This is a genomic window from Piscirickettsia litoralis (assembly GCF_001720395.1).
GTDB classification, from domain to species: Bacteria; Pseudomonadota; Gammaproteobacteria; order Piscirickettsiales; family Piscirickettsiaceae; genus Piscirickettsia; species Piscirickettsia litoralis.
The window spans coordinates 112,253-158,636 of the sequence record NZ_MDTU01000002.1 but is presented as its reverse complement, the minus strand read 5'-3'; the positions used below and the strand labels follow the sequence as shown (position 1 = coordinate 158,636).

Annotated in this window: 70 protein-coding genes and 1 pseudogene; 64 read left to right on the top strand and 7 right to left on the bottom strand. The window is 40.7% G+C overall.

The window, feature by feature from the left end; all coding sequences use genetic code 11:
• Window positions 1-129: 129 nt before the first annotated feature.
• The 42 genes from BGC07_RS15820 to BGC07_RS15625 all read left to right on the top strand — a co-directional run bounded on the left by BGC07_RS15820 (window position 130) and on the right by BGC07_RS15625 (window position 26,835).
• Window positions 130-606 (top strand): single-stranded DNA-binding protein, encoded by a 477-nt coding sequence (locus BGC07_RS15820; RefSeq protein ID WP_069314039.1) that lies wholly within the window; start codon window positions 130-132, stop codon window positions 604-606.
• A gap of 111 nt (window positions 607-717) precedes the next feature.
• Window positions 718-915 (top strand): hypothetical protein, encoded by a 198-nt coding sequence (locus BGC07_RS15815; protein WP_069313966.1) that lies wholly within the window; start codon window positions 718-720, stop codon window positions 913-915.
• Window positions 916-937: 22 nt separating this feature from the next.
• Entirely contained in the window at window positions 938-1,354 is a 417-nt protein-coding gene (locus tag BGC07_RS15810) for a hypothetical protein (RefSeq protein ID WP_077216994.1), read from the top strand.
• A 318-nt stretch (window positions 1,355-1,672) separates the two neighbouring features.
• Complete coding sequence (locus tag BGC07_RS15805) at window positions 1,673-2,002, top strand: type II toxin-antitoxin system MqsR family toxin (RefSeq protein WP_077216993.1); 330 nt, start codon at window positions 1,673-1,675, stop codon at window positions 2,000-2,002.
• 1 nt (window position 2,003) lies between these two features.
• Window positions 2,004-2,489 carry a type II toxin-antitoxin system MqsA family antitoxin gene (locus tag BGC07_RS15800; protein WP_069314038.1) on the top strand — a complete coding sequence of 162 codons (486 nt, stop codon included), beginning with the start codon at window positions 2,004-2,006 and terminating at the stop codon, window positions 2,487-2,489.
• Window positions 2,490-2,591: 102 nt separating this feature from the next.
• The gene (locus BGC07_RS15795) at window positions 2,592-2,969 is read left to right on the top strand and encodes a helix-turn-helix domain-containing protein (RefSeq protein WP_077216992.1); all 378 of its coding nucleotides are present in this window, start codon (window positions 2,592-2,594) and stop codon (window positions 2,967-2,969) included.
• 134 nt (window positions 2,970-3,103) lie between these two features.
• Window positions 3,104-3,391 carry a hypothetical protein gene (locus BGC07_RS15790; RefSeq protein ID WP_139121786.1) on the top strand — a complete coding sequence of 96 codons (288 nt, stop codon included), beginning with the start codon at window positions 3,104-3,106 and terminating at the stop codon, window positions 3,389-3,391.
• 23 nt (window positions 3,392-3,414) lie between these two features.
• Entirely contained in the window at window positions 3,415-3,858 is a 444-nt protein-coding gene (locus tag BGC07_RS15785) for a DUF29 domain-containing protein (RefSeq protein WP_069314036.1), read from the top strand.
• Window positions 3,859-3,867: 9 nt separating this feature from the next.
• Complete coding sequence (locus BGC07_RS15780) at window positions 3,868-4,500, top strand: hypothetical protein (RefSeq protein WP_069314035.1); 633 nt, start codon at window positions 3,868-3,870, stop codon at window positions 4,498-4,500.
• A 197-nt stretch (window positions 4,501-4,697) separates the two neighbouring features.
• Entirely contained in the window at window positions 4,698-4,967 is a 270-nt protein-coding gene (locus tag BGC07_RS15775) for a hypothetical protein (protein ID WP_139121785.1), read from the top strand.
• Between the two features lie 203 nt (window positions 4,968-5,170).
• The gene (locus tag BGC07_RS15770; RefSeq protein ID WP_069314033.1) at window positions 5,171-5,713 is read left to right on the top strand and encodes a hypothetical protein; all 543 of its coding nucleotides are present in this window, start codon (window positions 5,171-5,173) and stop codon (window positions 5,711-5,713) included.
• The gene (locus BGC07_RS15765) at window positions 5,670-7,478 is read left to right on the top strand and encodes a phage terminase large subunit family protein (protein WP_158006985.1); all 1,809 of its coding nucleotides are present in this window, start codon (window positions 5,670-5,672) and stop codon (window positions 7,476-7,478) included. Before BGC07_RS15770 ends, BGC07_RS15765 begins: the two co-directional genes overlap by 44 nt.
• Complete coding sequence (gpW, locus tag BGC07_RS15760; RefSeq protein WP_069314031.1) at window positions 7,479-7,700, top strand: gpW family head-tail joining protein; 222 nt, start codon at window positions 7,479-7,481, stop codon at window positions 7,698-7,700.
• Complete coding sequence (locus tag BGC07_RS15755; RefSeq protein WP_077216990.1) at window positions 7,697-9,202, top strand: phage portal protein; 1,506 nt, start codon at window positions 7,697-7,699, stop codon at window positions 9,200-9,202. Before gpW ends, BGC07_RS15755 begins: the two co-directional genes overlap by 4 nt.
• 3 nt (window positions 9,203-9,205) lie before the next feature.
• Window positions 9,206-9,622 carry a DUF4402 domain-containing protein gene (locus tag BGC07_RS15750; protein ID WP_069314030.1) on the top strand — a complete coding sequence of 139 codons (417 nt, stop codon included), beginning with the start codon at window positions 9,206-9,208 and terminating at the stop codon, window positions 9,620-9,622.
• A gap of 5 nt (window positions 9,623-9,627) precedes the next feature.
• Entirely contained in the window at window positions 9,628-10,779 is a 1,152-nt protein-coding gene (locus tag BGC07_RS15745; protein ID WP_139121784.1) for a S49 family peptidase, read from the top strand.
• On the top strand, window positions 10,779-11,135 hold the full coding sequence (locus BGC07_RS15740) for a hypothetical protein (RefSeq protein WP_069314028.1): 357 nt from the start codon (window positions 10,779-10,781) through the stop codon (window positions 11,133-11,135). Before BGC07_RS15745 ends, BGC07_RS15740 begins: the two co-directional genes overlap by 1 nt.
• Before the next feature lie 62 nt (window positions 11,136-11,197).
• The gene (locus tag BGC07_RS15735) at window positions 11,198-12,223 is read left to right on the top strand and encodes a major capsid protein (protein WP_069314027.1); all 1,026 of its coding nucleotides are present in this window, start codon (window positions 11,198-11,200) and stop codon (window positions 12,221-12,223) included.
• A 44-nt stretch (window positions 12,224-12,267) separates the two neighbouring features.
• Complete coding sequence (locus BGC07_RS15730; RefSeq protein WP_069314026.1) at window positions 12,268-12,516, top strand: hypothetical protein; 249 nt, start codon at window positions 12,268-12,270, stop codon at window positions 12,514-12,516.
• Window positions 12,513-12,830: a hypothetical protein gene (locus BGC07_RS15725; protein WP_069314025.1), complete on the top strand. Its 318-nt coding sequence runs from the start codon at window positions 12,513-12,515 to the stop codon at window positions 12,828-12,830. The genes BGC07_RS15730 and BGC07_RS15725 overlap by 4 nt, the downstream gene beginning before the upstream one ends.
• On the top strand, window positions 12,820-13,314 hold the full coding sequence (locus BGC07_RS15720) for a hypothetical protein (RefSeq protein WP_069314024.1): 495 nt from the start codon (window positions 12,820-12,822) through the stop codon (window positions 13,312-13,314). Before BGC07_RS15725 ends, BGC07_RS15720 begins: the two co-directional genes overlap by 11 nt.
• Window positions 13,311-13,847 (top strand): hypothetical protein, encoded by a 537-nt coding sequence (locus BGC07_RS15715; protein ID WP_069314023.1) that lies wholly within the window; start codon window positions 13,311-13,313, stop codon window positions 13,845-13,847. The genes BGC07_RS15720 and BGC07_RS15715 overlap by 4 nt, the downstream gene beginning before the upstream one ends.
• A complete protein-coding gene (locus BGC07_RS15710) occupies window positions 13,844-14,392 on the top strand; it encodes a phage baseplate assembly protein V (protein ID WP_069314022.1) in 549 nt (182 codons plus the stop codon). Before BGC07_RS15715 ends, BGC07_RS15710 begins: the two co-directional genes overlap by 4 nt.
• Window positions 14,392-14,589: a hypothetical protein gene (locus BGC07_RS15705; RefSeq protein WP_069314021.1), complete on the top strand. Its 198-nt coding sequence runs from the start codon at window positions 14,392-14,394 to the stop codon at window positions 14,587-14,589. Before BGC07_RS15710 ends, BGC07_RS15705 begins: the two co-directional genes overlap by 1 nt.
• Before the next feature lie 3 nt (window positions 14,590-14,592).
• Complete coding sequence (locus BGC07_RS15700) at window positions 14,593-14,931, top strand: GPW/gp25 family protein (protein WP_069314020.1); 339 nt, start codon at window positions 14,593-14,595, stop codon at window positions 14,929-14,931.
• Window positions 14,928-15,803, top strand: a complete 876-nt coding sequence (locus BGC07_RS15695) for a baseplate assembly protein (protein ID WP_069314019.1) — start codon at window positions 14,928-14,930, stop codon at window positions 15,801-15,803. The genes BGC07_RS15700 and BGC07_RS15695 overlap by 4 nt, the downstream gene beginning before the upstream one ends.
• Window positions 15,796-16,437 carry a phage tail protein I gene (locus tag BGC07_RS15690; protein WP_069314018.1) on the top strand — a complete coding sequence of 214 codons (642 nt, stop codon included), beginning with the start codon at window positions 15,796-15,798 and terminating at the stop codon, window positions 16,435-16,437. The genes BGC07_RS15695 and BGC07_RS15690 overlap by 8 nt, the downstream gene beginning before the upstream one ends.
• On the top strand, window positions 16,434-16,964 hold the full coding sequence (locus BGC07_RS15685; RefSeq protein WP_069314017.1) for a phage tail-collar fiber domain-containing protein: 531 nt from the start codon (window positions 16,434-16,436) through the stop codon (window positions 16,962-16,964). Before BGC07_RS15690 ends, BGC07_RS15685 begins: the two co-directional genes overlap by 4 nt.
• Window positions 16,961-18,604 carry a hypothetical protein gene (locus BGC07_RS15680; RefSeq protein WP_069314016.1) on the top strand — a complete coding sequence of 548 codons (1,644 nt, stop codon included), beginning with the start codon at window positions 16,961-16,963 and terminating at the stop codon, window positions 18,602-18,604. The genes BGC07_RS15685 and BGC07_RS15680 overlap by 4 nt, the downstream gene beginning before the upstream one ends.
• 1 nt (window position 18,605) lies before the next feature.
• Complete coding sequence (locus BGC07_RS15675; protein WP_069314015.1) at window positions 18,606-19,322, top strand: DUF4376 domain-containing protein; 717 nt, start codon at window positions 18,606-18,608, stop codon at window positions 19,320-19,322.
• 1 nt (window position 19,323) lies between these two features.
• A complete protein-coding gene (locus tag BGC07_RS15670; protein ID WP_069314014.1) occupies window positions 19,324-19,752 on the top strand; it encodes a C40 family peptidase in 429 nt (142 codons plus the stop codon).
• A 38-nt stretch (window positions 19,753-19,790) separates the two neighbouring features.
• On the top strand, window positions 19,791-20,960 hold the full coding sequence (locus BGC07_RS15665) for a phage tail sheath subtilisin-like domain-containing protein (RefSeq protein ID WP_069314013.1): 1,170 nt from the start codon (window positions 19,791-19,793) through the stop codon (window positions 20,958-20,960).
• A complete protein-coding gene (locus BGC07_RS15660; RefSeq protein ID WP_069314012.1) occupies window positions 20,960-21,460 on the top strand; it encodes a phage major tail tube protein in 501 nt (166 codons plus the stop codon). Before BGC07_RS15665 ends, BGC07_RS15660 begins: the two co-directional genes overlap by 1 nt.
• A 9-nt stretch (window positions 21,461-21,469) precedes the next feature.
• Complete coding sequence (locus BGC07_RS15655; protein ID WP_069314011.1) at window positions 21,470-21,745, top strand: phage tail assembly protein; 276 nt, start codon at window positions 21,470-21,472, stop codon at window positions 21,743-21,745.
• Window positions 21,673-21,879, top strand: coding sequence for a GpE family phage tail protein (locus tag BGC07_RS24020; protein WP_394332143.1), 207 nt, complete (start codon window positions 21,673-21,675; stop codon window positions 21,877-21,879). The genes BGC07_RS15655 and BGC07_RS24020 overlap by 73 nt, the downstream gene beginning before the upstream one ends.
• Before the next feature lie 2 nt (window positions 21,880-21,881).
• A complete protein-coding gene (locus BGC07_RS15650; protein WP_069314010.1) occupies window positions 21,882-24,119 on the top strand; it encodes a phage tail tape measure protein in 2,238 nt (745 codons plus the stop codon).
• Complete coding sequence (locus BGC07_RS15645; RefSeq protein WP_069314009.1) at window positions 24,106-24,498, top strand: phage tail protein; 393 nt, start codon at window positions 24,106-24,108, stop codon at window positions 24,496-24,498. The genes BGC07_RS15650 and BGC07_RS15645 overlap by 14 nt, the downstream gene beginning before the upstream one ends.
• Entirely contained in the window at window positions 24,485-24,691 is a 207-nt protein-coding gene (locus BGC07_RS15640; protein WP_069314008.1) for a tail protein X, read from the top strand. The genes BGC07_RS15645 and BGC07_RS15640 overlap by 14 nt, the downstream gene beginning before the upstream one ends.
• On the top strand, window positions 24,682-25,656 hold the full coding sequence (locus tag BGC07_RS15635) for a phage late control D family protein (RefSeq protein ID WP_069314007.1): 975 nt from the start codon (window positions 24,682-24,684) through the stop codon (window positions 25,654-25,656). Before BGC07_RS15640 ends, BGC07_RS15635 begins: the two co-directional genes overlap by 10 nt.
• Window positions 25,657-25,666: 10 nt before the next feature.
• Window positions 25,667-26,095: a hypothetical protein gene (locus BGC07_RS15630; RefSeq protein WP_069314006.1), complete on the top strand. Its 429-nt coding sequence runs from the start codon at window positions 25,667-25,669 to the stop codon at window positions 26,093-26,095.
• Window positions 26,007-26,189, top strand: a complete 183-nt coding sequence (gene lysC / locus BGC07_RS24180) for an Rz1-like lysis system protein LysC (RefSeq protein WP_449421089.1) — start codon at window positions 26,007-26,009, stop codon at window positions 26,187-26,189. Before BGC07_RS15630 ends, lysC begins: the two co-directional genes overlap by 89 nt.
• A gap of 136 nt (window positions 26,190-26,325) precedes the next feature.
• Entirely contained in the window at window positions 26,326-26,835 is a 510-nt protein-coding gene (locus tag BGC07_RS15625) for a pentapeptide repeat-containing protein (protein WP_069314005.1), read from the top strand.
• 411 nt (window positions 26,836-27,246) lie between these two features.
• Here the strand turns inward: BGC07_RS15625 and BGC07_RS15620 are convergent, their stop codons facing one another.
• From BGC07_RS15620 to BGC07_RS15610, 3 genes are read right to left on the bottom strand one after another with little or no spacing between them, the layout of a single operon-like run.
• On the bottom strand, window positions 27,247-28,113 hold the full coding sequence (locus BGC07_RS15620) for a ParB/RepB/Spo0J family partition protein (RefSeq protein ID WP_069314004.1): 867 nt from the start codon (window positions 28,111-28,113) through the stop codon (window positions 27,247-27,249).
• Between the two features lie 2 nt (window positions 28,114-28,115).
• A complete protein-coding gene (locus tag BGC07_RS15615) occupies window positions 28,116-28,901 on the bottom strand; it encodes a ParA family protein (protein WP_069314003.1) in 786 nt (261 codons plus the stop codon).
• Window positions 28,902-28,903: 2 nt separating this feature from the next.
• A complete protein-coding gene (locus tag BGC07_RS15610; protein ID WP_069314002.1) occupies window positions 28,904-29,086 on the bottom strand; it encodes a type II toxin-antitoxin system Phd/YefM family antitoxin in 183 nt (60 codons plus the stop codon).
• A gap of 637 nt (window positions 29,087-29,723) precedes the next feature.
• Here BGC07_RS15610 and BGC07_RS15605 point away from each other — a divergent pair.
• The 9 genes and pseudogenes from BGC07_RS15605 (at window position 29,724) to BGC07_RS15570 (ending at window position 35,100) form a co-directional block, all read left to right on the top strand.
• Window positions 29,724-30,482 (top strand): substrate-binding periplasmic protein, encoded by a 759-nt coding sequence (locus BGC07_RS15605; RefSeq protein ID WP_069314001.1) that lies wholly within the window; start codon window positions 29,724-29,726, stop codon window positions 30,480-30,482.
• Window positions 30,483-30,830: 348 nt separating this feature from the next.
• Entirely contained in the window at window positions 30,831-31,058 is a 228-nt protein-coding gene (locus BGC07_RS15600) for an AbrB/MazE/SpoVT family DNA-binding domain-containing protein (RefSeq protein ID WP_069314000.1), read from the top strand.
• Between the two features lie 9 nt (window positions 31,059-31,067).
• Window positions 31,068-31,475 carry a type II toxin-antitoxin system tRNA(fMet)-specific endonuclease VapC gene (vapC, locus tag BGC07_RS15595; RefSeq protein ID WP_069313999.1) on the top strand — a complete coding sequence of 136 codons (408 nt, stop codon included), beginning with the start codon at window positions 31,068-31,070 and terminating at the stop codon, window positions 31,473-31,475.
• Window positions 31,476-31,565: 90 nt separating this feature from the next.
• Window positions 31,566-32,765 (top strand): hypothetical protein, encoded by a 1,200-nt coding sequence (locus BGC07_RS15590; protein ID WP_069313998.1) that lies wholly within the window; start codon window positions 31,566-31,568, stop codon window positions 32,763-32,765.
• A 165-nt stretch (window positions 32,766-32,930) separates the two neighbouring features.
• Window positions 32,931-33,152 (top strand): TA system antitoxin ParD family protein, encoded by a 222-nt coding sequence (locus BGC07_RS15585; protein ID WP_069313997.1) that lies wholly within the window; start codon window positions 32,931-32,933, stop codon window positions 33,150-33,152.
• The gene (locus BGC07_RS15580) at window positions 33,149-33,436 is read left to right on the top strand and encodes a type II toxin-antitoxin system RelE/ParE family toxin (RefSeq protein WP_069313996.1); all 288 of its coding nucleotides are present in this window, start codon (window positions 33,149-33,151) and stop codon (window positions 33,434-33,436) included. The genes BGC07_RS15585 and BGC07_RS15580 overlap by 4 nt, the downstream gene beginning before the upstream one ends.
• A gap of 446 nt (window positions 33,437-33,882) precedes the next feature.
• Window positions 33,883-34,395 carry a MerR family transcriptional regulator gene (locus BGC07_RS15575; RefSeq protein ID WP_069313995.1) on the top strand — a complete coding sequence of 171 codons (513 nt, stop codon included), beginning with the start codon at window positions 33,883-33,885 and terminating at the stop codon, window positions 34,393-34,395.
• A 255-nt stretch (window positions 34,396-34,650) separates the two neighbouring features.
• A pseudogene (locus BGC07_RS24015) lies at window positions 34,651-34,767 on the top strand (toxin-antitoxin system HicB family antitoxin); the annotation flags it as partial.
• Between the two features lie 15 nt (window positions 34,768-34,782).
• Complete coding sequence (locus tag BGC07_RS15570; protein ID WP_069313994.1) at window positions 34,783-35,100, top strand: hypothetical protein; 318 nt, start codon at window positions 34,783-34,785, stop codon at window positions 35,098-35,100.
• Window positions 35,101-35,353: 253 nt separating this feature from the next.
• On the opposite strand, the gene BGC07_RS15565 is transcribed toward BGC07_RS15570, so the two are convergent.
• Entirely contained in the window at window positions 35,354-35,638 is a 285-nt protein-coding gene (locus BGC07_RS15565) for a hypothetical protein (RefSeq protein ID WP_069313993.1), read from the bottom strand.
• Window positions 35,639-35,675: 37 nt separating this feature from the next.
• Here BGC07_RS15565 and BGC07_RS15560 point away from each other — a divergent pair, with 37 nt between their 5' ends.
• From BGC07_RS15560 to BGC07_RS15545, 4 genes are read left to right on the top strand one after another with little or no spacing between them, the layout of a single operon-like run.
• Window positions 35,676-36,320 carry a replication initiation protein gene (locus tag BGC07_RS15560; protein ID WP_069313992.1) on the top strand — a complete coding sequence of 215 codons (645 nt, stop codon included), beginning with the start codon at window positions 35,676-35,678 and terminating at the stop codon, window positions 36,318-36,320.
• On the top strand, window positions 36,298-36,870 hold the full coding sequence (locus BGC07_RS15555) for a hypothetical protein (protein ID WP_069313991.1): 573 nt from the start codon (window positions 36,298-36,300) through the stop codon (window positions 36,868-36,870). The genes BGC07_RS15560 and BGC07_RS15555 overlap by 23 nt, the downstream gene beginning before the upstream one ends.
• A 51-nt stretch (window positions 36,871-36,921) precedes the next feature.
• Window positions 36,922-37,182 (top strand): hypothetical protein, encoded by a 261-nt coding sequence (locus BGC07_RS15550; RefSeq protein WP_069313990.1) that lies wholly within the window; start codon window positions 36,922-36,924, stop codon window positions 37,180-37,182.
• Complete coding sequence (locus BGC07_RS15545) at window positions 37,182-38,081, top strand: NADP-dependent oxidoreductase (RefSeq protein ID WP_069313989.1); 900 nt, start codon at window positions 37,182-37,184, stop codon at window positions 38,079-38,081. The genes BGC07_RS15550 and BGC07_RS15545 overlap by 1 nt, the downstream gene beginning before the upstream one ends.
• Here BGC07_RS15545 and BGC07_RS15540 read toward each other — a convergent pair.
• Both BGC07_RS15540 and BGC07_RS15535 read right to left on the bottom strand, forming a co-directional pair.
• A complete protein-coding gene (locus BGC07_RS15540; RefSeq protein WP_069313988.1) occupies window positions 38,065-38,841 on the bottom strand; it encodes a VUT family protein in 777 nt (258 codons plus the stop codon). The genes BGC07_RS15545 and BGC07_RS15540 overlap by 17 nt on opposite strands.
• Before the next feature lie 24 nt (window positions 38,842-38,865).
• Window positions 38,866-39,723 carry a helix-turn-helix transcriptional regulator gene (locus BGC07_RS15535; protein WP_069313987.1) on the bottom strand — a complete coding sequence of 286 codons (858 nt, stop codon included), beginning with the start codon at window positions 39,721-39,723 and terminating at the stop codon, window positions 38,866-38,868.
• Between the two features lie 134 nt (window positions 39,724-39,857).
• Between BGC07_RS15535 and BGC07_RS15530 the strand changes: the two genes are divergently transcribed.
• Genes BGC07_RS15530 through BGC07_RS15520 form a run of 3 tightly spaced genes read left to right on the top strand, consistent with a single transcriptional unit; the run spans window position 39,858 to window position 41,763 of the window.
• Complete coding sequence (locus BGC07_RS15530; RefSeq protein WP_069313986.1) at window positions 39,858-40,595, top strand: class II aldolase/adducin family protein; 738 nt, start codon at window positions 39,858-39,860, stop codon at window positions 40,593-40,595.
• 12 nt (window positions 40,596-40,607) lie between these two features.
• The gene (locus BGC07_RS15525; protein WP_069313985.1) at window positions 40,608-41,258 is read left to right on the top strand and encodes a queuosine precursor transporter; all 651 of its coding nucleotides are present in this window, start codon (window positions 40,608-40,610) and stop codon (window positions 41,256-41,258) included.
• 4 nt (window positions 41,259-41,262) lie between these two features.
• The gene (locus BGC07_RS15520; protein ID WP_069313984.1) at window positions 41,263-41,763 is read left to right on the top strand and encodes a hypothetical protein; all 501 of its coding nucleotides are present in this window, start codon (window positions 41,263-41,265) and stop codon (window positions 41,761-41,763) included.
• 65 nt (window positions 41,764-41,828) lie between these two features.
• On the opposite strand, the gene BGC07_RS15515 is transcribed toward BGC07_RS15520, so the two are convergent.
• Entirely contained in the window at window positions 41,829-42,506 is a 678-nt protein-coding gene (locus BGC07_RS15515; protein ID WP_069313983.1) for a hypothetical protein, read from the bottom strand.
• A gap of 363 nt (window positions 42,507-42,869) precedes the next feature.
• Between BGC07_RS15515 and BGC07_RS15510 the strand changes: the two genes are divergently transcribed.
• The 6 genes from BGC07_RS15510 to BGC07_RS15485 all read left to right on the top strand — a co-directional run bounded on the left by BGC07_RS15510 (window position 42,870) and on the right by BGC07_RS15485 (window position 46,189).
• The gene (locus BGC07_RS15510; RefSeq protein ID WP_069313982.1) at window positions 42,870-43,172 is read left to right on the top strand and encodes a hypothetical protein; all 303 of its coding nucleotides are present in this window, start codon (window positions 42,870-42,872) and stop codon (window positions 43,170-43,172) included.
• A gap of 76 nt (window positions 43,173-43,248) precedes the next feature.
• Window positions 43,249-43,551 (top strand): hypothetical protein, encoded by a 303-nt coding sequence (locus BGC07_RS15505; protein ID WP_069313981.1) that lies wholly within the window; start codon window positions 43,249-43,251, stop codon window positions 43,549-43,551.
• Between the two features lie 115 nt (window positions 43,552-43,666).
• A complete protein-coding gene (locus BGC07_RS15500; protein ID WP_158006983.1) occupies window positions 43,667-44,854 on the top strand; it encodes a replication initiation protein in 1,188 nt (395 codons plus the stop codon).
• A 108-nt stretch (window positions 44,855-44,962) separates the two neighbouring features.
• Window positions 44,963-45,250: an SANT/Myb-like DNA-binding domain-containing protein gene (locus tag BGC07_RS15495; protein ID WP_069313979.1), complete on the top strand. Its 288-nt coding sequence runs from the start codon at window positions 44,963-44,965 to the stop codon at window positions 45,248-45,250.
• A 4-nt stretch (window positions 45,251-45,254) separates the two neighbouring features.
• A complete protein-coding gene (locus BGC07_RS21280; RefSeq protein WP_069313978.1) occupies window positions 45,255-45,950 on the top strand; it encodes a PDDEXK family nuclease in 696 nt (231 codons plus the stop codon).
• Window positions 45,947-46,189, top strand: coding sequence for a hypothetical protein (locus BGC07_RS15485; RefSeq protein WP_069313977.1), 243 nt, complete (start codon window positions 45,947-45,949; stop codon window positions 46,187-46,189). The genes BGC07_RS21280 and BGC07_RS15485 overlap by 4 nt, the downstream gene beginning before the upstream one ends.
• Window positions 46,190-46,384: the final 195 nt, after the last annotated feature.

Sequence of the window (46,384 nt, the reverse complement as noted above, 5' to 3'; positions counted from 1 at the left end):
CTGATAAATTATGAATTGGAAATAGTCCAGCGTTCTTCTAATGATGGGGCATTGTGTCGCATGATATTAAATAAGTTCAATACGGAGCTACAAGAAAAAATTAAGAAGAGTAAGCGAGGACTATCATAAGTGCGTGGTGTGAATAAAGTGATTATCGTCGGGCGCTTGGGTCAAGACCCTGATATTCGTTACACGCAAGGCGGAGATGCTGTTGCAAAGCTATCAGTGGCGACCTCAGAGCAGTGGAAAGATCAGCATAGTGTGAATCAAGAAAGCACAGAGTGGCACCGGGTTGTTTTATATAAGCGATTGGCCGAAATTGCTAAGGAATATTTGAGTAAAGGGTCGCTTGTGTATGTCGAGGGGAAAATCAAAACGCGCAGGTGGAAAGATAACGAGGGAAAAGATTGCTATACCACCGAAATCATCGGTAAAAATATGCAAATGCTAGGGGGTGGAGATAGGGACAGGGTTCAGTCACAGGTACAACAAAAACCATTGCCACAACAGTCGCCAGGCCAACAGGCGTTTATAGCGAAGCAAGAAACGGAACAGCAGCTTGACGTTCCTGCTAATTTCGACGAATTTGATGACGTTCCTTTTTAATGAGTTGAATATACCATTATCACTAGTCTTCTTTCTGGGTTGCCTGTAAAACACAAATCGTGTTTAAATTTTGCGCGAAATAAGTATAAAAAAGCAACCGGAGTGGTATTTATGGTTGAGATCTTAAAATGGGTATTAATTATCGAAGGCAAACAACGCGATGAAGTGATTCACTTTGAATCAAACTATAACCCCGATGATGTGCGTAGGACGGCAATCAGCATTGCCCGGCTACGTGGGATTAATCTAAAAGAGCGAAAGCATAAAATAATGTCAGAGGCGGAGTATCAAGCTTCAATTCGGCATTAAGTCGTATGTAGAGGAGAAAGTCATGCCGATGCTGGATACAAAAGCAGTAAAAAGAAGGTTGAGGTGTTGGGGTGATTATATGCAACAAAGCCAGGACTCCATTGGTTGGCCAGAGTCCATTTTTAAAACGATTCAAGAGTATGGTGGTTGTAGAGTGACTGGGGGTAAAGGGGGCTGTGTGCCTTTACTGCCAAGCAATGAGCATATTTTAGAAATAGATCATCTAGTGATGGACCTTTTTGATAGCGCGGCAGAAGATGACAAAACAATGGCTAAAATTCTCTATTTAGAGTATTGCGTGCCAGGAACAGCAGCAGCAAAGCAGTTTCAACACCGTATACCAACAGCCCGCTATCGTCGCTATCTTCAATTGGGGGTGGCCTATGTTAAAGGTTGTTTGAATCATTCCATTCGCAGGCTGCAACGAAAAAGTATCTAAATCAGCGTCTTACTTCTTAAATATCAGGACTTACGCATTGACAGAAAAATCTAGTTATGCGGCTATCAAAAGTTAATGTTTTCAGCGCATTTTTTCATTATTTGCATGAATATTTGTCATAAACTCAAATTTTTTATGAACTTCGAGAGCCTACCGTCAAGCGGGTAAAAGGCTACAGCCCTTGATATGTCTAGCTTTCATGTTTTTAGAAAGCTGTCAATGCGTAAGTCCTGAATATAACCAATATGATTGATTTTACACATGAGTGTGTTATTCTTTAACTAACCAATATGATTAGTTATGGTCTAATATTACAATATGGCGAAGAAGCAGGGTGTACAGAACAAACCAATCGCAACGTACTCCTTAGAGTCTTTAAAGACAATATTTAATGCGCCTGACAAGCTAGTGATGACCAACTCTGCGATTAGAGGTCAAGAGGCGCTTGGGTTTACTGATGAAAATGTAGTGGATGTAATTCAAGCACTCACTAATGATGACTTTTATAAATCGATGGCTCCTTATACAGCTGGGTTTACTGCGTGGCAGGATGTTTATAAGTCAACATTTAAAGGTATAGACCTGTACATCAAATTCCAGGATAACCCTATTACAGGTGAAATTATTTTGTCGTTTAAGGAGAAGTAGGATGGGTAAACAACAGTGCCCACTTTGTGGTGAGCATGCTGCAGTACATGAGACTAGAGAGTCTGAGTATGTATATAAAGGCGTTCAATATTCTATTATTCAGCCAGGGTTGTGGTGTGACAGCTGTGATGATGCTGTAATTAGTCCTGCAGATCGTAAAGCATCACAAAAAGATAGAGCAACAGCACATGCAATTATTGATGGTGTATTAACCCCCGATGAGATTAAACGCGCCCGTAAAATTATCAAATTGACGCAGGCTGAGGCCGCTGAATATTTTGGGGGCGGAGTTAATGCATTTAGTAAATATGAGCGTGGAGAAATACAAATTCCGAAAGCCGTGAGTTTATTGTTATCTTTGCTTGTTGAAAGGACGATTGCTCTTGATAGTTTATCTGCTGTTGCAGAACATCTAACTGTCGAGCATTCAAAATTTTGGGCTAGGTCAGGCAAGCTTTCGTTAGGAATGCAGAGACAGGCAAGTTAAAAAATCGCTCCGGTTATCGCTTAAGAGTTGGGCAATATCGGGTATTTTTTGATGTTGTACAAGGAAAGATCAACATTATAACGATTGATGAGGTAAAAAAACGTGACTCGAAAACATATTGATTACCAGGTAATAGAACAAGATGGTCGTCCGGCGTTTGCTGTGGTGCCTTTTGCTGATTTTGAGCAATTAATGGCTGAATATAGCAATGAAGCACCCGTAAAAAAAGCGAGCGCACGGAAAAAACAAGCAACCGTACCGCACGAGCTAGCCAAGCTAGTCGCTCTAAAGGATTATTCACCGATTAAAGCATGGCGTAAGTACAAAGGGGTTACACAAGCAGAACTAGCAAAGAAACTTAAGCTGACACAGCCAGCACTATCACAGATTGAGAAAAGCGAAAAAGGCTTACAGCAAGATACAGTGAAGAAAGTGGCGAAAGCGCTAGGGATAAAACCGGAACAACTCGCAATCGAATGAGTTGGGTAAGCAGTCGTTTAATGAAATACACTAGGGTGAGTGAAGGACTAACTGGCCGCCGGGGGCGGTCTTAGAGAGTTATTATGAAAAAAGTCTATAAGGTTTATATTCAGAAGTTCGTGGAGAACGTAGGGATGCAGATTGATAAAACAACGTGGACGGTGACACCCAGCCCCGAAGCTGCACGGGCTGCATTCGTCGAGCTGCTTACTACGGATGAATACAAGGGCAAAAAAGCGCAGGTGGTCTTATCTCTCAATAGTTACCGCTTAATGCTTCATCGTTTTAATGCTGAGCCTGGTAGTGAGTATTATGTGGGGGTGGATGATGAAATTACCCTAGAAATGCCCGAAAACTTGGACCCTAAATGGCTTGAGAAGAAGAACAAGCAAAAACAACGCCAGCAACATGCTAACATTTGAGGGCTAATTTATGAGAGGTTGCTATGAGTGCAAATGATTACGACAAAGACTTGTATGCTTGGAGTTATGAGAATGCAAGCCTGTTAAGACAAGGCAAGTTTAAAGATGCCGATATTCAACACATCGCAGAGGAGTTGGAAAGCTTGGGTGCCAGTGAAAAGAACGCATTAAAGAGTCATTTAGCTGTATTAATAATGCACCTCTTAAAATGGGAATATCAGCCAAACAGACAAAGCCGTAGCTGGAGCCTAACAATTGCTAATCAGCGTGATGATGTGAAAGACGTTCTCGAAGATAATCCCAGCTTAAAATCAAAAGTCGATGATATATTGATTAAGGCATACAGAAAGGCGCATCGTGAAGCGCAGAAAGAAACTGGATTCTCAGCGAATGTTTTTCCTGCAACATGCCCGTACACGTTTGAGCAGTTGCTTGATGAAGAGTTTTTCCCAATACAAGGGAATTAGGGGGTGGTTATGGATAAGATACAAAAAGGCTTTTTAGATCGTGCTGAGGGGGCAGTCATTGATGTTGTGAGAGATGATGGCATAAATAAACATATACAATGCATTATTAAAGAAGGCCGGATGATTTTTGAGATTATTACTTGGGGCGATACTCTATGCATTAACTCCATTATTGGCTCATATACGTTTCGCTGTGATCTGGATATGATTGAAAAATTCAGAAAGGACAATATGCCTGAAGTTAATCCGCGTTCGTGGGTATTTATTGTTTCTAGTGCTCCTGTTATCGATAATTCGGCTTGTTTGCCCAGAGAGCTAGATCATGAAAAGCTAGAAGCTGCCTTAAAAAAACAAGTGTATAGCTCAGGCCATACAGAAGAAGAGAAAAATAAAATTTGGGGTGAAGTTGAAACTCAAATTCTTGAAAGAGCAACAGACCTAAACGATACTCGAAACCTGATTGCTTATTTTGATTCACCATTTGGCTTTAAGTTTGAGGAAAACTCTGAAGTCTATGACGTTTCTATATCTAGTTATAGTTATGAATACTTATGGTGCTTGTATGCTATCCAGTTCGCTATCACCAAATATGATGATGCGAAAGCACAGATTGCACACGGCTTAGAGAAGATGTATCACTAGGATATTAAGGGGGTGGTTCTAGATGTCGCTCCCGTCACAGGAAGGGCGTGCTGTAAAAAATCTTTGACTTTTTTGTGCACATTTTTTAACCTGGTTTAGGTAGAGTGGTATTTCTTTATCTGAACACCACCACTAACAACCGATTTTTATAAAGACCAGCTACGGCTGGTTTTTTTATACCCACAATAAAGAGAAAGATGATGATTGATACACGCATCGATTATGCGCCTGTGGGCGATGATATTAAATCAGAAATATTAAGTATTAAGAAGCAAGCAGAAGAATTGAATAAAAAATATGAGTCTGTCGTTGATAAAATTCTTGATCGATTGCCTGCCGATTCACGCATTGCAGTGAGTATGGATGTTGACCTGCAGCGTTTTCATGCGGAAGTTCGTTTGGCTGAGTCGGTGATGTGGATGGTTAAGTCACTGACTCATCCGTGTGATGATACGCATGGGATTTGATGTGCGGGTCCTCCCTGGAGATTTTTTTATACGGGTATGCGGCACCTCGCGATATCTCTAGTTACTAAATTTTTAAAAGTTGTTTCGTTTTCGTTTTGAGTGTTTTTTGTTGCCTCCCAACGCTCTGGCGTATTTTCAAGCGAAATGAATTTTAAATTTTGCAATTTCACTTCGTTTAAATCAGTCTGATTTAGGATTTTAAAATGTCAGAAACAATTAATGCCTCAACAGAGGTTCCTGTTGATATACTTGCTGATTTGCTTGGTATTGGCTCTAGAAGAATTCAGCAATTATCGAAAGAAGGCGTTGAAGGTAGGATTACTAAAGGGCGGTATAATCTGTTTCGTTTTGTTTTTAGTTATATTCAACATGTTAAAGAGAGTGCCAAAACTGACTCTGATAGTGGCGCTAAGAGCTATGAGTTAGAATTGCTTAGATGGCGCAGTGCAAATGAAAGACTTAAGTATTTTCGTGAAACTAATCAAGTGATTCCTGCAGATGAAGCAATCAAACTTTTTCAAAATATTATTAACAGCGCGAAGCTTAAGTTGCTAGATATTTCAGCGCAGTGTGAGCGATCGGATAGCTCATTTACTCATACTCAACTTGATTTAATTGACGGGATTATTCGGGAGGTGTTAACGGAGTTGGCGGATGGTGAAAAACGCGCATCGCAAAACATCAAAGCGTTTGAAGAGGAAGGTGAAGAGTACCTTTCTACCACCGAAGAAGATGACTTTGTGTGAATGGTCAGATAACGAATTTCTAGTTATTAATAATGCGATTCCTCAAGGTAAATGGAGAACTCGCCCCTATCAAACCGAACCAATGGAGTGTATGACTGACCGAGTCACAAAAACGATTACTTTTATGAAGTCTGCCAGGGTGGGTTATACCAAAATGTTGAATGCGCTTACCGCTTATCATGTGGGTCATGAGCCGACTTCTTTATTACTGGTCCAGCCCACGGTTGATAATGCAAAAGATTACAGTAAAGAAGAAATTGCCCCGATGTTAGAGCATGTGCCTGCATTAAAAGGCAAGGTGACAGAGGCGACGAAACGCGATGGCACAAACAACACACTAAAAAAGTTCTTTCCGGGCGGGGTGATGACGCTGGTGGGGGCAAACTCTCCTGCAGGTTTTCGGCGGATCGAATCGCGCATTGTTTTATTTGATGAGGTGGATGGTTATCCTCTGTCCGCTGGGGATGAAGGGGATCCTATTACGTTAGGTAAGCGCCGCGCGGATACTTTTCCAAATTCGAAGATTATTTTAGGAAGCACGCCAACGGATGAGGAAACCTCCAAAGTTCATAGTTCTTTTTTAAGTTCGGACCAGCGTTATTATTATGTGCCCTGCCCACACTGTTCTCATTATCAAACCTTGCGCTGGGCGGGGGTTCGTTGGCCAGAAGGTGAGCCACATAAAGCGCATTATCAGTGTGAGAAATGTGAGCAACCGATTAAACACAGTTATAAAACGTGGATGATCAATCGAGGAGAGTGGCGTGCAACTCAGCCCTTTAGTGGCCATGCTGGTTTTCATATCAGTGCTTTATATTCTCCTGCTGCAAATGCCGAATGGGGGATTTTAGCCGCCGAATTTTTAGACGCTAAAAAAGATCCCCTTAAATTAAAAGGGTTTGTAAATACCATTTTGGGTGAGGTCTGGAAAAAAACAGTGGTGAAGCTGGAGTCAGACAAACTTTACAACCGAAGGGTTAAATATGGTTCGATGATTCCCGATCCTGTTGTGATGTTAACAATGGGGGTTGATGTTCAAGATGACCGACTCGAATTAGAAATTGTCGGCCATGCACCGAATAACATTAACCACTCAATTACTTATCAGGTTTTACGCGGCAACACACAACAACCTGAAGTTTGGCAGGCGCTGCAGAAAATAATACAAGCGATTTATTCTCACCCTGCAGGTCATCAATTGCATATTGCAGGTATTGGTATTGATACGGGTGGCCACTCAACAAAAGCGGTTTATGAATTTTGCTCCAGGATGCCGGGGCGAGTTTTTGCTTTAAAAGGTTCATCGACACAAGGCGGGCCACTGGTGAATCGTCCGACTAAAAGTAACCTTGGCGGTGTGGATTTATTTCGTATCAATACCGTGGCGTTTAAAGACACGATTTATAACGCGCTTAAAAATGAAAACACAGAACAAAATTATTGTTACTTTCCAGAAGATGACAACGTTTACACACTGGATTATTTCAAGCAGCTCACCGCAGAGCGCAAAGTGTTGGAGACAAAAAATGGTCAGAGCTATTATCGTTATGATTGTCCTCCGGGAGTTCGCAATGAAGCTTTGGACTGTCGAGTTTATGCGATGGCGGCCTATCACATTATTAATCCGACGACGATCCCTCTGGAGGCGATTCAGCAGGCACAAGAAAAGCAGCAAGCACGCGCTGCACCAGCGCCAACTCAGAGCGCTGCGCGTCAAAGCAATACTAATCCATTACTTAGACAATCTAAACCGAGAGGACTATAAATGTACAAGCAACAACACTTAGATGAAATTAATCAGTCGATTCAAGATTTGAGTATGGGTAAACGTGTTACGCGAGTAACACATAAAACCGCAACGGGCAGCGAAACGATTGAATATACTGAGGCTGATTTAGATGCGCTCAGGCGTTATCGCGATGATGTGGCCAGTAATGTTAATGGCGGACTACAGGCATTTACGGCGAGAACACGTAAGACTTTATGATTCCAAAATTCCCCACTTTGGCGCAGAAAAAGTTCATTTTTCCTGCGTCGATGAGTATGCCCTCTTATGAAGGAGCGACCCGAGGCTCTCGCTTAGCGAATTATGGCTTAAGTGAAAGTGATGGCCCTATTTCTTCGGTGAGCTCTTCTGAGCAGGTGCTGCGTTCACGTGCTCGAAATATTGAGCGCAATAACAGCTGGGGACGCTCAACGGTGACCACCTATGTCACTAATATTGTGGGCACGGGAATTAAACCAAATTGGCAGCTGAAAGATAAAACGCTGAAAGAAGAGATTCAGGTGCTCTGGAAAGACTGGTCTAAAAAAGCAGATACCGCAGGAACACTTAACTTCTACGGTTTGCAAGCCCTCGCATGCCGAACGCAAGGTTTAAGCGGAGAGTGTTTAGCACGTTTTCGTTATCGACGCTTTTCTGATCCATTGGCGGTGCCCTTTCAGATTGAGTTATTAGAGCCTGATTATCTGGATATGGCCATTGATAAGAACTTTGATAATGGCCATCGCTTGCGTCAAGGGATTGAATTTAACAAACTCGGCCAAAAAGTGGCTTATTATCTCACCACTGAACACCCGGGTGATGATTGGTTGTTCGGTAATCCGGCAACAAAGCGCATTAAAGCGCGTGATTTGCTGCAGATTTTTGAACCACTTCGTCCCGGGCAAATTCGTGGTGTGAGCATGCTTGCACCGATTATTTTACGCTTAGTGGATTTAGATAAATACGAAGATGCCGAACTGATTAGAAAAACCATTGCATCGATGATTACGGGGTTTGTGACCAGCGCTGCACAGCCTGCCGCCAATGCCAGCGATTTTATGAATCAGCTGATGCAAGTCGGTAGTGACCAAGAAAAGCTAGATATTGCCTTTGATGCTGGGACGATTTTTAAACTTAATCCGGGGGATGATTTTCGTCTGGCTGAAGCGGATGACTCTGGGGATAATTTAGTCACTTGGACGAAAAACCAATTGCGAGGCGTAGCACAAGGGGCTGGAATTACCTATGAGCAGTTAACGGGTGATTTAGAAGGGGTCAACTATTCATCCATTAGAGCAGGGTTATTAGAAGCACGTCGTCGCTTTGAGATGCTTCAACATTTAATTTTATCTCACCAATTCAACCAGCCCGTCGCTGAGAAATGGCTGGATATTGCGGTCTTATCGGGGCGCTTAAAAATAAAAGATTATTGGGAAAATCGCCATATTTATCATCGTATCGAGTGGCAACCGGATGGTTGGGATTGGGTGGATCCTCTGAAAGATGCGATGGCCAAAGTGATTGAAGTGAGAGCTGGCTTTAAATCACGTGCGGCGGTGGTTTCAGAAAGTGGTGCCGATGTTGAGCAACTGGATCAACAAAATGCAGAAGACCAAAAACGCCAACGTGACCTTGATTTGAAATATGACTCCAATGTGAATGACACCACGAAAACGGGTGTATTTCAAAAAGCGGAAGAATTAGCTTACTCAAGCTCGGAATAAATAATGACTAAATTCTTAACGATACTCGGCCTTGGGGTAGGGACTGTTGCGTTTGCAAGCTCTTCGGTGACCTTAAAAGCCTCGGTCAATGTACTCATGCCGATTGTGGTCACTGTGGATGATCTTAATTTTGGCAATATTGTGCGACCGACCGGGCAAAGTGAGTCACACAAAACGATTGCCAATTTAACGATTCAAGGACAGAAAAATGAAAAAGTGACGATCGTTATGCCCGACTCTTTATCGATGGACAGTGGTAAAAATAGCATCAACGTTGATTTGGCTCTGCCCGATAAAACCCCAACGCTAGATCAGTCAGGTCAAGCGATAGAAAGCATTACAGCTTCCATAGAATTAACTCCGCAAACACAGACAGGGAGTTATTCAGGTTCGACAACAATAACGGTTTCTTATATGTGAGAGTGATGATGGATTTTTCTAAATATATTAATTCTCCTTTGTATGTGTGTGAGCGTGATATTGGCATGATGAGCAGCGCCATTCAGGGGAAAGTAAAACTGTTTTTTAATGATGATGAAGTCGTGCCTAGATTGTCGATTAAATCAGGCGTTGCGGTGATTCCTGTGCGCGGTAGTTTGGTGCAGCGAGATCGTGATGCTTTTTATTATGGCATGACCTCCTATGAGTCCATCGGCAAAATGATTAATGCGGCACTCAAGCATGAGGATGTCGATACCCTTTTACTCGATATCGACTCAGGCGGCGGTATGGTGAGCGGTTTGTTTGATTTGCTTGACACAATTGTGGCAGCACGCGAGCAAAAAAAAGTCATCGCCATTTCTAATGAAAGTGCTTATTCAGCCGCTTATGCCATCGGCTCTGCGGCAGAAAAACTATATATGACGAGCACGGCAGGAGTGGGTTCCATTGGTGTGCTGATGGTACACACTGAGTTTTCCGAACTCTATAAAAGCGCTGGAATTACAACGAATGTCTTGCGTGTCGGTGATGAAAAAGCAAAGCCCAATGCTTTAGAAAAATTAGAAGATAAAACGCGCACTGAATTACTCGATAGCATGAAAAAATCATATGACCTTTTTGTCGATAGCGTTGTGAGTCACCGTGATATTGATCGCCAGGCGGTGATTGATACGCAAGCGCGTTGCTATGACAGTGATGAGGCAATCAAGCTCGGACTCGCCGATGCAGTGATTTCATACAGTGCTTTACTTTCTCAATTAACTGCAAGTGATTTAACGGAGAACACGATGTCTACAGATACACCGACAGAAACAGCAGAAATCCCAGAGGCTCAGCACGCCCAAGTTGCAGAGACGCCTGAAGCAAAACCAGTACAGGAGGCTCCAAGCACAGCCATGATTTCGGCTGAGAGCATTAAAGAAATTAAAGGCATGTGCGAAACGGCAGGCTGCCCTGAGCGTGCACTCGGTTTTGTGGCGCAAGGCTTTAATGTCAAACAGGTCAAGCTGGTATTAGGAGAGCTGATGGTTGCAGAAACCTCTGCAAATATTGATCACAGTATTAAAGGTGAAGAGGCCAACGATAAACAGGTGCTCGATGTGATGGTCGATGCAATGAATAAGGGGAGAAAGTAATGGAACGAGTCGGTGAATTTAAACCGGATAATTTAGTCGGTGGTGATTTTGATATTGTCACCAGTGAGGTGACTTTGCAACCGGGAACTTATCAGCGCGGCGCTGTCATCGCTAAAGATAGCTCGGGTAAATATGTATTGCTCGATTTAGCAGAGCATAATGCGGACCCTAAAACACACACACTGCATGGCATTTTATCGCAAGATATAACACTTGCTGCAGAAGGTGTTGCGACGATTTATCTAACCGGGCAATTTTGTAAAAGCGAAGTATTTTTAGTGGGTGGTGCTGCGGTTGATGCGGCATTGATCGAGCAAGGTCGTTTATTGTCTATTTTCTTTGTAGACGCTATCTAGTCCGACATTAAAAACATAAATAGTTCTAATTTTATTCTTAGCACATTAGGAAGGGGATAGTTATGTCAATTGACCCATATGAAACACGCACGCTGCTGGGTGTTTTAGAGCAGGTAAAGCCGATTCAGCGATTTTTCCTGAACACATTTTTTAAAGAGGAAAATACCTTTGATACGTTGCATGTTGACGTTGATATTGTTAAAGGGTCTCGGCGCGTGGCTCCTTTTGTCAGCCCATTACTTGAAGGGAAGGTGGTCAAGAATGAAGGTTTCGTCACAGAAACCTTTAAGCCTGGCTACATCAAAGTTAAAAACGTCATTACACCGATGAATGTGTTTAAACGTAAAGCAGGGCAAACGATTTATACGAAACCGAAATCCCCGGCTTTATTAGCGGCAGAGCACGTCGGAAAAACCTTATCTAAGCTGACAGAAATGGCCGACCGTCGTGAAGAGCTAATGGCGGCGAGTGCTATTTTAAACGGGGGCGTCGAAATTAAAGGGGATGGCTTGGATCGTTATGTTGATTTTCAAATGAGTCCCAACCATAAAGTCTTACTTGCCGGTGATGCCTTGTGGACCTCAGCAAATTCAAACCCCATGAAGCAATTGGATGCTTGGTGCCGACTTGTTTTACAAGACTCAGGGCATCGTCCTAGCTATTGTGTGATGGGCATTGATGCAGTTTATGCTTTTTTAGATCACCCTAAAGTTAAAGAGCACTTGGAACTCCGGCGTAATTATACGATCGAAGTTCGACCAAAAGACCTACCGCAAGGGGTGGTTTTAGAAGCCTATATTGAAAAATTGAAGCTCAATATCGTTTCTTATAACGAGTGGTACTTAAATGAGGACACGGGGCTTGAAGAGTCGATTGTGCCTGCAAATCGTATCGCTCTGTGCTCTGAGACGGCGCGTTGTTCAAAAAACTATGGGGCAATTGAAGACTTCGATGTCACCTATGGAGTGAAGCACTTTGCAAAAACATGGAAGCAGAAAGATCCCTCTGCCCTCTTTTTGCTTTTGCAAGCTGCGCCATTGCCTGTCCCTCATGAAATCGATGCATTTTTAAATGCAGTGGTGATTTAGGCGCTAACGCCTTCGTTTTTTCTTAATTAATAAAGGATCCCATCATGCCAGAAGCAAAAAAGCCACAGGAGACCTCTGTGGATGCACAACAAAATAATGTCATTAATGAAGCTCCAGCCATTCAGGAAAAAATACAACTTCGTGCACTCACTACTGTGTATTTATCAGACCAGCATATTTATCCGCCGGGTGAAATATTTGAGGCCGATTTGAAGAATGCAGAGCGGTGCATTGATATGAAAGCTGCAGAAGAGTATCACGCCTCAAAGCTTAGGAAGCGTAAAAAGTCATGAGTTTTGATGAGGATTTTTTTAGTACCGAGTTATGCGGTGTTGCTATTTTAACGTTTGAAGATGGCAACACCCATCGGTTTCCTGCTTTTTTTGAAGCGTCTCAAGACGCAGTACAAACGTCTGAATATAGTGAAATTCCAACTTATCAACCGAGCATTATTTGTAAAGAAGTCGATGGCCGGCTCATTAATAAGGGTGACAAAATTACTATAAATGGCCGGGATTATAAAGCATACCGAGGGCCTCGTTATGATCCGTATCGGCCTCGTGCTCAGATTTTTTTAACGGATGAAGAGGTAATTAGTGACTTCTAGCATTCAGTTTGATTTTACTGCACTGGCCAAAGTCGACCCCATGCTTGAGCGACTGGCCACCGATATTAATAAAACGGGCAAGCAGGCACTGAATGCAACGACACGAATTTTAAAGGCTGAATTAAAGCGCGGTTTAGCCGGTGAGCTCAATATGCCGATGGCGGTAATTCGTCGCCGTGTGCCTTTGAAGAATCGAGGCAGCGCAACCGAGAAAAAGATCTGGTTGGGCTTGAATCCGGTGGCCGTGAGTCGGCTGAATCCTAAACAGCATCGTAAAGGGGTCAAAGCGCGGCGCTATGTGTTTGAAGGGGCATTTATCGCACCAACCAAAGGTGGCTTGCAAGTGTTTCGGCGTGTGGGGCGCAAACGCTTACCTATCCTCAAGCAATTCGTGGCCATTGAAGATCAATCCGTACCTAGGGCCAAAGAAGTGATAAAAAAAGCAGGCTTTATTTTTAATCAAGAATTTGAGAAGCGTCTATGAAGACAACTTTTGAACAGGTCACTGATGCATTGCTTGCAAAAGCGCAAGCACTTTTTGCCGGGGTTGAGGTGAATGTGAGAATTGCTGATGATGCGATTTACTTTCCAACAGCACAGCATCATCCGGTTAAACAACCAACGGTCTTTTTAGCGCTGGGCAATGCCAAACGCTTAGAAAAACGTGATTTCGGTGCCGTCAATTTTAATGTGATTTGGTCTTTTGTGATTCTGGTGCCACACAGCAATAATATCGCCAAGGCGTATCAGACCGCAGCACGGGCGGCTTATATCCTACTGGCGGGAGTTGAAGATTTTCAGCCTGAAAATAAAAATGTGGGTTGTTTTGAAATGCTCAATATGGAGTTAATTCAAACCGACCCGATGCAAGGCATTGCGTGTTATCAAGTCGATGCACAAGCGCCGGTGTGTTTTTGTTTTGATGATGCTGAGGAAGGCGAGATCCCTAAATTAGTCTTGGCCAGTTTTTCACCCGAGATTGGCGTGCCTCATAAAGAAGATTATCAGACGTTATGAATGATCATTACACGCTTTCGGATCTTCAACGGCGACTTGATGGTTTATTTGTGATTGGCGTTGTTCATGAGGTGAATTACAACAAATCCCTTGCTCGGGTGAAGGTGGGTGAAAATATCACAGGTTTTTTGCCTTGGCTTGCGTCTCGCGCTGGAGCAGATAAAACATGGCATGCTTTGGAAGTTGGCGAACAAGTTGCAGTGTTGGATCCATTTTCTAATGCGGAACAGGGTGTCATTATAGGGTCGTTGTATCAAGGTAAACACGCAGCGCCAAGTAATAATGTAAATGAGCATATTACTGAATATAAAGACGGCACAAAAACGAGTTATAACCGTGAGTCTCATACGCTCACAATTGATGTGGTTAAATCGGGACCGATTCATATCAAAACAGCCAGCGGTGAAATTCATATTAATGGCGACAAAGTTCATATGATCGACCGCAATGGTCAAAATTTTGGTGTGGTAACAGGCGGCCATATTTGCCAATACACAGGTCTGCCTCACTCACATTGTTCTAAAACGGTCACGGCAGAAAAATAATGGCATTAGACTCAGGTCAATTAAAATCGATGATCATTGCTAATTTACAGGCCTATGGTTTTGTGACTGAAGGACCGCATGCAAGAGCGCATGTGATGGCGGAGGCCGTTGCAAAAGCGGTGGTTGAGCATATTCAAAACAATGCAGAAGTCCCGGTGACAGGCGGCTCTAGTGCTGGGAATTATTCAGTTAAGTAACTTATGAAAAAAGGCATGAATCGTCAGACAGGTAAGTCACTGTCGGGTCTCGCTCACCTTAAACAAAGCATTAACGACATTTTAACCACGCGCATTGGTTCGCGGGCGAATAATCGTGAGTATGGCTCTAATTTGCCTAACCTTTTAGATGCGCCGCTCAATAACGACTTAACGATGGAAATCTACATGTCGACGGTCGCCGCCCTTAATCGTTGGGAGCCACGTTTTAAAACAAAAAAAGTTGAAATTATCGCACTCGAGCAAGGAAAGGTGACTTTAACTTTATACGGAGAGTATGTGATTGAGGGCCAAGATGTCACCATTGATGGGATTCAGATATGAGCTTTAATGCGATCCCACTGGATAATTTGCCCGCGCCGTCTGCGGTTGAAGAATTAAGCTATGAGGTTTTAAAACAGCAATGGCTGGATGCGCTCATCGTAAAATATCCTGATGCTGAGGGTTTATTAGCGTCTGACCCACTTTATAAATTGGTTGAGGTTGGTGCTTATCGAGAATTTTTATGGCGTAATCGTGTAAATGAACAGCTCAAACAATCGATGCTTGCCTTTGCGACGGATTCCAATTTAGATCACCATGCGGCGAGTTTTAATATCGAACGTAAAACATTAATTGCTGCGACTGAAGAAACGCCTGCTGTTTATGAAAGTGATGAAGAATTAAGAACGCGAGTGCAGCTTTCTAACGAGCGACGTTCAACCGCAGGGCCTCGTGGCCAGTATATTTCTCATACACTGGACTCGCATGTGGATGTGTTAGATGCATGGGCCTATAAGCTAAACCCCGGCATTGTTTCAGTGATTGTGCTTTCACGTGTGGGTGATGGTGCGGCATCAAGCGAGTTACTCAATGCGGTAACGACGTATTTGAATACTGAAGAACGTCGACCGATGACCGATGACATCGAAGTGCATTCGGCAGAAATTAAGACCTACTCGATTCATGCCAAAGTGTATTTAATGGCAGGACCGGACCCTGTCCCTGTTTTAAATCTTATTCAGAGTAATGTTGAAAAATACACCAAAGAGTCGCATCGCTTAGGCTTTCGTGTCGCTTTATCTGGAATTTACTCGGGGATCCACATTGCTGGGGTGGAGCGCGTTGAGCTAGAAGGGTTAGACGCTGACATTGAATGTACTGATTTACAAGCACCGTATTGCACGGACATTACCATAGAGCCTATTTATGCCTAGTATTCTCCCTAAAAATGCGACAGCGCTAGAGGTGGCCTTTGATGAGTTGGTTGAGAAAAAATTTTCTCAACTGCCTCCGGTTGGGAATTTATGGAGCGCTGAAAAATGTGCTGAAGCCTTCTTGCCTTATTTGGCATGGACGTTATCCGTGGATGATTGGGATGGTCGTTGGCCGTTGGAGGTTCGCAGAAATGTCGTGGCCAATGCGGTCAGGCTGCATCAAATTAAAGGCACGCCTGCCGCCGTAAAACTCGCTTTAGAAAACTTAAAAATTAATGCCGAAGTAGAGTCATGGCATCAAAAAGAACCGCGTGGCGAGCCGTATACCTTTACAGTGACCGCTTATGTGAAAGAAAACCTCGCTCAAGGTGAGACGTTTCTCAGTCCGGAATTATATAGCTATGTAAACCGAGCGATCGAGAATGCAAAAAATTTGCGTAGTGATTATTCATTCCAGTTGGCGGTGGGTTTTGAAAATACGCTGACCAGCGCAAGCGCACTGCACACCACCCACATGCAAAAACACACAATGATCAGCAGTTATTCAATACCCCGTATCAACGCACAATTGCCTGCTGCTGCAGGGAGAGTTCACACCACGATGATTAGAAAAATAACAATGGAGACGGCATGAGTATCAATACGATATTAACGGATATTGGCATTCAGTCCGTTTTTAATGCCAATAATTTAGGCTTTGAAGCGGAAATTAGCCATATTGCTTTTGGTGATGGCGGCTATGCACCAAGCTATACAGCAACGGCACTGCAATCTGAAAAACAGCGCGTTATGGTTGCAGGGGGGGAGCGCCAAGGCGCAAAACAAATTCAGCTCACGGCAAAACTAACTGGCGATATTGAGTTTTGGGTGCGTGAGGTGGGTGTTTTTTTAAACGATGGCACTTTACTGGCTTTATACAGCGACCCGGTTAAAACGCTCGGCTATAAAGCTGCAGGGATTGATTTTTTAACGTCCTTCGATTTGGTGTTGGACCGTCTGCCGGATGACTCCGTTACCTTCACTGTTGATGGCAACAATTTAAACTTATCGTTAGCTGAGCCTTTAATTCAGTCCGCCGTCGCACATACAAAGTTAGCAGCAATCACTATAAAAATGTTGCAACGACAGTTTCACTTTGAAAAAACGCTGGAGGGCGCATGAGCATAGAAGATAAAGTGGGGAGCTTAGAGACCGAGGTTTCAACGCTTGTTGATAGTAGTAATGCGTTGGTCGCGGAGATAAAAAATCACAAAATTGAAATTACCACTTTCGTTGATCAGACTTTAGCAGAAACTAAAGAGGCAGTTAAAACTCATGCGGGGAGTACGAATCTTTTTATCAACTCATTGTTTGATAACTGGGGCGCGCGTTTACTGCCGGAGGAGTTTTTTAATTACTATAACGGGGGGAGTCGAAACGCTAAAGTTGAGCGGGTGGCTGTTTGGGATGGCAACCCTGTCGTTGAAAGCCTCGCAAAGCTTATTTCTACAGATTTTCTAAATCGAGCGATGCAAGGGGCTTATGCAATTAAAGTCACTCTTGATGCGGGCACAGATCACTGGACGCTTAATCAATCGGCGCTCGTGTGTGGGGATAGTTATATTTCGCAAGGATGTTATTTGTACATCGAAACTATGGGTGATGCGAGTATTAAAATTCATGATGATCCTTGGCCTGAGAAGCATGAAGAGATCCCTAAAGAGCAATTTAATAAGGCGATCAAATGGTTCCAGCATGGAAAAGTCCATAAGACAGGCGGGGATCTTGGTTTTGCTTTATCAATAGAAGACTCAACAGCTCCAATTACGGTTTACATCATGGCCCCTTGGCTGGCGAATGGCTATGTGGATCATTGGGTGGATTCAGGGATTGGCTCAAGAATATTAAAATCTTTGAATCGTGGTGGCCCGTTTGTTTGTGCCAACCCGAATCCTCTTTTCTCTGAAAAATCGGGTGATGAATATTTTCATGGCCATAATCCGCACGGCCATGACATTTCTTATGAGTTTGTTCAGCCTGAGCACAATGAGATTACAAAAAAATTGAGCGAGTACTTAGGCGGCTTTGATGCGGAGGGGAATCGAAATGGTATGACCATTCTGACTTACAATAATCCGCGTTTTATGAAAGTCACAGTGAAGCGCAACCCTGAAAAATCCAATATTAATTTTACGCTCACCGGTGGCGGTGCTCATTATCAATTTATGAGCGGTAATATGACAACGTTTATCGGCTTGCTTGGTGTAGAGACCGGGCACCTTATTTGGAGTCACGGTGAAAGGACGAATAGCGGAGATATTGTTACCAATATTCGAGCTTATGATTATCGCGGGCCAATGGCCAAAGGATATGGCCATGCTTACCACTGGGATCCCTTTAATGTTTCAGCGGAGGATGGTGTTGATGAAGTCGTTTATTATATGACGGCCTATATCACTTGTGCTGGCCATGCCCGTTATTGGAATGATGTTTGTATTCGCACAGATGTCAATGAACGCTCATTAGTGGGCGATACAAAATATATTTATGATCGTAGCCTCGGCCAATTAGAACAACGTGGCAAGGTAACGATTGAAGCGACGACTGAAGATACCTTCTGGGTGAATTTTCCAACTTCTTTTGATTATGAATGTGACAGTGTGGAATTAACCTCATACGAGTCCACATCTGATTTAAATAACGACATGTGGCCTGTGCTGGTTGGCGATCCGGAAAAAGGGCGCTTTCAGGTGCGGTTTAATTGGGCCAGTGCGGGAACAAAAAAAGCCGCAGGCTTTACTTACGTGGCAAAGGGGCGATAAGGTGGAAGAATTTTTAGCACACTATGATGCGTTAAGCGGTGAAATTATCAGTTTGCATGAGGTGGCTCAATTGCCGACGATATCCGATGGCGATTTAGTTCCGATTGATGATATTGAAATTGATTATGAGTCCTATGGGGATACGCCACCAGCACAGTTACCACAACCCACGTTTCGCCCCGACACGCGGTTTATTCCTCAACCCTGGGTAGAGCTATCAAGTGCAGAGCAACAGCTTGTTATTGGCTATCCGGGTAAATATGTGATTCGAGAGGGCGCTTTGGCTGAAAGGTTAACGGCTGAAGAGAAGCAAGCGGCTCAAGTGATGCTGAATATTTATAATTTGAAACGTGAACGTGACCGCCAAATTGAGATGCCTATTACCGTTGAGGGTGCCACCTTTGATGCGGATAGCCATGCTAAATTTAATATTAGTGAAGCTATTTCTGGCTTTGCACAGTTAGAACAAAACGCTAGCAATGAAACGCAATGGATTACTTATGATAATTCTGCGGTGCTTATGACTCAGGCAAAGCTGCAGGCGCTTTATGACAAAATTATCAATCGAACCTCAAAGCTTTATTATTTTGCCAGCTATTACGAAGCCTTGATTAAAGCCGGTCAAACGGTCGATTTTGATACGATTGATTGGGATGTTTTGGATCCTGCGCGTGCAGATGAAATCGATCAAATCGTTGCAGCTAGCTTCGGGGCATAACATGAGATCAGGTGATTTAATTGCTTATCGTGGCTCAGGACTCACTTCGGCATTGGTGCGATGGGCAACACACTCTGAATATTCTCATGTCGGTGTTGTTATCAATGTGAGTGGCCAGTTTTTTGTAGCGGAGGCGATGATTTTAAAAGGGGTGCGTATTACGCCGATTGATAAATTGCCGGAGGATTTTGAGAGGATTAAAACCCCCATCGCTTTTTCTAACTCGGCGCTTGCGTTTGTATTTAATCATCTCGGTGATAAATACAGTATTGTAGACGCGCTCTTCGCTGCTGTGGGGTTAAAGCAAGTTGAGCATAATGGCTGGCAATGTGCTGAATTTGCCGCTGCAGTTTTAAATCGCTGTGGTTTTAAAACAGAGCAACGCCGAAACTTGACTCCCATCGAACTGATCGACGCAGTTAAAAATTAATCTCTCCTTCGTTTATTTTCTAAAATAAGGTGGTCATTATGACAACGCAATTTTTGCATGGTGTTGAAGTGCAAGAAGTGGACGATGGTGTTCGTCCGATAAAAACGATTAAAAGTTCTGTCATTGCTATTGTTGGTACGGCACCCGAAGCAAAGGCTGAAGATTTTCCGGTAGATACGCCGGTCTTAATCTCAGGAAGTCGAATCAAAGCGGCGAAGCTGGGTACTCAAGGAACTTTGCCTTTAGCTTTGCAGGTGATTTTTGATCAGGTGGGGGCATCGGTGGTGGTGGTTCGTGTCGATGAAGGTGCGGATGATGCAGCGACACTGGTGAACGTGATCGGCGGGACGGATGCAGAGGGGAATCGCTCTGGGATTCAAACCTTATTAAACTGCGATGCAGTTTGTCATGTAAAGCCTCGAATTGTATTAGCGCCTGGATTTACTCATGAAAAAACGGTGGCCAAAGCCTTGGAACCCATTTCAAAACAATTAAAAGCGGTGGCTTTAGTGGATTGTTCAGAAGGCGCTCCGGGCGATGCAATCACTTATCGCAAAGAGTTTGCGGATAAACGCACGATGGTATTGTATCCGGGGGTGCGTGTTTATAATCGCAACATATCGGCTGAAGAGGTTTCACCTTTATCCAGTGTAACAGCGGGGTTAATCGCTAAAATTGATTATGAAAAAGGCTTCTGGTGGTCACCCTCGAATCAGCAAATTTTAAATATCCTTGGCACATCGTTACCGATTGACCATGAGCTAGGTGATCTCAACTCCACTTCAAATCTGCTCAATGAAAATCATATCACTACCGTGATTCATGATGAGGGGTATCGCTTGTGGGGCAACCGCACGACGACAAACGATACAAAATGGGTCTTTATTAATGTGGTGAGAACTGCCGATTTAATTAATGATTCGCTGAAGCGAGCGCATTTGTGGGCGGTGGATCGTAATTTGACCGCGACTTATTTTGAAGATGTGATTGAGGGCGTTAATAATTATCTGCGTCATTTAACAACGATTGGTGCAATTTTAGGGGGGAACTGTTGGGCCGATCCTGATCTCAATACGGCCGATAAGTTAAAAGAGGGGATCGCCTATTTTAATTTTGATTTCACACCGCCGACCCCTGCAGAGCATATCGTTTTTCAATCTAAATTGTCTGATGCCTACTTTAAAAATGTCTTATCGGGAGATTCATAATGGCTACAGCATTACCTAAAGTTTTAAAGAACTTTCACCTGTTTTTAGATGGTGAATCCTGGGCGGGCCTCGCCACTGAGGTCACGCTACCCAGTTTTGAGATTAATACCGAGGATCATCGCGCTGGAGGGATGGATAGTTCGGTTCCGATTGATCTCGGCATGGAAAAAATGGAGGCGGCATTTACCCTCAACGAGTTCGTGCCGAAGACTTTTAAAATGTTCGGTAAATGGGACACTTTGCTCCGTTTTAAAGGCACGTTAAGCGGCCCTAATGGCGCTCAATCGATGGAAGTGGTGATGCGTGGCTTAATTAAAAAAGTGGACCCCGGGTCGATTAAATCGGGAGAAGTCTCAGAGTTGAAAGGGGATATTACTCTGACGTATTGCAAGGTCAGTATTAACAATGAAGACCTCATTGAGGTTGATGTTTTAAATATGATTCGCAAAATCGACGGTGTGGATCAACTCGAAGAACAACGCAATCATTTGGGGCTGTAGGAGAGAATCATGCCAACCATTACTTTAGAAAAACCACTGCAATCAGGTGACCACACGATTGATAAAATTGAGCTACGTGAGCCGAAAGCAGGTGAGATGCGTGGTCTTAAAAATGCTGAGTTGATGATGCAAGATTATAACCATACTAAAATGTTACTTCCCCGTATTACAACACCAACAATCACAGGAGAGTTATTTGATGAGTTGTCACTATCGGATGCTACTCAATTGATGAATCAAATTGTCCTTTTTTTAGCAGGAAAGAACTTCTCTGTAACGACATAGATGAAGTCTTTGCTGATCTTGCTTTTATTAACCATTGGTCATTGAGTGAAATGGCAGCGATGACACTCGACGATCTTCTGCTTTTTCATGACTTGGCGATGCAGCGCTTTGAATCTGCACATTCGGTAATTTAATTATGTCTGAAAAAATTAACCTGTCATTTATATTACAGGCCGTCGATAAATACACTCAGCCGATAAAAAAAGTAAGAGGCGAAAATCGCCTCTTAGCTAAGGACTTTTTTGCTGTACGAGATAAACTCAAAAGTCTCAAACAAACTGAGAAAGATGTCGCTCAGTTTAAAAACTTGAAAGATAAGACTAAAGAAACTGCGCTGGCATTTCAAGAAGAAACCCGGCGCGTTCGAGAATTAGCGTATAAAATTTCTGCGACGACAAAGCCCTCAAAAAAACTTACTCAATCGTTTGAGTTGGCACGTAAAGAGGCGATGCGATTAAAAACGGCACATGGCCAGCAAGCGATAAAATTAGAAAAAGTGCGCCGAAGTTTAAATGAAGCAGGCATCTCTACAAAGAACTTAACCGCAGATTTTAGAAAGTTAACCGCAGAAACAGCAAAATATGATCGCAAATTACAGCGCGTGCAACGTCATGAAAATATCTTAAATCGGATTCGTCAGTCTCATGTGAGTCCGAGAGATACCTTGATGCAGGGGGTTGCATTGGCAGGGTCGGCAGTTGCATTAGCACAGCCCATTCGTGCGGCGATTCAGTTTGAATCAGTGATGGCTGATGTCAATAAAGTCGCTAATTTGTCAACGCCAGAATTTAAAGCGATGAGCAATTCTATTTTAGAGATGTCACAAAAAATCCCGGTGACCGCTTCAGGCATTGGTGAGATTGTGACAGCTGCTGCACAGTCCGGCATTGCTAAAAATGACTTACTCGATTTTGCAAAAACGGCGGCGAAAATGGGTGTTGCGTTTGATATCGAAGCCGGTCGTGCCGGTGAGATTATGGCGAGCTGGCGGGCAAAAATGGGGTTAAGTCGTAATGAAGTAATTAACATGGCTGATGCGGTGAATTATCTGTCGAATAAAATGACAACCAATGCCAAAGATGTCGCGCGAATGATCGAACGGCAAGGCGCTCTAGCACAAGCAGCCGGATTGAATGCCAATCAAGTCGCTGGGTTATCCGCCGCTTTTAATGCGGCCGCTCCGAATATGGAGATGGCCAGTACATCGATGAAAAATTTCTTGTTGGCATTGACTAAGGGTAGTGCGTTGTCTGGTCCACAAGCCGAGGCATTAAGTCAGCTAGGAATGAACGGCGAAGACCTTGCTTCTCATATGCAGGAAGATGCCGAAGGCGCGATTAAAAGTGTTGTTGATGCAATTCGTGATGTCGATAGGGAAGAACAGCTCTCTATTGCTAATAAGTTATTTGGAGCTGAATCCATCTCGGCAGTGGCCCCTTTAGTTGATCGAATTAACTTACTCGGTGATGCTTTTAAAATGAGTGGTGATGCGACTGCTTATGCGAATTCAATGGAGCTTGAATATCAGACACGTAAGAAAACCACCGCGAATAATTTAATTACATTCAATAACCAAATGGCACGTCTCGGCATTGTACTCGGCAATGTTTTTTTACCACCGCTTAATGAAGCAATAAAAGCAATCGGTGAGTTTATTAATCCCATTGTGCAGTGGATCGATGAAAGCCCTGTCTTTAGAGCGTCGCTTAAATATGTTGTTTTGGGATTAATGGGACTGACGGCGGCGGCAATCACCACCAAATTGGTCGGGGGTGCTGTAGTGAGTGTTTGGACGGCCGGGATTAAAGTCTTTGGAATCATGAGTAAGGTCATCCCTGTGGTGACGACGGCCCTTCGATTTTTAACGATGGCCTTGATTGCAAACCCGATTGGTTTGGCTATTGCCGGAATTGCAACAGCAGCCACTTTAATTTATGCCTATTGGGAGCCGATTAAGGGCTTTTTTTCAGGACTATGGGACGGGATTAAAAGCATCTTTAGCGGTGCCTATGACTTTATCAAAAGCGCGATTTTAAGCCCGATTGAAACGATTAAAAATACACTAGGTAAAGCTTGGGATTTTTTGTTTGGGGGTGATGAGGCAACGGTTAATGTGAATCAAAAAGCGCAAGATGCCGTCGAGCGATCGAAGCAAGCGGTGCAGCGAGTTAACCATTATGAAAATAAAACAGAGCAGCGCCGCCAGACGATTTATCAACGCGGAGGTGCAACTAAAATTAACGCGCCGATTAATATTAGTATTTCGGCAGATAAGAGTTATGACGAAAATAAACTGTCAGAACTGGTTGGTGAAAAAGTGAGAAATAGCTTAACTACAGTCAACAATCGAGGCGCTTTATATGACCCAGCATAGAATGCTCGGGCTGGGTGATTTTAGGTTCAGCTTGGACACCGCTGCATTTCAAGAACTCTCACATAAATTAACTGTGAATATTGCAACGCTAAAACGCTTGAAGAAAAAAGATCGTGCTCAGTTTATTTCTGCAGGCGCTGAGACTCTTTCTCTTTCTGGTGTGGTTTATCCTCATTTTAGAGGGGGCTTGGAGCAAATTAAACACATGCGAACGATGGCAAAATCAGGCAAGCCGCTTTTACTGGTAGAAGGCACGGGTGACAGCTTGGGCGAGTTTTTTATTAAATCGGTGGATGAAAAGAACACTGTGTTTAGCGCTGAAGGTGTGCCAAAGAAAAAAGAGTTTTCATTGGAGCTGGTGTACTGTGGCGACCTATAGAACGAAAGAAAGCGATATGCTCGATGACATTGTCTTTAAAGTCTACGGCAATCGATCCGGTGCAATGGAGGCGGTGCTTTTAGCGAATCCACAACTTTCACACTATGGCCCCCTACTCCCTGCATTACTCAATATTGAATTACCTGACTTACCCGCTCAAACAACAAAAACCACCGTGCAGCTATGGGATTAAAACCAGACTTTCAGATCCTCGCGGATAACAAAAATATCACGGGGATTATTGCAGAGCGCTTGGTTGAGCTCCGCATTGATGACGATGCTGGCTTTCAATCAGACAGTGCAACGATTGTACTTGATGATCATCATGGTGAGATTGAGGTGCCGAAAACGGGTGTCGAATTAACGATTGATCTTGGGTATGAAAATGAGTTGCAGCGCATGGGAATATTCACTGTGGATGAGGTGGAAATTAGTTCCCCACCTTATCGCTTAAGTATTAGTGCTCGAGCGGCGAAAATGAAGCAAAGTTTAAAAGCACCAAAGGATCGAAGCTTTCATGACATCTCACTCGGTGACTTGATTAAAAAAATAAGCGCTGAGCATGACTATGGTGTCTCTATTTCTGAAAGTCTTGCTGAGATTCAGTTAAAGCAGGTTGACCAGCAATCAGAATCAGACCTTAATTTGATGACGCGACTGGCCAAAGAGAGTGGCGCCACATTTAAACTCACCGTGAATAAGCTTGTTTTTATCGAGCGTAGCAAAAGTAAGTCCGTGTCTGGTCAGAATGTCGCAGATATTTCAATTGCTGATGATCAAGTGCAGTCCTATCGACTGATGACTGCAGATCGAAATAAATACACCCGGGTGATCGCTAAATACCGTGACCTTGAATCTGCAAAAGAAGTACAAGTTAGTGAAGGAACCGGTGACCCTGCTTTTACCATTCGTCGTGTTTATCCTGATGCATCTTCTGCCGTTGCAGCGGCTCGGGCAAAGTTTGAAAGTCTACAACGTGGCACAGGCTCTTTATCGTTGTCGATTATTGGTGATGCATTAATTCGTGCGGAGCGAATTATTGAGTTAACCGAGTTGCGTAATAAAATTAATGAGCGCTGGTTGTGCCGTCAAGTCTCACACTCAATAACCCCGAATGGTTTTATTACCAACATCACTGCAGAAACACCACATGGATAGTCTATTCGCTATGTTTGGATTGCTGAAAAAATACTGGATGCAAGGCATATTGATCCCCCTCGTCGGAGCGGTTGCTCTATTATGGCGTTACGAAATAAAAAAAAGCGCACAGCATGAAGTCCGTCATGAGATTGCTCAGGCGCAGTGGGAGCATAGTACGAACAGATTTTATGAAGAGCAAAAGCGATTATTGGAAATACAACGTAATTTTTATTCTGAATCAGAGCAGCAAAAAGGAGGTCATGATGATATTGATCAAAGACTACTGGAGACGCTGCAAGCAAATGAAAACTGGTCTGGTTTTACTATTCCTGATGCTATTTTTGCAGAGCTGTGCACGGCAGGACTTGTTGACGAGTCACAAACATCTCAATGTAAAACCGCCATACAGCTTGGTAAAAAACTGCAGTCTGCACAAAATAAAAGGGCAAACGGTTAAAGATGTGGTTATAGCGAATGCTGAGAATGCTCAATCAATCAAAAACTGTAATCTGCAGCTTAAGCACTTGCGTGAGTTTCATGATAATGCTTAGCGGGGGTTGAGGCCCTAGGTAAGAAGTTGTCATGCGAATCTATCTTAAATAAGAAGGTGCTGCGCTAATTGAGAATTCCTTATTTAAGTGTTAATATCTCGCAGCAGTTACATGAAGCATAAAGGAAGTTAGTTTGATGAGAACGATGATAAAGTTAATTGGTCTTTTAGTAACCCCCATTATATTCGCTATCCCAGCTCAAGCGAACTTAATGTACAGCCAGGGCGATATTAATCAGTTTAAATCAACTAATAAGTGCCCAGGATGCGATCTAAGTAGCATTGACAACTTCTCACTTTCAGTTGGAGATAACCACTCCTCAGCAGATTTATCAAAAGCAGACTTAACAAAGACATCCTTTGTTCATTCAATATGTTTGACGCATGCAAACTTAGAGGACATGAACTTCAGCAACGGCAATGCTGCTTCTTCAAACTTTAGTTATGCTGATGCGCGTAATGCTGTATTTGTAGATTCATACCTTGAAGATGCAGTATTCAGCTATGCAGATTTAACGGGCTCAACATTTATTAATGCCGACGTGAATAATGCTAACTTCTATGGTGCTAAAGGACTTAATTTGAAAGGCGTTAAAAATGAATGTAATGCTATTTTGCCTGATGGTAGCAAAGGAGTATGTAATTAACCTTTTTAGAAAGCACTAACATAAAATAAACGTTTTCACTCCATTGGACTTCAAACCCCTTAACCGCGAATTGTCTGTACATTATAATCGTACTCACCAAGATGCCCCTCTTGTTCGTTAGCCCATGTTTCAAAATGTGGGACGACAGCCTCACCCGCGAGTTCCGCATCTCGAGTCAGAACGTCAAACTCTACAAAGCGAGTTTCTTTTTCGCAGAACAATTTGAAGACATAGCGATATCCGGTGATCTTGCCGGATTTTTTGCGTTGGGATTTTTTTGTTTTCGTGACATGTTTTTCTTGATTGTTTTTTGCTGAAAGGTAAAAGTCTCCCCGAGGAGACTTTTATGGTTGGATTGCTTTAATTGGTGCATAATTTTGAGCGAATTATAAAAATGTCCCGAGGGACATTTTAAGGTTGAGTCGCTATGTTGTCTAAGTAATCAGCAATGAGCTGTTGAATTTCTTTATAATTTTTATTTTTTAGCTTTAGATCTGTTTCTTTCTCAAGCTTAAATGTAAAGCCATGATCCCTTTTTTCAAGCACTCCCCAGGTTCCTCCGTCGATGGAGTCAACAGAAAATGTCCCTCGGGACATTTTTTTCTTTTTGCCACCCTCAAGGATTGATTCAACACGTCTTTCTATTGACTCCCATCCAGCGCCATTGTTAATGAAGTTTTTTATTGAACAAAGAGTCTCAAGGTGCTCTTTGCTTTTCTTTGCGATTCGAACCAATTCGGATGCAGTTCTTGATGAAATACTAGGGAAAGCTAAATCTGTTTTCAGTAAACTTGGTATTTTGTTATAGCTTAATAGTCGTGAAATCGATTTCTCAGATATTTGTAAGTGCTGAGCTAACTCTGACTGTGTTTTAAATATTTTATCTGCTAATAGCTGTGTGTAGTGTAAGCAGTTAGTATAGTCACAAACATTTTTTCTTTTAGCATTTTCTATTTCTTGAATGTATGCGGCTTCTTTGTCATCACACTTGATGGTTCTTGTTAATACTTGTTCTTCATTTAGTATGGCGGCATCTAGTCTACATTCTCCTGCAATGACTTCAAATCGATTCCCTCTTTTCCCTGTAATGGCTCTGACGATGATAGGGTTATACTGTTTACCACCCTTCATTGAATTTGCTAGATTATTGATATAGTCTTCGTCTTTATCCCACTGTTTTCTGTTTTTGTATTTCCATAAGAAACATAACTCAGTGTCTAGCCATTCTATTCCAATGCTATCTAGGGGATTTGACGAATAAATAGATGATAATGACATATTTAACCTACCGACTTAATATTTTTGTGTGTTGTTAAATTCAATCTGTTAATGAACTCTTCAGCAAATTCTTTGAAATCTTGTGATATTGGCTTTTTAGGTACTATTCTTGTGATATCTTTACTATTATTTTCTTTATTGTGACTCTGAAGCATATCGATTGATTTTCTTGTTTTTGCTGAGAAAACATAGTTTTTGTATGTGTTGCGTATTAATAATTCGGTTTCTTTTGATGATTTGGTGTTATCTTCAACTGCTGTAAGAATTAACCCTAAGAGGTCTAAATTCGCATTCATTCTTCTTTGTATTTGCTGTATTCTTCCAATTAGATCATGCAGTCCTTGAGAGCTTAAATCGTTTGGTGCTGCTGGAATAAGCACATGCGTTGCAGCGACTAAAGCACTCACTAATCCTGTTGATAAGGTAGGAAGGCAGTCTATTAATACAATATCATACTCGCTTATAATACCCTCTATACCTTCTTTTAATTGAAAGTAACCATTATCTCCGCGCTCACTAATCGTTGTTAGTTCAGAGTTGGCACAATATAGGTCTAAATTATTAATTACATTAAGAGGGGGGATTTTTTTTCCATCGTAAATATCTAAAATTAAAGCTTCATCTGCAATGGCTTTGCCTGTAAAGGTGTAGCTGAGGTTGCCTTGAGGATCTAAGTCGATTAATAGAACCTTAAAACCTTTGTTGGCTAAGTATTTTCCCAGGTTATTTGTTGTAGTCGTTTTTCCGACACCGCCCTTTTGGTTAGCAATTGCAATTATTGGAGTCATGATTAAGCTTCCTCTTTCATGGATTCTAAATATTCAATTCTTTCCTTCATTTCTAAAAAGTCGTCATATGCCATAAGAACAAGCTGCGGCTGATTGTATTTTTTTATAACAACAGGTTGTCTGATTGCATCTACAGAGATTGCGCCAAAGTTAGATTGAACCTCTGTTGATTTAAATGACTTCATCGCATCCCTCACAGTATGTTTTTTTATTCATTGAAAATATAGCTAACATAGCTAAAATAGTCAAACTTATAAATTAAGGAAAAGAAAAGCCCCGGAGCTAAGTTGAAATAAAAGGGGCTTTTCAGTTGAGAGGAAAGGAGAAAACTCTCAATTAATTGATAGCACAGTGAATAAAAAAAAACTCACCACGGGGAGTAGTGAGGTGCTATTTGGATTGCCTAATAATAAAGTGCAATTAATCTAATGCAGATACTGTGCCATCAAAATTAAGTGCCCCAAAAAAAGCCCTCGATAGGGTGAAGAGGGCAAGTGAGTGTCAAGTATTGGATGAAACACTCACTATTGATATCGACATAAATATAATAAAGTTTGATAAAAGAAAGCCTCTAACGGCCAAGGTGTTTGTGTGTTAGAGGCTTTCGGCTATAAGTGGGTTTGGGATGCCACTCATGTTTAAGTCTATCTGTTTTCTATTGGTTTTCAATTTTTCGCAAAAAAAGCCCCTCGATTGGCGAGAGGGGGAAAAGGCACAGTCTAGGACGCTAAGGTAGAGAAACGCCCTTACACTATTTTAGATCATAATTTTAAAATTAACCTAGTATTAATTTGAAAAGCTATAGATTATGGAGCAAGGAAAATGAAATTATTCAAGCAATTAGCTATTATGCTGGGTATAGTGTCGCTGACTAGTACTAGTAGTTTTGCAATTCAGAAAGTTAAGATTATGACCGAAAACTACCCTCCTTATAATTATCCAGGAGAGGATAAAAAGCCTGAAGGGTTTGCAGTTGATTTGCTGAAAAAAGTTTTAAAAACAATCAATGCGCCTCAAAGTGAATCTGACATTAAAGTTTTGCCTTGGCCACGTGCTTACTCGTTTGTACAAAAGCCTGGGGAGAAAAATATGCTGTTCTCGATGACACGAACCGAAGAGCGTGAGGCTTTGTTTAAATGGGTTGGTCCTATCACTAAAACTAAGATTGCTGTTTTTGCCACGAAAGATAGCCAAGTTTCTATCAGCAATGCAAGTGAGTTAAAACAATATAAATTTGCTGTGGTGCGTGGTGGGATTAGTTCTATTCTCCTTGGTAGTAGTGGCGTGCCATCTTCTAATATTAAAGCGGTTAATAAGTTTGATTTAATACCGCGGATGATTGATAGAAAGAGAGCGGACTTGTTTGTATATGAGCAAAACAGTGCGGTTGATACGATGAAAAGAGCAGGTATGGATCCGAGCAAATATAAATCAATTTTTGTTTTGAAAGAAGGTGAGCTTTATTATGCGTTTAATCTTTCAGTCAATGAAGAAACGATTAAAGCGTATCAGGATGGGTTAGATAAAGTGAAACAAGATAGTGAGTTTATGAATAAAATTACTGATCAATTTTTAAAATAAAAAACAGACTTTATTGTTATCGTTTGAAAAATGTGTTGCCGGTTTAAACCTTATTAGGGGTTTATGAAATTAAGGCGAAAGCCACCTCGGAAGTGCATGAGGAAGCTTTCGGTGTGAGCTAGCCTTAGGGGATTGCTCACATTAAAAGTTTATCTTCTTTTCCTCTATCTTCAATGCTGCACCGCACTTGTTTTAGGCGTTAGTTGCGATAACGGATCTTATCGAAAGTAAAAACATAAATAAAACATAAAGTTAAATTGCCTAAAAACTAAGCTTTCTAGCTATTGTCAAAGTATATACATATAAGTATATACTATGCTATACTATGGATATATGTTAGGAGGATGTATGGCAAAGTCACGAATTTTTAAAAGCGGTAACTCTCAAGCTGTCCGTTTACCCAAAGAGATGCGGTTGGATGGTGATGAGGTGATTATTCATCGACTTGGGGATGCTTTATTAATTCAGCCTGTTTATGAAACGTGGCTGGATGTTTACAATCACATGCCCGATGTGTCAGATGACTTTATGGAAGAGCGCCAAGATATACAAGCACAAGAACGCGACTGGTTTTAGGATAAAAAAATGCTCTACATGTTGGATACGAATATTTGTATTTATTTGATTAAGCAAAAACCACGCTCTTATTATGAGCGCTTAATGGATGTAGAAAAATCTCACCATAAGATAGCGATCTCATCCATTGTTTTATCTGAGCTACAGTTTGGCATTGCTCGAAGCCAACACCAACGTAAAAACCAGGAAGCAGTTAATACTTTGGTTAATAAGTTAGAAGTTTTGTCTTATGAAGAAAAAGCGGCTAAATATTACGGTGACTTAAGGGCTGACCTGCAAAGAAAGGGGACTGTAATTGGTGGAAATGATATGATTATTGCTGCCCATGCCCTTTCAGAAAAAGCTGTTTTAGTTACACACAATACTAAAGAGTTTGAGCGAGTTGAGCATTTAGAGCTTGAAGATTGGGCGAGTTAAACCTCTGGGATTGCTGCTGGTGTAGACTTTGTTTGTGTTTATGTTTATGTTTATGAGTAAACAATTAACAAGTCGAGTAGTTAAAGCGCTATGTCTAAAATTATTCTTTGCAATTCTCTTAGTTATGAAAGATTAGAATCTGCATTGAGAAAAAACTACGACGACTATTATAATCATCACCTTAGATCTGACGATAAGAAGAGAATACTTTACATTCATAATTCATTTTCACTAGGGTTTGGAAAAAGCAGAAAACGTGCAAGGGAAGACAAGAGAAAGTTTGGTTATGAGTGTTTCGTGAAAATGTACGAGGATGTCGTTTGTTATAGATTTCAGAGGGTAATGGGAAAAAGGATTTCAGAGAAAGAAAGTTCTTTCATTCGTGTTTTTATTAACAATACAACTAATATATACCAGATGAAATCTATAACGATTCAGGAAGCATTGTTTTTTTTAATTGATATAAAAGAGATGAAATTAGCTGGAATGTCAAGATATATACAAGGATTAATAGAACAAAGAGGTAATACAGGTATTTCTGGTTTGGAGCATAGAAAAAGTATTATTGACAGTTTTAGATCAGGTTATGTTGATTTTTCAAAAGCACGCAAGTTACCTTCTAAGCCAGTTAAATCTAAGGTAGAGCTTCATTTTGATTATAGTGATAAAAGTATTCGTTCTGACTCTGTTATATCAAGTGTGGATTTTGAGGATTACGGTGAATTAAAGAAAATAGATAATCCAGCTAGTAAGTATTACGGGCAGTATGAAACTGTAGAAGCTTTAGCCTCCAATCATGAAAAGTGGATAAAGAAGGCTGAACAAGATCGTGTTATGGGTCCAACAAAAGTTTATAGAGGGATGGATTCAAGCAGCATCTTAGAACAAATCGAAAGACAAGGGGGCTTATGGCACAATAACGAAAACTATAGAAAGGGCCAAAGTTTTAATCCTTATAACCTTTACCATCATGACAGGTTAGGTTACTTAAGCCTGTTTTTTGGGCAACTTGGCGCTACTTATTCAATGGGAATGTCTACAACTACGGATATCGAAGTAGCTAAGAATTACACTGGACAGGATGGCATTATACTAGAAATTATTCTTGAGCATAGAAATATGGCTTTTTACTTAAATAACTGCCCTGAACTGAAGGAGATAAATGTTGCACGTCGTATAGCTCCTAGACAAATTGTAGCTGTGTGGCATTATGACTCACGCTGCTCAAAGTGGGTCAGGATTAAATCTTGCTGGGTGAGTAAAAAGTTCTTTAATGCTGATCTAATTTAGAGGCTTTATTTGATTATCTTGTCTAAATCAAAAACTTAAATAAAACATAAAGATACTAACTCTTGTGAACGTTATGGTCGGCATTCTGTCGAACATGGTAAGATTGCAATATTTTATTGTTATATACTATAATAAGTAGCATTTAGTAAATATGAGGGCAGAGTTATGGCACAAGCAGTTAGTTTAGACCAGGAGCTTGTTAATGATGCGAAAGCGCATAGCAGCGTATTCCATCGTTCATTAGCAAAGCAAATTGAACATTGGGCGAGAGTTGGACAGGTGGCCGAAGATAACCCTGACTTACCTTATAGTATGATTCGTGAAATCATGCTGGGATTAGAGGATGTGAGATCTGGTAATGTAGAGGAATATACAGGTTCACTATGAAGATCCAGTTAACCACTCGATTTAGAAAAGCAGCAAAAAAATTACCAACATCATTAAAAAAAGAGCTAGAAAAGGCAATTAATGTTGTTTGTAAGGAACCAGATATCGGAGAGGTAAAAAAGGGTGATCTTGGTGGAGTGAGAGTTTATAAATTTAAAATGCAAAAGCAACTCACCCTTTTAGCATATGTTTATGATAAAGATAAAGATGAAATTATTATCACTTTTGTCACATTTGGAAGTCATGAAAATTTTTACACCGAAGTAAAAAAATACGTGAACTAGCAGGAATTGAGCGATGGACTTACAACGAAAACCAATACACCCCGGCGAGTTTTTGCGTGAGGAATTTTTAGAGGTTGAAGGAATAACGCAACTAGGGGTATCACCCACATCCGTGTCAAAATTTACGGTTTAGCACCACATGATTGACTGTAACAGTAAATTTCCACAGGCCATATGATGTCAGCTTAGAGTCTAAGACCTTTATTTTGAACATGTCATCTTTTAAAAAACAAACCTTAAATTGACACTTTGAAGGTGATTATCTGACGTCAATTTAGGCTGTACTTCAATTTGACATCCTTACCGTAAATTTTGACACGGATGTGGGTGATACCCCAACTAAAGTAAAACTATAGACCCAGCACTTTATTTGTTATACCTTCGTGTTGACCTGTCTATAGGTTCAGGGTTCATAATCACTTTGCGGTTAATGATTAGGAAGTTATATGTTAACAGTAACCCAACTTGCTAGGAAATATGGTCTCTCTAGAGCGGCCATACTGTATTATGAACGTGAAGGCTTATTACAGCCCTCACATCGCTCAGATAATGGGTATCGATGGTATGGTTATGAGGAAATAGAGCGACTGGAAGCAATCATCTCGTACCGTTCATATGGCTTGTCTGTTACTAACATAAAGGATTTGCTAGATCGCAAAACTGGGATGTCTCAGGCTCAAATATTGAAAGATCATTTCAATGAGCTGGAAAAAGAGATCAACCTCCTCAGAAAACAGCAGAAAGCAATTGTTGCATTACTGCAAGAGCCAAAACTAATAGAGGCAAATATGGTAACTAAAGAAAGATGGGTAGAAATAATGAAGGCTGCAGGATTTGATGAGGCAGCTATGCGTACATGGCACCAAAAATTTGAGGAGATGGAGCCGGACGAACATCAAAATTTTCTTGAGTCTTTGGGAATTAACTCTGAAGAAATAAAACGCATCAGAAACTTGTAATAACCAAGAGCTTCATTTTGAGGCTCTTAACTTTTCATTAAAACAAAACACACAAACATTTATTGAATAATTCGATTTCAAATAATGTGAGATAAAGTGATTTATAAAATCAGTTAATGTGAGACAAAAAATTATAGCGTCAAATAATGTGAGAAAACTTGATATTTATAAAGTCAATAATGTGGGACAAAACGGTGCTATTAATGCGAGAAAAACTGATTATGAAAGCGAGAATTTACAACTAATTTAAGATTAGGTAAGACATTGCATGAAATGTGTGCATTGGCTGCGGCTGAAAATGAACAGAGTTTAAATGAGTGGATTGTTCAGCAATTAAATAACAGTTTACACTCCGATAATAATAGAGCTTAACTTTAGGGGGTGGGGATGCAAAAAGAAGTCGCAAATAAAACGCTAGGTAGCTATTTAAGAAAAATTGATGTGCTGTGCGATGAATTAAAGCTCAGCTATCAAGTTGAGCGAGATAATAAAGCTTATGCGGTAAACCTCTTCAAAAGCTATGAAGACGCAATGGATGTGCTCACAGGTGATACTTTGCATGAAGCGATGTTTAACGCGATTACTTTCTTGGGTGACAAGAAAGAGCAGTTAATGGAGAAAATTATTTCTAACGAAGAAGCTGAAGAGTGTAATGATCAGGCTGAAATGATCAAAAATTATAAAGAGCCGGAGTACACTTTTTAAATTGAAATGGTTACACCTAACTAAATGTTTATGATGTGGTTTTTATCCATATTACAGCGCCGCAAGGGTTGGCGTAGAGTTAATTCAGTATTAATTGAAATTAACTAGATTTGCTGCTAAATTTAAGTCAGTATACATAAGTGTTTGAAATAAATTGGTAACAAATGAATTAATGAGCAGATAGAGAAAACCCCCAATTCTTAGAGTAACTCGCCAAAGTGAATAAGAATTGAGGGCATCAGGATCAAAAAACTTATACTGAAAGTGTATAAGCTGAGCTTTTTATTGTCAACACAAAATGACAGACTGAAGTAAAAAATTCTCCTGAGTCTTCTCCATCTCCACTCATAGAGCACAGCTCAAGAACATGTTGTATTACAACTGTATGAATATGCGGTTGATTTAGATTCGATACAGAGCTGTTGCCAAACTGGAGATAATAACGTGAAAAACAAGGCAACAATAAGTCATGGCTGCTGGCCACCCAATCTCGAACATGCTGAGCGGCACCGCTCGCAGGAAAGTAGGTACTTAGCAAGAAAAAATCGCTGACTCTTTCTTATTAGAGCTAACACATGTTACCTAAAGAGAGAGTCTTAGAGACTTTTAAGAGTTCATTGCCTAAAAAGCCTTACTGCAGTTATAAGCTCAGTGAGGGGCTTTCGATATGGCCAGCCGAACTCGCATTAAAAACAAATTATATTCAGCCTAACTCACCGATGAGTATTCACTGGATGGTGATCGATATTGATCGGCCAGAGAGTGCACTCTTATATGAAAAGCTGAATTTGCCGACACCGAATATTATTGTCATAAACAAAACAAATGGACATAGCCACTATTACTATAAAGTTGATGAAGTTTATACAAGCAAGAATGCAAGCATTAAAGCACAACGCTACTATGAAGCGGTTAAAAAAGCGTATGTAAAAGCGCTTGATGCCGATCCCGCATATACAGGTTTGATCGCCAAAAACCCTGTGTCTGACCAATGGCTCACACTCTATTTAACAGCTCATGAATATCAACTCGGTGAGTTGGCCAGCCACGTAAAATTAGAAAGTCTATTCATTCCTAAATCTCGAAAAATTCGTGATGAGGATGGCCGGAATGTTCAGCTTTTTGATACCCTACGCTTTTGGGCATATGCAAATAAAAAAAAGCTATCGATCGGAAGAGGCTTTTTATGTTGGTTGTTTGGCCAAAGCAAAAGAGATTAACAATAAGGGCTATTTAAACTTTGAAGGTCGATTGGCCAGCAAAGAAGTGGAGACGACAACAAAAAGTATCTCAAAATGGGTGTGGAAGTTTTACCAAGGCACTGGCCAAGCCAAAGCTAAGAACAGCGGGGTGATGGAATTAGAGAAAACAAGGCTTACATCAAGAGAAAGAATGCAAGCAGGAGCGCTTTATACCGCCCAGGTGAGGCGTAATAAAACATGGAAGAAGCTCAAGCGAGCAGCAAGTACGGCAGAGTTGAAAATCAACTTTAAACTTAACTTACGGCAAGTCGATATTTCAGAACGTTCAGGGCTGTCATTGCGGACTGTACAATATTATTGGAGAGAGTTGCTTAACTTCATTTTGAAAGGCGCAAATAGGGGTGCTTCAGGTATAAGCCGAGCCGTCGGTTTGGGGGTGGTCCAAGCTCTTAAGCAAATCGTTGGGCTTCTCCTGGATCGGCGGGTTCAAAACTTTGGATTGTCGTCTTGTAATTTTAGTGGGTTTTGTGGGGGTGGGCGAGAATTGAGTGAACCTGAGTTGATTTAAGTTATTTTTTTGGTAGCGTAGTGGCTACTGTTTGGAATTTGGGCATTTCTGATGAAAGATGTTACTCCTGCTTCATATAATAATGCGGTAAATCTTGCGATCGTTTCTGCGAATCGGCTTAATTCGGTGTTGAAATATCTCGAATATGAGGATGTTGAAAGTGTAAAGGAGTGCGTTATTGAATTGGTTAAGTTAATCGTTTGTCAATTAGATTACATGCCTGGTGACGTTACAGTTCTAAGTTATATTGAGGACAATAACATTCATAAGTTATCTTGGTTTCAAGGGATAATTGTTAAGGAGACTGAATAATGAAAGCCTGGGGATTTAAAGAGTTTGGGAACACGCCTTTTTATTGTTTTGATGTACCTGAGCCTAAATTAGAAGAGGGAAAAGTAATAGTTAAGACTATTTCAGCAGGAGTTAACCCTACTGATTGGAACACAAAGATTGGAATTTATCCTTATGATATTTTTCCATTTATGTCTGGATGGGAGCTGTGTGGCGAGGTTATTGCGGAGAAAGGAACGCAGCATAATGTTGGCGATATTGTTTATGGGCTTATAAATTTTCCTGAAATGGCGGGCTGCTATGCTGAAAAGGTGTCAGTAAATGGTGTTGATGTTGTTCCAATACCTAATAATATTCCTGCAAAAAAGGCGGGAGCTTTACCATTGGTTGGACTATCAGTAATTCAAGCTTTTGATAAAATATCTGCAGCTCGTGGAAAATCAATATTGATCACTGGTGCATCTGGCGGTGTTGGTCATATGGCTGTGCAGCATGCAAAAAATTATGGCTTACATGTAATTGCTGTTGCATCGAGTAAGAATGAAGATTTTGTAAGAGGGTTGGGGGCGGGTGATTTTATTGCTTACGATAAAGAAGAGATTAAACTGTCTGGTGATGTTGATATATTGTTTGATATTTATAAGGAGGCCTTCCCATTTGAAGCGGTTAAAAATGGTGGGCAGATATTAACCCTCCAAGAGAGGAAGCAACAGGAGTTTAAAAATATCAACTATGTTTATCATGTTGTAAATCGTAATGCCGATGATTTACTTAGACTAACAAAGTTAATTGAAGTGAGGAAGATTATTCCACATATTTCAAGTACCTTCCCTTTTTCAGAGGTTGAGCAGGCTATTAGACAAGTTAGCCATGCTCATGCGAAAGGGAAGATTATTGTGGATTTTAATCTTCAACCTTAATGAGAGTTTTTTTATTGTTTTGTCTTTTTATTTTTAATTCAGATTCGGGGTGCTCATAGACATTATGTTCTTCGCCGTAATATAAGTTAAATGAGAACGGATTAAGGAATCTGAGTTCATCTAATCTATCCATTTTTTCTACCCTAATAAGTGCTTCTGATATATATCTGATTAATGGCAGGAGCGCAATTTCAAGCATGACTTTTATTATTAATTGATCTAGCATCATTTGACTTAATTCATGTATTGGTAAAATAGACCAAAATGCGATGCCGATAAATAAGAAACTATCTATTACAGATGTAATTAGCAATGCAGTTAGTGTCCGCAAACTTCTGCGCCATCTATGCATTTTTAATAATTGAACAGCAGTTCCTGCAATATATTCAGCCACAAAAAAACTAACGATTGCAGCTAAAAGAACAGCGCCAGTTAACATATTATCATTAGGTAGACCAAGAATATGAATTGTAAGCTCTTTTACACCAAAAACCATTGTTGTGCACCCTAGAGCTAAAATGATAGCCAAGCGCCCATATTTTACTCCATATACATCGGAGATCATTGTTTGAGTAATGTAGGCGAGTGGGGCGCAGTATAATCCCGCTGAAATTGTGATAAACGATACTGGGTGAACAATGTAGTGACCAATTAAGTTTCCTGTGATCACAATCGATACTAAGAAAGCTACTGGTATCGCATATAACCTTGGGGTAACTTTTTTATTTTGAGGTTCAGCGATTCTAATGCTTGCTTGCATAATTTTCCTTTTATTTTATTTATTTTAATCTGGTGGGGTTGGATGAATAATTAAACTAGGAGAAAGTTTAGATGCTGCTTCTTTCAATATTGAGACCTTACTTTCTAACGTTAATGCTCGCCATGCTCCGCTTAACATATATTCTTTCAATGGCTGTTCTTGAGCGTGTACGCCCTCGCTGGTGCGAATATATATCATTCCGTCTTTATAAACAATACCATCAATCGTGTTGCTATCGCTGGCGATAGCATCTAATTTATCAAGCAGGGTAAAGAAAATTTTAAAAAATTTTCGTTTGCGATTGTATTGAGTGGATTTTGGTGCATCAATGGCTAGGTCGGATTCTGTTAATATATATAGATCACGTACTACACCGAGTATGCGTGGGTTATCATCGAAATTATAACGAATAGGCTTACTATTGTTTTTAATTGGAAATAGATATATTGATCTTTCTGGAAGTTGTGAATACTTAACGATATAAGGGTCAGTTTTACTATCGTCTCTTACGAGTAAAAGGTCTGAATCTTTGCAGGCTCTGCGTTCGACATTGATTTGAGTTCCAGCCTCAAAAACACCTGATTGCCATGAAGTTTGAACGCTCTTGCTGAACTTAGGTAAATATTCAATAATTTGATCTTCTGGTATTTTCTCCAAACCTAAAATCAATGATGCAGGAATATTCAGGCTTTCAGCTAAATTTTTAACAAGGTCTGAGGATGGGTTGTTAACAGAGCCAGCAGCGATATTATTGATTGCTGCTTGCCTAACTCCTAACAGTTTTGACAAGCTATTTTGAGTTAACGAAGAAGGCTGATTATCTGTTGTACATAATTTATTGATTAAATAGCTAACGCTATTTGCATAGTTATCATTATTCATTTTAAAATTTTAACACCATAAATGGATATACTGCGCTTTAATAATAGTCGTTGAAATATTTACCCTTTTAGTAGTAACATATTTTACTCTTAAGCGCTAACGCCACCTACTAGGATAATCGCAGGGTAATAACTATGCAAAACATAACGGAACAACGGATTAATTTAGCTGCACTGCATAGATTGATATATAAATACGGTTGGTCAGACCTAATTTTAACTCATATTTCATCTAGGACGAGTCAGGAGCAATACTTAATGGCACCGTTAGGACTGCCATTTAATCATGTGAATGCGTCATCGCTGTCATTGATGCTATTTGGAGGTTTGCCGGCCAATGAAAACAGTCAGCCGGTTAATCCTGCGGGTTCCGTGTTGCATGAGGCAATTTATCGAGCACGAAGTGATATTGGTTGTGTAATTCATACACATACAACAAGCGGTGTTGCTGTTTCTATGTTAGAAGATGGGTTAAAGTGTGCAGATCAAATGTCACTGATGTTTCATAAAAAAATTAGCTATCACCCATTTTCGGGGATTAGCGTAGATATGGAAGAGCAAAAGAGCATTATTGCCAACTTAGGGGACGCAGCCTGTTTGATTTTAGAAAACCATGGATTAATTGCCACTGGGCAGACTATCGAAGAAGCTTTTTGGAATTATTACTATCTAGAAAAAGCATGTGAAATTCAGTTAAAATTGTTGCCTGCTCAAGCGCAGTTAATAGAGATTGATCAAAGAATCAAGCAAAAAACTCAGCAGCAACACGAAGAATTCAACACAAAAAAATCATTAATACAAGGTATACCAAATAACGCACAGCTTGCTTTTAATGCAGCTGTCATGGATTTGCCTGATGACTACAGAGCATAATGAGAGGATGAAATGAACGAATCAACTAAGCTTTATATGCCGCTTTCTGTACTTGCTGTGGCATTACTTACAGCAACCTATTGCTTAGCATACAAAATGACTGACTTTATCGGTTTAAAAATAAGTACAGGAATCTTTATTTTTCCTTTGATTTACTCTATCACTGATATTGTATCTCAGGTATATGGTTCCAAAAAAGCTAAAGAAATGATATATACTGTTATCCCTGCAGCCTTGATCTTTTCAACTTTAGTCTCATGGATGTCTTATTTTCCAGGGGAACAATCAGAAGCATACATTACTGTTTTAGGCAGCTTGTGGCAGTTTAATTTAGGCATAATGGTCGGATTATTTTTTGGTTCACGAGTTAACATTTTTGTTGTATCAAACAGTAGGTTAGCTAATAATCCTAAAGTTAAATTTTGGTTGAGAACACTTATCGCAACAGGGGTTGGAGAGCTTGTTATGACACTTGCTTCATTGTCTATTGAGTTCGTTCAACACCTTAGTTTGCATGGAATACTTCAGCAAACGGTTATAATCTATACAATTTCATTGATCTATGCAGTTATTATGTCGTTTTTTATCACGCCAATAACGAATTTTGTTAAAGCTGTTGAGATTGGAAGTGTGAAAAATTTTGCTACATTAAGAGGTTTATAACACCATGAATATAAGGAAGTATAATGCAGAGATACAGTCAATTATATACTTGCTTAAAGCCGAACAAGAGATTAAAAATGACTTGGTGTGCTGTTGGGAGGTGCGCCAAGTTAAAGGTGATGATGTAAGAGTTGAATTGAAACATAAACAATTAGGGCGATTAGATTATTTCGATGATGTTCGGCGAGTTGCGGCAAATAAAACGTTATTACAATCAATATCCGACTGTGATCGAGCTTTAGTTTGTCAGATGGCGCTTAGAGCTTATGAGAGTCACGGTATACTTCAATTAAAAGGATTTAAACATAAAATAAGAAGATTGCTTCCATGTTGGAAGGGTGGTGTACATTCAAAAAAGGTTTTAACCGAAGAAGGCAAGCAAATTGAGTTAAAAGAAGCTTTACAGGAGCTGTATAAAGACTCTGAAAACTGCGATAAAAACATTATGGATATTGCCTATTTACAAGGTAGAGCTGATGAAAAAATGTCTAGCAGGAGACTGTAATTTATTTTGTGTAATCGCTTATCAATAGTACCCTAGCAAGGGTTTTAGGCAAGTGTTACAGCTAGTTAAGTAAAATTTGCATGACAACCAATCACTCTAGCTTTAATTTCAGAGGGCTTTGATTTTCTAATTGGCCTAATGAATGGGGCATCGGCAATGTAATATTCCCCTTGACTGTTAATTCTATACTCTCTAAATATAGGTCTATCCATGTTGATTGGGTGACATATAACCCGCGCCCCAGTTGGCGGGACACTTTGCGGCAATAAAGGTTTGCAGACTAAAAAATCACCTACTTCAAGACCAACACTTTCTTCTTTGTCCTGCTCTTCAGCCATTACAGCAAACAAGTCGGTATAATCGTCGGTGATAGATAAGTCTATATTATCTCGATGGACATTAACGTAAAGATCAGCTTTATAAGTTAAAATGTCAAGCTTTCCTGTTTCATACCAGTCTATTATCGGGATAATAAGAGACTCTCCATGAGTCTGTGGCATCATGTTTTTCTTGTAATAAAACGCTTTACCCTCTCCATGTTGCAGCCATGAATAACGAAGGTTTGTATATGCAGCAATTTTTTTTAAATATTTTGATGATGGGAATGCAGATCCATACAGCCACTCTTCAACAGTTCTAATTGATCTCCCAGTGATTAACGATAAAGCCGACTCTCGATCTTTTCTAGTGTTTTCTACATTTAACCATTGCAATGTAAAATTTAAACGTTCAACAATACCCATTCTTTAAATTCTCTCAAATCGTATTATTTTGATAAAGCATAGTCATATTAGTAATATCTATAATCCTAAATTAGAAAAAAAAAGCAAGCTTGTTGCAAAAATAATTTAATCAGTTATATTTGATTGAGTTACTATTTAAGTAAGGATTAGTTTAAAGAAAAGGTTGGTATTAAAGTATCTTGCATATATTGACAATGTTTGGCGACGAAGCAATATATGCAAGACATAGGAAAAACAGGAGTACTGTTTAAACACTTTGTGTTTAATCTTACCTCTTTTTTTCTAATTTTAATAGCCTTTTTAATTTTGTTTATTTTCTTATATTGTCTAAAACAGATTTTCAAGTTTTGAAAAGGAATCATAATGGAAAAAAAAGAAGCTACAGCTATAGCTCAATCTCTAACTGAAAAGGAGTTACTGCCATTTTTACGTTCTTTAGAACCAAAAATGGTAAGTGACGAAGTGTTTCTATCATTTTGCCAAACAACCATCTTAACCATGACAAAAGTGATGCGTGACTTTTGTGTGAATTATGATGATTTTGATTGCAAAGATGCCTGGCTAGAAAATGTAAAAGAGAATATTCATAAAGGGGTCGACAAATTCTTTAAGATAGGGGGTGGAGAAACAGGATTGAATATAATGTCAAAAACCTTTTTTCAATAATTCGTAATTTTGGTCGTCAATTGGTCGTTTGTTTTATAAGGGGTGGGTTATTCTACTTAAAACGCGGAGGTTTTGGATGCGTAGATGTAATTGGACACCAAAAGAAGTATCAATAATGCTGCAGCATTACTTGGATAAAACGGTAAATGAAATGATGACATTATTGCCTGGACGAAATAAAGACCAAATTTATAGTAAGGCGAAGCGGATGGGGTTAACTTCTGTCCGGAAAGATTTCCTTGAGCCTGCCTCTAATGATAAAAATATGGTTGAAGTGGATCTCTCATCAACTGAGGGCGTGGTTAAGCTTATCAGGTATTTTAATGCGATGGGACTTAGATTCGTTGTTGAACCCGGTGCTCAAATTCAATCGATATAGGGTGCTTTCATAGCTCTATAACACTCTAAGTGAGTTTATTTTTGTGACTTATATTCAAGATATAAGCAGGCGGCTTGCGCCTGCCAAAAATTGACTCTCTCACTTGAGCGAATTTGTGCAGCAAATAAAAGAGAGAGTTCTACACACTTTTGTTGAGACGTTGCCCGCTAAGCCTTATTGCTCTTTTGATATTCAAAAAGAAGGGGTGAAAATTTGGCCGAAAACGGGTGCGTTAAAAGCAAACTACATACAAGCGAATGCGCCTACGAGTGTGCATTGGTTAATTTTTGATATAGATAAGCCAAACTCAGCTTTTTTATACGAAACTCTTAACCTGCCCGCGCCGAACATCATCAGTATCAACAAGGTAAATGGTCACGCACATTATTTTTATAACATCCATGAAGTCTATACGAGTAAAAATGCTCATTCAGCGCCTCAAGAGTATTTAAAAGCGATTGAGCAAGCTTATGTTAAAAAACTAGGCGCAGACAAAGGATATACAGGGCTAATTGCCAAGAATCCGCTTTCTGAAGAATGGTTGAGTCTTTATCCTTCTGAACATAAATATACCTTGGGGGAGCTTGCTGAATATGTGGAGCTAAAGCGTAGCTTTATAGCCCCCACTCGAAAAGTTCGAGAAGATGAAGGCCGCAATATAGAGCTGTTTGATCAGTTGCGCTTTTGGGCGTATGCAGAAAAGAAAAACCACACCTCTTATGACTCGTTTTATTCGGCCTGTTTGGGTAAAGCCAAAGAGCTGAACGCTGAAGGTTATAACAGTGCATCGGGTTACTTACCAGTGAGCGAAATTAAAGCTACTGTGAAAAGTATCACCAAGTGGATCTGGAAGCACTACCAAGGAGCGGGACACACTCACAAAAATAAAGGGGTGATGGATTTAAGTGAAACTCAGCTGACACCCACTGAAAAAATGCAGGCAGGGGCTTTATACAGCGCAGAGATAAAGCGGACTAAAACTCTTAAGAAACTACAACGAGCCGCTAGAAGTGCAAAGCTAGGTATCAACTTAAAACTTAACCTTAATCAAATCGATATTGCTAATCGCTCGGGAATGTCTCACAGCACAGTCAAACGCTACTGGCAGTTGCTCCTCAATTATATTTTTAAGGGGTTCATTAGGGGGTTATCAGATATAAGCGCCGGTGGTACGGCGGCACTGGGTTTGTTTATTGGTGAAATTGTTAGGCTGCTTTTGGATCGTCGTCCTCAAAATATGAGCTTAGAGAAGGTTGATTTTAGTGGATTTGGATGTGTGGATCATGAGACTGAGCGGGTGTGAGTTTTGTTGGTCTTTTGTTTTTTAAAATTATTTTGTAATTGGTCGTTCGATTGGTCGTTGTTTTCAAGGTCAGTCGGTTAGCATGGTAAAAAATTGAGGAGATAAGTAATGAATAGAAGCCAGTGGACCCAAGAAGAAGAGCAGCTGATGCGAGAATATTACCCAGTTAAGAGTGTTAAAGAAATGCAATCGTTGCTGCCGGGGCGAACTAAAGATCAAATCTATAGCAAAGCTAAGCGCATGCTTCTCGCTGGTGCTGATGGTGCCGAGATGGCTGGAAAAGGGGCGACCGAAATTGACCTAACCCCTGAAGCGGTTAACACGTTTTTGAAGACGTTTAATGTGGTGGGATTGAAGCTCATTGTTAAGTCGACTCCTCAAGCGATCGCAGGATAACAACATGGCAAAAGAGTCTGCAGGTGAGCGATTGCTCAGGGTGCAATGTGAGCTTGAAGGTTTGTTAGTCGAGCAAGAGTACCGCTTTCATCCGAAAAGACGCTGGCGGTTTGATTTTGCAATGCCTGAATACAAGCTGGCTGTTGAAGTTGAAGGTGGCACGTATTCTCAAGGGCGGCATACTCGAGGTAAAGGCTTTGAAGCTGATTGTGAAAAGTATAACGCAGCGGCTCAGTTGGGTTGGCGAGTGCTTCGTTACACCCCGCAGCAAGTTAAAAAATTTATTGCTATCCGCCAAATTAAAAATATTTTGGATGAAATTGAGGCTGAGATGATTAAACAACCTAACCGGAAGTTAACGGAAGAGATGTGCCGTTATATTGCTAGAAGCTATCCCTTATTAACGATAGAAGATATTTCTGAGGCACTTGATGTAAAGCGCAGTGACTGCATCAAGAAGTGGGGACTGTATAGATTGAAATACGAGACAAACTATGAAGTTTATAAGGGGTATGCGGCAGGTGGAAGGATGGAAGCATTTGAGAATCTGATGCAGCGCCGAAAGCAATTTATAGAGCAATTAAAAACGGGTAAAAAAGCACCGCAACCTGTAGAAGTAACCCCGGCTCCAATAAAACCGCAAGCTTTGTTTTTAAGGCATCGTAGTCAACGAGAAATTGAAGGGAAGTTGCACGTATGAGTTGGTTTGAGCGGCTATTAAGCACCTTAGAGCAAGGCGTATTTTCGTTATTAACGACGGTGATCCTGTTGTATGGAGTGGCTGGAGTGATGTATTTGCTTCAGGTGATTGGTAGTCATTTTACTGTCTTTATTGCTCCAGATTTCGGTCGAGCATTGCTGATTGCGTTTGGTTTGGTATTTTTGTCTGCGTTTGTGGGATTGTGGGTTAATAGTAAGGGGATATCTAGTGGAAAATAATGAACATAAAAGCAGAGAAATGGAGACGCTTAAGTGAACGAGTATAGACAAGAGTTAATGAAAAAAGCTGAGGTTGAGTTCGGTGAGATTTTTGAAGATGTGCAAAAAAGTGTGATCTGCGTAGCGGAGGACATTGATAAACAAAGTGAGCAATTGTTTTATTTTACTGGCTTTATGAATATGTTAGTTGATCAA

What these genes read in the sequence shown, in the direction of transcription:
- BGC07_RS15815 (WP_069313966.1), top strand. Translation starts at nt 718, where the DNA reads ATGGTTGAGATCTTAAAATGGGTATTAATTATCGAAGGCAAACAACGC.
- BGC07_RS15810 (WP_077216994.1), top strand. Translation starts at nt 938, where the DNA reads ATGCCGATGCTGGATACAAAAGCAGTAAAAAGAAGGTTGAGGTGTTGG.
- BGC07_RS15805 (WP_077216993.1), top strand. Translation starts at nt 1,673, where the DNA reads ATGGCGAAGAAGCAGGGTGTACAGAACAAACCAATCGCAACGTACTCC.
- BGC07_RS15800 (WP_069314038.1), top strand. Translation starts at nt 2,004, where the DNA reads ATGGGTAAACAACAGTGCCCACTTTGTGGTGAGCATGCTGCAGTACAT.
- BGC07_RS15790 (WP_139121786.1), top strand. Translation starts at nt 3,104, where the DNA reads ATGCAGATTGATAAAACAACGTGGACGGTGACACCCAGCCCCGAAGCT.
- BGC07_RS15785 (WP_069314036.1), top strand. Translation starts at nt 3,415, where the DNA reads ATGAGTGCAAATGATTACGACAAAGACTTGTATGCTTGGAGTTATGAG.
- BGC07_RS15780 (WP_069314035.1), top strand. Translation starts at nt 3,868, where the DNA reads ATGGATAAGATACAAAAAGGCTTTTTAGATCGTGCTGAGGGGGCAGTC.
- BGC07_RS15775 (WP_139121785.1), top strand. Translation starts at nt 4,698, where the DNA reads ATGATGATTGATACACGCATCGATTATGCGCCTGTGGGCGATGATATT.
- BGC07_RS15770 (WP_069314033.1), top strand. Translation starts at nt 5,171, where the DNA reads ATGTCAGAAACAATTAATGCCTCAACAGAGGTTCCTGTTGATATACTT.
- gpW (WP_069314031.1), top strand. Translation starts at nt 7,479, where the DNA reads ATGTACAAGCAACAACACTTAGATGAAATTAATCAGTCGATTCAAGAT.
- BGC07_RS15755 (WP_077216990.1), top strand. Translation starts at nt 7,697, where the DNA reads ATGATTCCAAAATTCCCCACTTTGGCGCAGAAAAAGTTCATTTTTCCT.
- BGC07_RS15750 (WP_069314030.1), top strand. Translation starts at nt 9,206, where the DNA reads ATGACTAAATTCTTAACGATACTCGGCCTTGGGGTAGGGACTGTTGCG.
- BGC07_RS15745 (WP_139121784.1), top strand. Translation starts at nt 9,628, where the DNA reads ATGATGGATTTTTCTAAATATATTAATTCTCCTTTGTATGTGTGTGAG.
- BGC07_RS15740 (WP_069314028.1), top strand. Translation starts at nt 10,779, where the DNA reads ATGGAACGAGTCGGTGAATTTAAACCGGATAATTTAGTCGGTGGTGAT.
- BGC07_RS15735 (WP_069314027.1), top strand. Translation starts at nt 11,198, where the DNA reads ATGTCAATTGACCCATATGAAACACGCACGCTGCTGGGTGTTTTAGAG.
- BGC07_RS15730 (WP_069314026.1), top strand. Translation starts at nt 12,268, where the DNA reads ATGCCAGAAGCAAAAAAGCCACAGGAGACCTCTGTGGATGCACAACAA.
- BGC07_RS15725 (WP_069314025.1), top strand. Translation starts at nt 12,513, where the DNA reads ATGAGTTTTGATGAGGATTTTTTTAGTACCGAGTTATGCGGTGTTGCT.
- BGC07_RS15715 (WP_069314023.1), top strand. Translation starts at nt 13,311, where the DNA reads ATGAAGACAACTTTTGAACAGGTCACTGATGCATTGCTTGCAAAAGCG.
- BGC07_RS15710 (WP_069314022.1), top strand. Translation starts at nt 13,844, where the DNA reads ATGAATGATCATTACACGCTTTCGGATCTTCAACGGCGACTTGATGGT.
- BGC07_RS15705 (WP_069314021.1), top strand. Translation starts at nt 14,392, where the DNA reads ATGGCATTAGACTCAGGTCAATTAAAATCGATGATCATTGCTAATTTA.
- BGC07_RS15700 (WP_069314020.1), top strand. Translation starts at nt 14,593, where the DNA reads ATGAAAAAAGGCATGAATCGTCAGACAGGTAAGTCACTGTCGGGTCTC.
- BGC07_RS15695 (WP_069314019.1), top strand. Translation starts at nt 14,928, where the DNA reads ATGAGCTTTAATGCGATCCCACTGGATAATTTGCCCGCGCCGTCTGCG.
- BGC07_RS15690 (WP_069314018.1), top strand. Translation starts at nt 15,796, where the DNA reads ATGCCTAGTATTCTCCCTAAAAATGCGACAGCGCTAGAGGTGGCCTTT.
- BGC07_RS15685 (WP_069314017.1), top strand. Translation starts at nt 16,434, where the DNA reads ATGAGTATCAATACGATATTAACGGATATTGGCATTCAGTCCGTTTTT.
- BGC07_RS15680 (WP_069314016.1), top strand. Translation starts at nt 16,961, where the DNA reads ATGAGCATAGAAGATAAAGTGGGGAGCTTAGAGACCGAGGTTTCAACG.
- BGC07_RS15670 (WP_069314014.1), top strand. Translation starts at nt 19,324, where the DNA reads ATGAGATCAGGTGATTTAATTGCTTATCGTGGCTCAGGACTCACTTCG.
- BGC07_RS15665 (WP_069314013.1), top strand. Translation starts at nt 19,791, where the DNA reads ATGACAACGCAATTTTTGCATGGTGTTGAAGTGCAAGAAGTGGACGAT.
- BGC07_RS15660 (WP_069314012.1), top strand. Translation starts at nt 20,960, where the DNA reads ATGGCTACAGCATTACCTAAAGTTTTAAAGAACTTTCACCTGTTTTTA.
- BGC07_RS15655 (WP_069314011.1), top strand. Translation starts at nt 21,470, where the DNA reads ATGCCAACCATTACTTTAGAAAAACCACTGCAATCAGGTGACCACACG.
- BGC07_RS15650 (WP_069314010.1), top strand. Translation starts at nt 21,882, where the DNA reads ATGTCTGAAAAAATTAACCTGTCATTTATATTACAGGCCGTCGATAAA.
- BGC07_RS15645 (WP_069314009.1), top strand. Translation starts at nt 24,106, where the DNA reads ATGACCCAGCATAGAATGCTCGGGCTGGGTGATTTTAGGTTCAGCTTG.
- BGC07_RS15635 (WP_069314007.1), top strand. Translation starts at nt 24,682, where the DNA reads ATGGGATTAAAACCAGACTTTCAGATCCTCGCGGATAACAAAAATATC.
- BGC07_RS15630 (WP_069314006.1), top strand. Translation starts at nt 25,667, where the DNA reads ATGTTTGGATTGCTGAAAAAATACTGGATGCAAGGCATATTGATCCCC.
- BGC07_RS15625 (WP_069314005.1), top strand. Translation starts at nt 26,326, where the DNA reads ATGAGAACGATGATAAAGTTAATTGGTCTTTTAGTAACCCCCATTATA.
- BGC07_RS15620 (WP_069314004.1), bottom strand. Translation starts at nt 28,113, where the DNA reads ATGTCATTATCATCTATTTATTCGTCAAATCCCCTAGATAGCATTGGA.
- BGC07_RS15615 (WP_069314003.1), bottom strand. Translation starts at nt 28,901, where the DNA reads ATGACTCCAATAATTGCAATTGCTAACCAAAAGGGCGGTGTCGGAAAA.
- BGC07_RS15610 (WP_069314002.1), bottom strand. Translation starts at nt 29,086, where the DNA reads ATGAAGTCATTTAAATCAACAGAGGTTCAATCTAACTTTGGCGCAATC.
- BGC07_RS15605 (WP_069314001.1), top strand. Translation starts at nt 29,724, where the DNA reads ATGAAATTATTCAAGCAATTAGCTATTATGCTGGGTATAGTGTCGCTG.
- BGC07_RS15600 (WP_069314000.1), top strand. Translation starts at nt 30,831, where the DNA reads ATGGCAAAGTCACGAATTTTTAAAAGCGGTAACTCTCAAGCTGTCCGT.
- vapC (WP_069313999.1), top strand. Translation starts at nt 31,068, where the DNA reads ATGCTCTACATGTTGGATACGAATATTTGTATTTATTTGATTAAGCAA.
- BGC07_RS15590 (WP_069313998.1), top strand. Translation starts at nt 31,566, where the DNA reads ATGTCTAAAATTATTCTTTGCAATTCTCTTAGTTATGAAAGATTAGAA.
- BGC07_RS15585 (WP_069313997.1), top strand. Translation starts at nt 32,931, where the DNA reads ATGGCACAAGCAGTTAGTTTAGACCAGGAGCTTGTTAATGATGCGAAA.
- BGC07_RS15580 (WP_069313996.1), top strand. Translation starts at nt 33,149, where the DNA reads ATGAAGATCCAGTTAACCACTCGATTTAGAAAAGCAGCAAAAAAATTA.
- BGC07_RS15575 (WP_069313995.1), top strand. Translation starts at nt 33,883, where the DNA reads ATGTTAACAGTAACCCAACTTGCTAGGAAATATGGTCTCTCTAGAGCG.
- BGC07_RS15570 (WP_069313994.1), top strand. Translation starts at nt 34,783, where the DNA reads ATGCAAAAAGAAGTCGCAAATAAAACGCTAGGTAGCTATTTAAGAAAA.
- BGC07_RS15560 (WP_069313992.1), top strand. Translation starts at nt 35,676, where the DNA reads ATGTTACCTAAAGAGAGAGTCTTAGAGACTTTTAAGAGTTCATTGCCT.
- BGC07_RS15550 (WP_069313990.1), top strand. Translation starts at nt 36,922, where the DNA reads ATGAAAGATGTTACTCCTGCTTCATATAATAATGCGGTAAATCTTGCG.
- BGC07_RS15545 (WP_069313989.1), top strand. Translation starts at nt 37,182, where the DNA reads ATGAAAGCCTGGGGATTTAAAGAGTTTGGGAACACGCCTTTTTATTGT.
- BGC07_RS15540 (WP_069313988.1), bottom strand. Translation starts at nt 38,841, where the DNA reads ATGCAAGCAAGCATTAGAATCGCTGAACCTCAAAATAAAAAAGTTACC.
- BGC07_RS15535 (WP_069313987.1), bottom strand. Translation starts at nt 39,723, where the DNA reads ATGAATAATGATAACTATGCAAATAGCGTTAGCTATTTAATCAATAAA.
- BGC07_RS15530 (WP_069313986.1), top strand. Translation starts at nt 39,858, where the DNA reads ATGCAAAACATAACGGAACAACGGATTAATTTAGCTGCACTGCATAGA.
- BGC07_RS15525 (WP_069313985.1), top strand. Translation starts at nt 40,608, where the DNA reads ATGAACGAATCAACTAAGCTTTATATGCCGCTTTCTGTACTTGCTGTG.
- BGC07_RS15520 (WP_069313984.1), top strand. Translation starts at nt 41,263, where the DNA reads ATGAATATAAGGAAGTATAATGCAGAGATACAGTCAATTATATACTTG.
- BGC07_RS15515 (WP_069313983.1), bottom strand. Translation starts at nt 42,506, where the DNA reads ATGGGTATTGTTGAACGTTTAAATTTTACATTGCAATGGTTAAATGTA.
- BGC07_RS15510 (WP_069313982.1), top strand. Translation starts at nt 42,870, where the DNA reads ATGGAAAAAAAAGAAGCTACAGCTATAGCTCAATCTCTAACTGAAAAG.
- BGC07_RS15505 (WP_069313981.1), top strand. Translation starts at nt 43,249, where the DNA reads ATGCGTAGATGTAATTGGACACCAAAAGAAGTATCAATAATGCTGCAG.
- BGC07_RS15495 (WP_069313979.1), top strand. Translation starts at nt 44,963, where the DNA reads ATGAATAGAAGCCAGTGGACCCAAGAAGAAGAGCAGCTGATGCGAGAA.
- BGC07_RS21280 (WP_069313978.1), top strand. Translation starts at nt 45,255, where the DNA reads ATGGCAAAAGAGTCTGCAGGTGAGCGATTGCTCAGGGTGCAATGTGAG.
- BGC07_RS15485 (WP_069313977.1), top strand. Translation starts at nt 45,947, where the DNA reads ATGAGTTGGTTTGAGCGGCTATTAAGCACCTTAGAGCAAGGCGTATTT.